Below are 56,886 nucleotides of genomic sequence, written 5' to 3' on the forward strand. Positions count from 1 at the left end.
CCCGCCACGCTGATCGCCGGTGACGGCATCGGCCCCGAGATCATGGACGCCACCCTGGCGGCGCTGGACGCGCTGGGCGCGCCCTTCGACTGGGACGCGCAGACCGCCGGCCTGGGGGGGGTGCAGGCCTGCAACGACCCGCTGCCGCCGGCCACGCTGGACAGCATCCGCCGCACCCGGCTGGCCCTGAAGGGCCCGCTGGAGACGCCGGTGGGTGGCGGCTACCGCTCGTCCAACGTGCGCCTGCGCGAGGAGTTCAAGCTCTTCGCCAACCTGCGCCCGGCGCTGACCGTCATCCCCGGTGGCCGGTTCGACAAGATCGACCTGGTCGTGGTGCGCGAGAACCTCGAGGGCCTGTACATCGGCCACGAGCACTACGTGCAGATCGACGGCGACCCGCACGCGGTGGCCATGGCCACCGGCATCAACACGCGCGCCGGTTGCCGCCGCATCCTGGAGTACGCGTTCGAACACGCGATCGCCACCGGGCGCAAGAAGATCACGCTGGTGCACAAGGCCAACATCATGAAGGCGCTGACCGGCATCTTCAAGGAGACCGGCGAGCAGCTGTACGAGGAGAAGTACAAGGGCCGCATCGCCTTCGACACGGTGATCGTCGACGCCTGCGCGATGAAGCTGGTGCTCAACCCCTGGCAGTTCGACGTGATCGTCACCACCAACCTGTTCGGCGACATCCTCTCCGACCTGGTGGCGGGCCTGGTGGGGGGCCTGGGCATGGCGCCGGGCGCCAACATCGGCGCCGATGCGGCCATCTTCGAGGCGGTGCACGGCAGTGCGCCGGACATTGCCGGCAAGGGCATCGCCAACCCGGTGGCGCTGATGCTGGCCGCGGCGATGATGCTGGAGCACGTGGGTCACCTGGACAAGGCGCGGCGCCTGCGCCAGGCCATCGACGCCACGCTGAACATCGACAAGGTTCGCACCGGCGACCTGGGCGGCAAGGCCAGCACCGCGGCCTTCACCCAGGCCCTGGTGGCGCGCATCCGCGGCGCCTGAGGCTGCGCTGGCGGCAGCGCCCTCAGGCGCTGCCGTGCTTGGTCTCGAAGCGGATGCCGATCTCCTGCAGCAGCGGGGTTGGCAGCACGCCCCCGGCGCAGATGATCACCGCCTGGTTGTCCAAGGTACGGGTCATGCCGTCGGCGCGGCGCAGCAGCACCTCGCCGGGCGTGATGCGCTCGACCTGCGAGCCCAACTGCACGTCCACACGGCCCGCCTGCTGCAACGCGGCCAGCGTGTCGCGGTTCTTGGCCTTGACGCGTGAGAAGGCCTCGCCGCGGTAGCTCAGCGTCACCTGCGTGCCCGCTTCGCCGGCCAAGGCGATCGCCGCCTCCAGCGCACTGTCGCCGCCGCCCACCACCAGCACCGCCTGGCCGGCGTACTGCACCGGATCAACCAGCCGGTAGGCCACCTTGGGCAGGTCCTCGCCCGGCACGTCGAGCGTGCGCGGCGTGCCGCGCCGGCCGATGGCCAGCAGCACGCTGCGGGCGCGCCAGATGCGCCGGCCGGTCTGCACCTCGAAGCCGCCATCATCGAGCGCACGCACACCGGTCATGCGTTCGCCGTATTGCAGCGGCAACTGATGCTGCAGCGTCACGCCGTGCCAGAAGGCCAGCAGGTCCTCCTTGCTGATCTCGTTCATCTTCACCAGCCCCACCAGCGACAGCTTCACCGGCGCGGTCATCGCCACCTTCTGGCGCGGGTAGTGGAAGATCGAGCCGCCCAGCGAGTTTTCCTGCTCCAGGATCGCGAAGCGGTGGCCGCGCTCGAGCGCGGCCAGGCCGGCGCTCAGGCCGGCCGGCCCTGCGCCCACGATCAGCACATCCAGTTCGTCAGCGTCCACGGCCCGCGGTCGTCCGCCGGCGATGGCCTCCATCGCCTGGCGGCCCTGCTCGGCGGCCTTGCGGATCAGGCCCATGCCGCCCAGCTCGCCGGCGATGTAGATGCCCGGCACATTGGTCTGGAAGTCGGGTTGCAGCAGCGGGATGTCGACGCCGCGCCGCGCGGTGCCGAAGACCAGGCTGATCGCGTCGAAGGGACAGGCCGCGTGGCAGGCGCCGTGGCCGATGCAGGCCGAGGCGTTGATCAGCACCGCCTTGCCGCCGACGATGCCCAGCGCCCCCTCGGGACAGTCGCGCACGCAGGTGCCCGAGCCGATGCAGCGCGCCGGGTCCACCACCGGGTGCAGCGTGGCCGGCTCGTTCAGGCCGGCCGCCACGCTCTGCGCATGCGCCTGCGCGTCCAGGCGTTGCCGGCGCCGACGCCAGCCCAGATGCAGACCCACGGCCAGCAGCAGCACCACCGCATACGGTGCGATCAGGCTCAGACCCATGGCGACTCCGCGGGGCTCAGCGCACCTCGCGCTCGATGACGATGCGCAGCCCGCTGGCGCCGGGCGCCACGCTGGCGCTCAGGCCTTCCAGATCACCCGGCTGCGGCATCGCCTGGCCCGACTTGGACACGCGCGCTCCCACCACCACCGCAGGCGCGCCCGACAGCCGCGCGGCGGGGCTCATGGCCATCGAGTCGTCCAGCGTGAAGTCGGCCGGCAGGTCGCGCGCGCGCTTCTTCAGGATGGCCAGCGGCATGCGCGAGCCTTCGGCCGGGCGGGCGAAGATGAACACGGTGTCGTCCGGCGCGGCCTTGGCGGCCAGGGCCGCCGACAGCTCGACCCGGCCGCTGACCGAGGCGCCGGCCGCGGCCACCGGCGTGGCCGGCGCCGGCGACGCCTCGGCCGCTGGCAGTCCGGCGGCCTGACGGGCCTCGGCCAGCGCGCTCTGCAGCTGCTTGACCAGGTCGGAGTCCGGCGGGCCCACCTTGACCGCGCGTTCCCAGTGGCGCACCGCGGTCTTGAGGTCGCCGTTGTCGAAGGCCAGCGAGCCGGCCAGGGCCAGCGCCTTCAGGTTGTCGGGCTCGGCCTTCAGGGCGGCGGCGATCAGCTGGGTCGGCTCGCCCTGGAAGCTGCGGCCATTGACCATGGCCAGCGCGTCAGCCAGGTCGGCCAGCGCCTGGCCATTGGCGGGCTGCAGGGCCAGCACCTTGCGGTAGGCCGGCACGGCTTCGCTGAAGCGGCCCAGCACCGAATACGAGCGACCCAGCATCAGCCAGCCTTCGGCATCGTCCGGCTTGGCCTTCAGGCGTTCGGTCAGCGACGCGAGCATGTCCTCGATCTGCTGCGTGCCCATGGCGTGCGGCGCCTGGCCCGGCGCGGCGCCGGTCTCGGCCGGGGCCGCCGCCGGGCTGCCCGGCTGAACCGACCAGCCCGGCAGGTTGCCGCGCCAGGCGTACATCGCGGCGCCGAACAGCAGCACGAAACCGGCCATCGCCAGCGCGGTGCGGCGGCTGACCCGCGGTGCAGCGGGGGTGGGGGCGGCTGGCGCTGCCGCAGTGGCCGCGGGGGCCGGGGTCGCCGCGGCCGGGCTGGCCATCACGGCGTCCACCAGGCGGCGTTCAAGCTCGGCCCGGGCGGTGGCGGCCGCCTCGGGGGACAGGGCGCCGCTGGTGGCCAGGGCGTCGATTTGCCGCAGCTGGTCTTTCAGCGCGGCGATGGCATCAGTGGTCATGATCGGGGCAATTCACTCTGGCCCTCGTCGGGCGTCTCGGGGTCGAAGGCCTCGTCGGGCAGGCGGGCGCGGCGGCGCAGCAGCCAGCCCAGGCCCAGCAGGGCGCCCAGGCTCAGCAGCGCCGGCCCGCCCCACAGCAGCGCGGTGCGGGCGTTCAGCGGCGGCTTGTAGAGCACGAAGTCGCCATAGCGGTCGGTCATGAAGCTGCGCACCTGCTCGTCGGTCTTGCCGGCGGCCAGCTGCTCGCGGATCTGCTGGCGCAGGTCCACGGCCAGGCCGGCATGCGAGTCGGCCACGGTCTGGTTCTGGCAGACCAGGCAGCGCAGCTCGGTGGCGATCGCCATCATCCGCGCCTCCAGCGCCGGGTCGTCAGCCACCGAGCGGGCTTCACCCGCCCAGGCGTTCAGGGTGGCGGCCAGCAGCGCGCTGGCGATGAGCAGTCGTCTAGCCATTGAGTTGCTTCAGCAGCGGTTCGATCTTGTCGCGCAGGACCTCGGGCGTGACCGGGCCGATGTGCTTCATGCGCACCACGCCCTGGGCGTCGATGACGAAGGTCTCGGGAACGCCGTAGACGCCATAGTCCAGGCCGATGCGGCCGTCGGGGTCGAAGATCGAGGTGGTGTAGGGGTTGCCCAGCTGGCGCAGCCACTGCAGGCCGTCGGCGCGCTGGTCCTTGTAGTTCAGGCCGATCAGCTTGACCGTCTGGCCCGGTCGGCGCGACCACTCGACCAGCACCGGGTGCTCGTCGCGGCAGGCGCCGCACCAGCTGGCCCAGACATTGAGCACCCAGGCACGACCCAGCAGGTCTTCGCGGCTGATGCGCTGCTGCGCGTCGGCCAGCGTGGGCGCCGCGAACGGCGGGGCCGACTTGCCGACCAGCGGCGACGGCACCTCGCGCGGGTCGCGCGACAGGCCGACGAACAGGAAACCGGCCAGCACCAGGAACAGCGCCAGCGGAATAAGCAGCTTCTTCATGCCGGGGCTCCCTGCGCTGCGCTGGCCGCGCTGGCCGTGCTGGTGGCGCGGCGCGCGCTGCGGTAGCGGCGGTCGCTGACGGCCAGCGCGCCGCCCAGCGACATCAGCACGCAGCCCAGCCAGATCCAGGTGATCATCGGCTTGTGCTGCACGCGCAGTGTCCAGGCGCCGTCGGGCAGGGCCTCGCCCATCGAGACATACAGGTCGCGCGCCAGGTTGGTGTCGATCGCGGCCTCGGTCATCGGATTGCTCTGCACGCGGTAGATGCGTTTTTGCGGCGTCAGCGTGGCCACCACGGCGCCGTTGCGGGTGACCTCGACCGTGCCCTGCATCGCGCGGTAGTTGGGGCCGGGCACCTCGTCCAGCGACTTCAGCGTGAACTGGTAGCCACCGACCTGGGTGCTGTCGCCGGGCATCATGCGCACGTCGCGCTCGGTCTCGTGGGTGCGCACCACCGTCACGCCCAGGATGAAGGCCGCCACGCCCAGGTGGGCCAGCAGCATGCCGCCCTGTGCGCGGCCGATCTGCCGCAGCGCCTGCATCGCCCGGCCGGCGCGGGCGGCCGGCAGCAGGCGCTCAGCCAGGTCGGTCAGCACGCCGGCAGCGACCCAGTAGGCCATCAGGTAGCCCAGCACCGAGCCGAAGGAGGCGCGCCCCGCCAGCACCGCCGTGGCGGCGGCGGCCAGCACCGTGACCACGGCCGCCCAGCGCACGCGGCGCGCCAGTGACGGGATCTCGTCGCCCTTCCAGCGCGCCAGCGGGCCCACGCCCAGCAGGAAGATCATCGGCGCCATCAGGCCGGTGAAGACCTGGTCGAAGTAGGGCGGGCCCACCGAGATCTTGCCCAGGCCCATCGCATCCAGGAACAGCGGGTAGAGCGTGCCCAGCAGCACCGCGCCGCAGGCGGCCGCGAACAGCATGTTGTTGGCCAGCAGCGCGGCCTCCTTGGACACCGCGGCAAAGCGCTGGCCCAGGCCCACGTGGCTGGCGCGCCAGGCGTAGAGCAGCAGCGACGCGCCCACCACGATCACCAGGAAGCCCAGGATGAACAGGCCGCGGCGCGGGTCGGTGGCGAAGGCATGCACGCTGGACAGCACGCCCGAGCGGACCAGGAAGGTGCCCAGCAGCGACAGCGAGAACGCGACGATGGCCAGCAGCACCGTCCAGGCCTTGAAGCTGCCGCGCTTCTCGGTCACCGCCAGCGAGTGGATCAGCGCCGTGCCCAGCAGCCAGGGCATGAAGGAGGCGTTCTCCACCGGGTCCCAGAACCACCAGCCGCCCCAGCCCAGCTCATAGTAGGCCCAGGCGCTGCCCAGCGCGATGCCCAGGGTCAGGAAGATCCAGGCCGCCACCGTCCAGGGGCGCGACCAGCGCGCCCAGGTGGCGTCCAGGTGGCCGCCGATCAGCGCCGCGATCGCGAAGGCATAGGCCACCGAGAAGCCCACGTAGCCCATGTAGAGCATCGGCGGGTGGAAGACCATGCCCGGGTCCTGCAGCAGCGGGTTCAGGTCGCGGCCGTCCGGGGCGGCGGGAATCAGGCGATCAAAGGGGTTGGAGGTGAACAGCGTGAAGGCCAGGAAGCCCACGCCGATCCAGCCCATCAGCGCCAGCACGCGCGCCATCACGGCCTCGGGCAGCGAGCGTGAGAACGCCGCCACCGCGAGCGACCACACCGACAGCATGCCCACCCACAGCAGCAGCGAGCCCTCGTGGCCGCCCCAGACGCCGGCCAGCCGGTAGGCCAGCGGCAGGGCCGAGTTCGAATTGGTGGCCACGTACAGCACCGAGAAGTCGTGCCGCACGAACGACGCCGCCAGACAGCCCAGCGCGATGAACACCAACAGGGCCTGCCAGGCCGCCAGCGGACGGCCCAGGGCCATCCAGTCAGCGCGGCCGCGCTGCGCGCCCATCAGCGGCATCACGCCTTGCAGCAGGGCCACGCCCAGCGCCAGGATCAGGGCCAGGTGGCCGAGTTCAGGGATCACTTCGGGCCTCCTTGGGGCACCACCAGCGTCTCGCTGGGGGCCGGCGCCTGGCCGGCCTTCTTCAGGGCTTCAGCCGCCTCGGGCGGCATGTAGTTCTCGTCGTGCTTGGCCAGCACTTCCTTGGCCATGAAGCCGCCGTCCGGGCCCAGCGTGCCCTGCGCGACCACGCCCTTGCCCTCCTTGAAGAGGTCGGGCAGCGTGCCGTCGAAGCGCACCGGCACCTCGCGCACCGTGTCGGTGACGACGAACTGGGCGGTGATGCCCTCGCGGCTGACGCTGCCGGCCTTGACCAGGCCGCCCAGGCGGAAGGTGCGCTCCTTCGGCGCCTCGCCCGCGGCGATCTGGCTGGGCGTGTAGAAGAACACCATGTTGCTGCGGAAGGCATTCAGCACCAGCGCCGCGATGCCCGCCAGCGCCAGCAGCACCACGCCGATGATGGTGAATCGCTTCTGGCGCGGCGTCATGCCTCAGCCCCTTCGCGTGCGGCAGCGCGGGCACGGGCCAGGCGCCGCCGCGAGGTGATCGCATCCACCGCCATCACCAGCACGGTGAAGGCATAGGCGCCCCAGACAAAGCGGCCATGACCGCCCATGGCCAGGAAGGCGTCCAGTGAGTCCCACTGCATTCTCAGGATTCCTCGGTGTGTCGGTAGCGCTGGGCCACCCAGTCGGATTCGGATTCAAGCTCCAGCACCAGCGCACGGGCGCGGCTGAAGATCACGGCGAAGGCGAAGGCCCAGAAGGCGATCGTCATCAGGCCCATGGCCTGCAACATCGTCTGCGCCATCTTCGGGGCCGCCGTCATGCTGACAGAGGCGCCCTGGTGCAGCGTGTTCCACCAGCGTACCGAAAAATAGATGATGGGCACATTAAGAGCCCCTACCAGCGACAGCAGCGCGCCGGCCTGGGCCGAGCGGCGCGGGTCGTCGATCGCCTCGACCAGCGCGATGTAGCCCAGGTAGAGCAGCAGCAGGATCAGCTCCGAGGTCAGCCGCGCATCCCACACCCACCAGGTGCCCCAGGTGGGCTGGCCCCACAGCGCACCGGTGACCAGGGCCACCGCGGTGAACATCGCCCCGGTGGGCGCGATGGCGCGCGCCAGCGTGCTGCCCATGCGGGCGTTCAGGCCCCAGCCCAGCGCGCTCCAGAAGGCGATCGCCAGGTACAGCAGCATGCTCATCCAGGCGGCGGGCACGTGGATGAAGATGATGCGGTAGGCCTCGCCCTGCTGGAAGTCGGTGGGGGCGACGAAGAAGCCCATCCACAGACCCGCCAGGCCGGTGAGGGCGGCCACCGCCCAGCACCAGGGCGTGGCGGCGGCGGCCAGCGCATCGAAGCGCGACGGGGCGGCGAAGGTGGTCCAGCGCAGGGGAGCGTTCATGGCGTCATTCAACAGCGATGCGCAGTGCAGCGGCGGTGGCCGGCGGCGCCACCAGGGTGGTCAGGATCAGCAGCGCGCCCAGCAGCGACAAAGGCGCCTGCGCCGACTCGCCATGCTGCGCCGCCACCACCGCGCCACTGCCGAAGATCAGCGCCGGCACCGCCAGCGGCAGCACCAGCAGGAAGACCAGCGTGGCGCCGTTGCGCAGGCCCAGCGTCAGCGCGCCGCCCAGGGCGCCCAGCAGGCTCAGCACCGGCGTGCCCAGCAGCAGCGCCAGCGCCAGCATGCCCGAGGTGGCGGCGTCCAGGTTGAACAGCAGCCCGGCCAGCGGCGCCAGCAGCACCAGTGGCGCGCCGCCCTGCAGCCAGTGCGCCAGCACGCGCACGGCGACCAGGCCGGGCAGCCAGTGGCGGCCGATCAGCATCTGCTCCAGCGTGCCGTCCTGCCAGTCGCCGGTGAACAGCGTGCCCACCGACAGCATCATCGCCAGCAGCGCGCACACCCACACCACGCCCGGCGCGATGCGCGAGAGCAGCGCTGCATCGGCCCCCACGCCCAGCGGGAACAGCGCCAGCGCGGCGATGAAGAAGGCCAGCGGCAGCAGCCACTGCCCGGGCGATCGGGCGGCCAGCAGCAGGTCACGGCGCAGCAGGTCGATCATGAGACAGCGGCGGACAGGTCCAGCGTCTCCAGACCCGGCAGATGCACCGCCTGGTGGCTGGTCAGCACCACGGCGCCGCCAGCCTGGCGGTGGTCCTGCAGCACCTGGTCGAGCAGGGCGCAGGCCTCGCGGTCGAGGGCGTCGTAGGGTTCGTCGAGCAGCCAGATCCGGGCCTCGCCCAGCCACAGACGCGCCAGCGCCAGCTTGCGCCGCTGGCCCTGCGAGAGCTTGCGCACCGGGAACGCCAGGCGCCGGCCCAGGCCCACCCGCTCGAGCACGGCGCGCAGCCGGGCGTCCTCGGGCACCGGGCCGTGCAGGCTGCACAGGAAGCGCAGGGCCTCGCCCACGTTCAGTTCGTCCTTCAGCGCATTGCTGTGGCCCAGGTAGGCCACGGGCGCCTGGCGGTCGATGCGACCCGAGGCCGCCGGCGCCAGACCGGCCAGCAGGCGCAGCAGGCTGGTCTTGCCGCTGCCGTTGGCACCCCGGAGCCACAGGGCCTGGCCCGCGCGCAGCCGCAGGCCCACGCCACTGAAGACACGCCGGCCGCCCCGGCGGCAGCCGAGGTCGGTGGCGGTCAGCAGGTCTGCATCGTCAGAGGTCAAGCCGGTAACCCAGGTAATAGAACACGCGTGTCGAGTTGTCGTTCAGTGTCGGGCTGGTGGTCTTGCTGGATTCGGCGCTGACCTCGCCCTCGATGACCCATTTCTCGCCGCCGCGCCAGGCCAGCCGCAGGCCCGGGCTCCAGCGCAGGGTCTTCACGCCGCCGGTGCCATTGTCACCGTAGATGCGCAGCGACGGCTCCAGCTGCAGCCGCGCCATGGGCACCGACATGTTGTTGTAGCTCAGCTGCCAGCCGTTGTGACCGGGCTGCTTGAACAGCGTCAGGCTGGCCACGTGGGTGTCGCGCTCGGAGTAGAGGTTGGTGCCGATCAGCTGCAGGCTGCCCGACAGGATGTTGCCCGAGGCCGGGCTGCCGGGGTAGTTGATCGAGGGCACCGGCGCGATCGCGCCAACGCTGGTCAGGCGGATGTCGGCGCCCACCTGCCACTGCGGCGTGACCGGGTGGGTCACGCCCACCAGGCCCTGCTTGGAGTAGGCGGTCGTGGCCGCCACCGAGTGGCGCAGCTCGCTCAGGCTGCGGTAGGCCAGCAGGTCGGACAGGCGCCGCGGCAGCGCGCGGCTGGGGTCGGCGAAGAACAGCGCGTTGCCCAGCATCAGCAGCGGCACGGCGCGGTAGTCGGCCAGGATGTTGAGGGTGGTGCCGCCCGACAGCGTGGCCGTGCCCTGCAGCGAGGCCACGTTGGTGCCACGCAGCGTCAGGTCGTATTCATACTGGCTGAAGACCGAGGTGGCCCCTTCGAACCAGCGCATGTCCAGGCCCATGGCGCGGCGATCGACCTCGCCGTCGATCTGCTGCTGCATCACGTAGAGGCTGGCGCCGAGGTTCTCGGTCAGCGCCTCGGCGTCCAGCGAGAGGCCGCCGAAGTAGCGCCGCGTGTCGAGCAGGTCGTCGGTGGGCTGGCCGGCGACGGCGCCGATCTTCCACTTCGGCTTGAAGGTCCAGCTGCCCTGGATGCCGTCGAAGCGGCCCAGCACGCCACCGCCCAGACCGCTTTGCCGACCCACCCGGGCCTGCAGGCCGGGGCCGGCCTCCTTCCAGTCGACATAGGCCGCGGTCAGGCGGTTGCGCGACGGCCGGCCGGGCATCATTTCGTAGGTGTGGTTGTCGCGGAAGGCGGCGCGCAGGTCGCGCTCGGCGTCGCGCTGGCGCCAGTTCAGGTCGATCGACGACGAGACCTGCTTCTGGTCGGTGCCCGACAGCGTGGTGTCGGAAATGATCTTGGGCAGCTGGCCCTCGAGCGGCGTGTCCTTGAGCTGGGTCTGGGTCTGCGAGGCACCACCGTAGAAGTACTGCGACCACGAGCCGCTGAGCTGGCTGGTGGCGGCGCGGCGCGCGGCGTCGGCCGGCTCGGCCTGCGCCAGGGTGGGTGCCGGAGCGCTGCCGCCGCCCAGTTCGGCCAGCAGGCCGCGCATCCGGGGCACGCCGTTGCCCGAGGGGTAGAGCTGCAGGTACAGCTCGGCCTCGCGCTGCGCGCCGGCACGGTCGCCCTTGGCCAGACGCGCCGCGGCGATCGCCTCCTGGGCCTCGGGGGTGCGGGCGTTGGGTGGCAGGTTCAGGGCTTCGTTGAGCTGCTCGATCGCCAGATCCGGCTCGCCCCGCGTCAGCGATTCGCGGGCCAGTCCGATCAGCTGGCCGGCCCGGGCGGTGACCTCGGCGTCGCTGGGCGTGCCGATGACCGGCGCCGGCTCGATCAGGGCCGAGGAGGCGCTGCTGAGCGCCTCGCCCTGGCCTTCGAGCACCACATCGATCGAGCGGTTGTCGCGGCCGGCGCGCGCGCGCAGGCGCACGCCCTTGTCGATGCGCACGACGAGCTTGCGGTTGGTCAGCTCGCGCGCCGTGCCGTCCTCGGTGACGACGACGCGCGGCAGCGCACCGGCCTGCAGCTGACGCCGCTCGCCGTCGATGAAGTTGGGCTGCTCGCGGGCGGTCACCACGTCGTAGTAGATCTGCACCAGGTCATCGCCGCCCGAGGCCACGCTGCGGCGGAACTGCACCTGCACCGTCATGCGGATCGTCATCACCGCGTCCTTGCCCTCGCGGCGCAAGGCCAGCTCGTCGATGACCTGGGCCTGCACGGCGGGTGCGCCCAGGGCGCCCAGCGCGGTCAGGGCGGCCAGGGCCAGCGGTCGGTGCAGTCGGCGGGTGGGGTGGTGGTGGGTCATGTGTCGGGCCTCCTCAGTCCCATTCGGTATACGTGCTGCCCTTGCCGCCCAGGGGCTTGTGGCAGCCGGATTCGGAGCAGTCGAGCGGGGTCTTGCCCTTGGCCTCGTGGGTCAGCGACTTGCGCTCCATGTTCCCCAGGTAGCTGGTCCCGCTGGCGTGGCAGGCCTTGCACCAGCCCGCGCCGCCACCCAGGCTGCCGTTGTGGTTCATGCGCATCGTTCCCCAGCTGGCGGTGCTGTTGTGGCAGGCCTTGCAGTCCATGGCCGCGCCGTTGAGCAGCTGGGTCTCGGGGATGTGGTTGGTCGGCTTGGCCTGCAGGCCCTGGCTCACGTAGCTGCTGATGTGGCAGCCCTTGCAGGTCTGGCTGGCCACGGCCGAGTGGTTCATCGTCACCGAGGTGCCGAAGCTCACCTGCGAGCGGTGGCAGGCGTCGCACTTGGCCGTGGGCACGGTCACCGGGATGTGGGTGGCCGGCTTGCCGCGCGCGACGGTGCCGTTGTGGCAGTTGTCGCAGGTGCCCGAGCCGATCTGGTCGGTGGCCGAGTGGCGGTACTGCACGTTGTTCCAGCTGGACGTGGAGCGGTGGCAGTCCTCGCAGACGCTCACGCCGTTGTGCACCGGGGTGGCGGGCTTGCCCACCGCGCCCAGGTAGCTGCCGGTGTGGCAGGTCCCGCACTGCGTGCTGAGGCTGTAGTAGGCGTGGATGCGGCCCGGATTCCAGCTGGCGTAGCCACCCTTGTGGCAGGCGTCGCAGTTGGCCGAGGCCATCACCGCGATCTGCTGGTAGGGCACGTGGTTGGTCGGCTTGCCGTCGGCCGGCGGGTAGCGGCCGGTGTGGCAGCTGGCGCACTGCGCGGTGACCACGGTCTGGGTGTGGTTCCACTTGCTGGGCTTGAAGGCCGTGACGGTGTGGCAGGCCCAGCAGTTGGTGTTGCCCACCGGGATGTGGTTGGCGCCCTTGCCGATGGCCTGGCTGCCGTTGTGGCAGCCGCCGCAGTTGGTGGTGGCGCCGAAGCCGCTGTGGTCGGGCTTGCCAGTGGTGGCCCAGCTGCCGGTGCTGTGGCAGTCCTCGCACTTGGTCACGCCGTTGTGCACCGGGGTGGCCGGCTTGCCCACCGCACCCAGGTAGCTGCCGGTGTGGCAGGTGCTGCACAGGCTGCTGACGTTGAAGTACAGGTGGAAGCGGCCGGGGTTCCAGCTGTTGTAGCCGGCCTTGTGGCAGGCATCGCAGTTGGCGCTGGCCGAGGGCGGGATCAGCTGATAGGGCACGTGCGTGCCCGGCTTGCCCTCGGCCGGCGGGTAGCCGCCGGTGTGGCAGGTGGCGCACTGGGCGGTGACCACCACCTGGGTGTGGTTCCACTTGCTGGGCTTGAAGGCGGTGACCGTGTGGCAGGCCCAGCAGTTGGTCAGGCCCACCGGGATGTGCTGGGCGCCCTTGCCGATCGCCTGGCTGCCGTTGTGGCAGTTGGCGCAGTTGGTGGTGCTGCCGTAGGTCGAGTGGTCCGGCTTGCCATTGCTGTCCCAACTGCCGGTCTTGTGGCAGTCCTCGCACTTGGTCACGCCGTTGTGGATCGGCGTGGCCGGCTTGCCCACGGCGCCCAGGTAGCCGCCGGTGTGGCAGGTGCTGCACTGGCTGGTGACGTTGTAGTAGGCGTGGAAGCGACCCGGGTCCCAGCTGCCGTAGCCGGCCTTGTGGCAGGCGTCGCAGTTGGCGCTGGCCGACACGCTGACCTGCTGGTAGGGCACGTGGTTGCCCGGCTTGCCGTCGGCCGGCGGGTAGCGGCCGGTGTGGCAGCTGGCGCATTGCGCGGTGACCACGGTCTGGGTGTGGTTCCACTTGCTGGGGCGCCAGCTGCTGACACTGTGGCAGCTGAAGCAGTTGGTGGCGCCCACCGGGATGTGGCTGGGGCCCTTGTCGCTGGCCTGGCTGCCGTTGTGGCAGTTGGCGCAGGTGGTGGAGGCGCCGAAGCCGCTGTGGTCGGGCTTGCCGTTGCTGGCCCAGCTGCTGGTGCTGTGGCAGCCTTCGCAGTTGCTCACGCCGTTGTGCACGGGGGTGGCGGGCTTGCCCACCGCGCCCAGGTAGCTGCCGGTGTGGCAGGCGCTGCACTGGCTGCTGACGTTGTAGTAGGCGTGGAAGCGGCCCGGGTCCCAGCTGCCGTAGCCGGCCTTGTGGCAGGCGTCGCAGTTGGCGCTGGCCGACACGCTGACCTGCTGGTAGGGCACGTGGTTGCCCGGCTTGCCGTCGGCCGGCGGGTAGCGGCCGGTGTGGCAGCTGGCGCACTGCGCGGTGACCACGGTCTGGGTGTGGTCGGCTTGCCGTCGGCCGGCGGGTAGCGGCCGGTGTGGCAGCTGGCGCACTGCGCGGTGACCACGGTCTGGGTGTGGTTCCACTTGCTGGGCTTCCAGGTGCCGGTGCTGTGGCAGCTGAAGCAGTTGGTGCTGCCCACCGGGATGTGACTGGCGCCCTTGTCACTGGCGGTGCTGCCGTTGTGGCAGCTGGCGCAGTTGGTGGTGGCGCCAAAGCCCGAGTGGTCGACCTTGGACACCGACCAGTTGCCGCTGCTGTGGCAGGCCTCGCAGGGCGCGGTGGTGGCGATGTGGTTGCCGGGCTTGCCGGGGGCCGACGCGTAGCTGCCGTTGTGGCAGGTGGCGCACTGGCCCGTGGGGCTGAAGCTGGCATGGAAGCGCGCGCCGCTCCAGCTGGCATAGCCGCTCTTGTGGCAGGCGTCGCAGTTGGCGCTGGCCGAGACGCTGACCTGCTGGTAGGGCAGGTGATTGGACGACCTGCCGTCCGCCGGCGGATAGCTGCCGTTGTGGCAGCTGGCGCACTGGGCCGCGACCGGCTGCTGGGTGTGGTTCCAGCGCGAGGGCTTCCAGCTGCCGGTGCCGTGGCAGCTCAGGCAGTTGGCGCTGCCGCTGGGGATGTGGTTGGTCGATTTGCCGCTCGCCTGGCGACCGTTGTGGCAGCTGGCGCAGTCGGTGGCCGAGGTGTAGCCGCTGTGGTCGGGCCGTGCGCCCGCCCAGGTGGCGGTGATGTGGCAGCTGTCGCAGCTGGCGTTGGTGGCCAGGTGGCCCGCGTTCTTGCCGGTGGCGGTGACGCCGTTGTGGCAGCTGGCGCAGGTGCCGGCCGCGGTGCCTGCATGGTCGAAGCGGGCGTTGTCGAAGCTGCGGGTACTGTGGCAGCTGTCGCAGCGCTGGGTGGTCTGCACGTGCTGCGTCGACTTGACCACGTTGTTGCGCGACCAGTTGCTGCCGCTGGTGTGGCAGGTCGCGCAGTCGCGCGGCGTGCCCTTGAGCTGCCCATTGAGGTGACAGGACTCGCAGCGCACGTTCGCATGGGCGCCCTGCAGCGCGAAGCCGGTGCTCAGGTGATCAAAGTCCTTGCGGCCGGTCTGGGCCGCCACCGGCGACGCGGCAAGCAGCCCGGCCCACAGCAGCAGCAGGCAGAGCAATCGGTGCAGCAGGCTCATCGTGGCACTCCCGAGGCAGGGCTGGGTGACGGGGATGTGGGGCGGCGCGCCAGCAGTTCGCGCCAGCCGCTGGTCTGGTGGCAGGTCTCGCAACGCAGGCCGAAGCCGCCGTCATGGACGTCGTCGCCGCGGTGGCAGGACTGGCAGCTGTCGCCCAGCGGCGCGGTCTTGCGCCCGGCCGGCGCCGGCGCGCGGTGGCAGGCCTCGCAGGTCAGCGGCTGGTGCTTGCCGGTCAGCGGGTAGCGGGTCTGACGGGTGTGGTCGAACTGCGCCAGCTTCCAGTGGCGCGCGTTGTGGCAGCTCTCGCAGGCCGGGCCCTGGGCACCCTTGTGGCGGTCGTCGGCGCGGTGGCAGCCCAGGCAGTCGCGCGGTGCATCGCGGTAGCGCAGCGTCTTGTGGCAGGCACCGCACTCGACCTTCACGTGGGCACCCAGCAGCGCGAAGCGGGCCAGCTTGTGGTCGTAGGGCGCGTCCTTCCAGCGGCGGTCGTTGTGACAGCTCTCGCAGACCGTTCCCAGCTGGCCCTCGTGCTTGTCGTCCTTGCGGTGGCAGCCGATGCAGTCGCGCGGCGTGTCCCGGTAGTGCTTCAGGTCCTGGTGGCAATCGGCGCAGCGGACCTTGGCGGCGGCGTGGGCGCCGCGCAGCGTGAAGCGGGCGACATCGTGGTCGAAGCGCGGGATCTTCCAGCTGCGCTCGCCGTGGCAGGCCGCACAGGCCTCGCCGACGTTGCCGGCATGCTTGTCGTCCTGACGGTGGCAGCCGATGCAGCTGCGCGGCGCGTCGCGGTAGACCGGTGTGCCCTTGGGTCCTGGCTTGTGGCAGGCCTCGCACTTCGCATCGGCGTGCTTGCCCAGCAGCGGGAAGCGGGCGCGGTCGTGGTCGAAGCGGCCGGTCTGCTTCCAGTCGTTCTCCTGGTGGCAGGCGGCGCACTCGGTGCCCAGGCTGCCCTGGTGCTTGTCGTCCTTGCGGTGGCAGGACAGGCAGTCGGTGGCGGTCTTCTCGCGGTACAGCGCGCCGGTGTGGCAGCTGTCGCAGCGCACCGCACGGTGCTTGCCGCGCAGCGGGTAGCGGGTCTCGCTGTCGTGGTTGAAGCTGATGGTTTTCCAGGACTTCTCGCCGTGGCAGCTCTCGCACTTCTCGCCGTAGCGGCCCTTGTGCTTGTCGTCGGCCTTGTGGCAGCCCACGCAGGTGGTGGGCACGCCGGCGTACTTCGCCTTGGGGTGGCAATCGGCGCAGGCCACGTCCGCGTGCTTGCCCTTGAGCGCGAAGCTGGTGGTCGCGTGGTCGAAGCGGGCCTCTTTCCAGTTATTCTCGGTGTGGCAGTCGGCGCACTTCGTGCCCAGCGAGCCCTTGTGAACATCGTCCTTGCGATGGCACGCCTGGCAGTCCTGCGGTGCCTCGGCCCAGCGCTTGCCGGGCAGATGGCACTTGGCGCACTCGACCTGGGCATGGGCCTGGCGCAGCACCCAGTCCGTCTCGCGGTGGTCGAAGGCCTTGGTGTCAAGCTGCACGATGCGCGCCTCGCGGCCCTTGTGGTCGGTGTGGCAGCTGCGGCAGGCCTGGGGCTTCTGGCGCCCGTGGAAGCCGGTCTTCTGGCGCAGGTCCTGGCCGATCGGCTTGTGGCAATCGGCGCACAAGCGGTCCTGCGCCGCGCGGTCGAAGCGCACGTGGCAGCTGGCGCAGTCGTCCTGCCACTTGGCGTGCGACTGGGTCAGCACCCCCGGCGACAGCGCCGACTCCAGCGACTGCGCCGCCGCCGGTGTCAGCAGCGCCAGCCACAGCGCGGCCACAGCGGCGAACAGGCGCCACAGCCACGGGTAGGGGCGGGACAGGCATCGCGGCATCCGGTGTCAGTAGGCGTGCACGGCGAACACGTGCACCAGCGCGCAGATCACCATCAGGTAGACAAAGGGCAGGTGCAGCACATGCCACAGCGAGAACAGCCGTTCCCAGGACGCGAAGTGCGCCACCCGCAGCACCGCGGCCAGGTGGCGTGCCGCCAGCGCGCGCCACTCCTGGCGCAGCTCGCGCAGTGCCCGCGTGCGGCCCTGCTCACGCTCGACCTGGCGGCAATGGCGGTCGATCTCGCGGCGGGCGGCGCGCAGCACGCCGCGCGAGCGCCACCACAGGCGCAGCATCGGCCAGGGCGAGGCGCCGCTGTGGCGGCGCGGGTCGTCCTCGACCGCGTGTTCAAAGGCCAGCAGGCGCGCGGCGGCTTCGGGCGGAAAGCTGGTGGCGTGCGTCAGCGCCTGGTGGCTGCTCTGCACCGATTGCCGCAACTCGGCCAGTTCCGTGCGGCGCTGGGTCAGGCCGTGGTGAACCTGCACGTACAGGTAGCGGCCGACAATGCCGCTGCCCGCCACCACCAGCATCGACAGCAAGGCCACCGCCGCGTTGATCGAGCCGATGCGGAAGTTGCAGTGCACCAGCACCAGCCACGGACCCGCCAGACCCAGCAGCATGTGGGCGATGAACCAGGCCCGGGTGTTGCCCCAGCCGCGCATCCAGCGCACCCGCTTGCGCATCGGGTACAGGAACAGCGCCAGCATCGCCAGGCCGCCCGCCACGCCGATCCAGTAGCCGGCGTCGGAGCCGGCGTCCAGATCCGCCCAGCGCCCGACCTGCCAGGCGCTGGCCACGCCCAGCAGCACACCGGCGGCCACGGTCAGACCGTGGCGCCAGGGCGCAGGTTCAGCGGAGCGGAGGGTGGTGGTGTTCACGGCAGCCGGATGTAATGTGCGAGTTGCACATTTATTCTAAGGGATCCCGGGTCCCGTGCGGGACCGGTGTGGTGTCCAACCGTGTGCAAGCGCACAAGCCAGCACATCCGAGCGGTCCCGGCCGGCATGCTCGCGGAAGTGGCTGACGGCCGTCTTAGCGGGTCTTGGCCGTGCCGCAGCCGGCCGGATTCACCCTTGGATACCATTCCGGCATGACCCCAGCCGTCCCAGACCCGCGTCCGCCCAAGATCCCCGAATCGGTGCTGGTGGTGATCCACACCCCCGATCTGCAGGTGCTGCTGCTGGAGCGCGCCGACGCGCCGGGCTACTGGCAAAGCGTGACCGGCTCGAAGGACTGCCTCGACGAGGCGCTGACCGAGACCTGCCGCCGCGAAGTGCACGAGGAAACCGGCCTGGTGGCCGAGCCGCCGTGGCTGAGCGACTGGCAGCTGTCCAACGTCTACGAGATCTATCCGCGCTGGCGGCACCGCTACGCGGCGGGGGTGACGCACAACACCGAGCACGTCTTCGGCCTGTGCCTGCCGGCGATCCAGCCGGTGCGCCTGGCGCCGCGCGAGCACACTGCCCATGTCTGGCTGCCCTGGCGCGAGGCGGCTGACCGCTGCTTCTCTCCCTCGAACGCCGAGGCCATCCTGCAACTGCCCAGCCGGATCGGGGGTGGCCGTTGATGCGTGCCTCCGCCTTCGGCCACACCAGCACGCACGGCAGCGGCGTGCTGCGGGTGGCCACCTACAACATCCACAAGGGCGTGCGCGGCCTGGGCCCGCGCAAGCGGCTGGAGATCCACAACCTGGGTCTGGGCATCGAGGCGCTGGACGCCGACATCGTCTGCCTGCAGGAGGTGCGGCTGTTCCACCGCCGCGATGCCCAGCGCTTCGACCACACCTGGTTCGGCTGGCCCGAGGAGGGCCAGGCCGAGTTCCTGGCGCCCGAGGGCTATGCCTCGGCCTACCGCACCAATGCGGTGACACGCGATGGCGAGCATGGCAACGCGCTGCTGTCACGCTGGCCGTTGGGCGAGGTGGGGCACCATGATGTCTCGGACCACCGCTTCGAGCAGCGCGGCCTGCTGCATGTGCCGGTGCTGTGGCAGCAGCTGCGCGTGCATGTGGTGGTGGCCCACTTCGGCCTGATCCATGCCAGCCGGGTGCGCCAGGTGCACCGCCTGGCCGACTACCTGGCCGCCGAGGTGCCTGCCAACGAGCCGCTGCTGGTGGCCGGTGATTTCAATGACTGGGGCGAGCGCCTGGACGTGCCGATGCGTGAGCGCTGCGGCCTGCAGCGTGCACGGGCGCCGGCGGGGGCGATCGACCAGCGGCTGACCTTCCCGTCGCGGGTGCCGGTGTTCGCGCTCGACCGGGTCTACCTGCGCGGGCTGCGCTGCCTGAACACGATGGTGCCGCGCGGCACCGCCTGGGCGCGGATGTCCGACCACCTGCCGCTGCTGGCGGACCTGGAGCCCGTCTGAGCCGGCCCGCCGCACCGACCGGATCGCCGCACGGGGGTGTCGCCGGCACCGCCTGGTACTGGCACGCCCAGCCGGTCTTCCTGGGCGGCAACGAGGTGCAACTGCTGCAAGGCGGCGATGCGCTGTTCCCGGCGATGGAAGCGGCGATCGCACGGGCCCGCCACGAGATCTGGCTGGCCACCTACATCTTCCACCACGACCCCAGCGCCGAGCGCATGGCCGCGGCGCTGGCCGCTGCCGCGGCACGCGGTGTGCGGGTGCGGGTGGTGGTCGACGGCTTTGGCTCGCACGCCAGCCTGGCCCGGCTGCAGCAATGGCTGCAGCCGCAGGGCGTGGCACTGGCGGTGTTCCGGCCGCTGGAGCGCTGGTGGAACTGGCTGCAGCCGGGGCAACTGCGCCGGCTGCACCAGAAGCTGTGCGTGGTCGACGGCGAGGTGGGCTTCGTGGGCGGCATCAACGTGATCGACGACCGGGTCGACCTGAACCACGGGCCGCTGGACGCGCCGCGGCTGGATTTCGCCGTCGAGGTGCGCGGCCCGGCGGTGCTGCCGATCGAGCAGGCCTCGCGCGCCGTCTGGACACGCGCCGCCTTTGGCCGCGACTGGCAGGGCGAGATGCTGGCGCTGGCGCGCAGCGCGAAGCCGATGAGCGGCCTGCGCCGGCTGCTGCGCTCGGTGCGTCTGATGCCGCCGCTGCCGGCGCTGCCGCAGCGGCCCGACCCGGTGCAGGTGGCGCTGGTGGTGCGCGACAACCTGCGCCAGCGCCGCGCGATCGAGCGGGCCTACATCGAGGCGATCGACGGCGCGCGCCAGCGTGTCGACCTGATTTCGCCGTACTTCTACCCCGGCCAGGGATTCCGACGCGCGTTGCGCCGCGCCGCCCGGCGCGGTGTGCAGGTGCGGCTGCTGCTCCAGGGCCGGCCCGACTACAGGCTGGCGGCCACCGCGGCGCGCGTGCTTTACGACGAACTGCTGGGCCAGGGCGTGCAGATCTTCGAGTACACGCCGGCCTTCCTGCACGCCAAGGTCTGTGTGGTCGACGACGACTGGGCCACCGTGGGCAGCTCCAACATCGACCCGCTGTCGCTGCTGCTGAACCTGGAGGCCAACCTGCTGGTGCGCGACCGTGCCTTTGCCGCCACCACCGCGGCGGCCTTCGAGCAGGCGGTGGCCTTGTCGCAGCGCGTGACCGACGCGCCGCTGGGCCGTGGCGCCTTCGCCGCGCTGCGCCGCGGCCTGATCGCCTCGCTGGCCCACTGGTACCTGCGCATGGCGGGCCTGAGCGGCCGCTACTGAGGCGGCCTGCGCTGGGGCGGCCTGCAGCGGGCCGCGGCCCCCGCGGGCCCGCTGAGGCCGAGGTGACCCTGCACCGTTGTGCGGCGACACAGAAGCACACCATTGCGCTCAACATATGTGTTGACAGCACATTCTGTTGAGCGGAGCATCCGTGTCCAATCCACCTAGATACCCACGCCCGTTGGGGTATATAGCCGTTCACACCGCACCGGCGATCTGCCCCCGGAGGACCCACACGATGCGACCCTTGACCCTGTGGTCCCGCCTGCTGGCGGGCCTGGCACTGAGCAGTGCCGCCCTGTTGCCGGCCCAGGCCGCTGTCCTCAAGGTGGTGGGCTGGAACGATCTGGGCATGCACTGCATGGACTCCGACTACTCGGTGTTCAGCATCCTGCCGCCGTTCAACACGCTGCATGCGCAGGTGATTGACACCACCAACAACAAGCTGGTGACCAGCGGTGTCACGGTCAGCTTCGAGGCGCTGGCCGACCTCGGCGGCTCGCGCAACACCTATTCGGTGGGCAAGACCAATTTCTGGGATTACGCCAAGCCGCTGTATGGCGCCGACCTGCCTCCGGGCATCGGCCTGACCGGCCTGGGCACCGCGGGCGTCACGCCGCAGGCCATGAGCTGGCAGGCCACGCCGGCGATGTGGGAGGCGGTGGGCATCCCCATCACCCCGGTCGATGACACGTTCAAGAAGAACACCTACCCGATGACCAAGGTGGTGGTGCGCGACAGCACCGGCACCGAGGTGGCGCACGCCCGTGTGGTCCTGCCGGTCTCGGACGAGATGACCTGCGTGGCCTGTCATGCCTCCGGCTCGCAGGACGCGGCCAAGCCGGCACGCGGCTGGGTCTACGACCCGCGCGGACCCGAGAAGGACTACCGCCGCAACATCCTGGCACGTCATGACGACCAGCATCTGGGGACGGCCAAGTACAAGAAGGCGCTGCTGGCCGCCGGATACTCGAAGAAGGGCCTGCTGGATTCGGCGGATGGCGGTCACCCGATCCTGTGCGCGGCCTGCCATGCCTCCAACGCACTGCCCGGGACGGGCCAGGTCGGCATTTCGGCCATGACCTCCGCCACGCACACGCTGCACGCGTCGGTGATCAATCCCAACACGGGCCTGAAGCTGGGCGACGACAAGGACCGCGGCGCCTGCTACATGTGCCACCCGGGTGCTGAAACCAAGTGCCTGCGCGGCGTGATGGGCAACGCCACCGGCCCGGATGGCCTGCCCTCGATCCAGTGCCAGAGCTGCCACTCGACGATGGCCAAGGTCGGCTCGCCCAAGCGCGTGGGCTGGCTGCAGCAACCCACCTGCCAGGCCTGCCACTACGACGGCAAGCGCGACCTGATGGCGGTGAACGCCAAGGGCCAGGTCAAGACCCCGGCCGACACCCGCTTCGCCACCAACGCCAACGTGCCGGCCCCGGGCTTCAACCTGTACCGCTTCAGCAAGGGCCACGGCGGCCTGCAGTGCGAGGCCTGCCACGGCTCCACGCACGCCGAGTACACCAGCTCGCACGACGGCGACAACCAGGTGTCCATCGACACCCAGGGCCATGTCGGCACGCTCAGCGAGTGCAGCGCCTGCCACAGCAACCTGCGCACCACGGCCAACGGCGGTCCGCATGGCCTGCACACCATCGGCCAGGCCTGGGTGGGTGGCCACGGCAATGCCGCCGAGCGTGATCGTCAGGCCTGTGCGTACTGCCACGGCGCCGACTTCCGCGGCTCGCCGCTGGCCAAGACCGCGGCCGTCCGCGACTTCAATGCCGATGGCAAGAAGAAGCACTACGAGGCCGGCACCCAGGTGACCTGCTACGACTGCCACAACGGCCCGGGCGGCAATCTGGCCCGCAAGGCCCAGCGCGCCGAGGCCACCCGGCTGGTCACCGCCGCGCACTGAGCGGCTGAGCGCACCCCCGCACGGCGGCCCGCGGGCCGCCGTGTGCCTTTCACCGTGGGTGTGTCAGACGGACTGCCACAGCCGCTGCATCACCGCCGCCAGGCGCTCGGCGGCGGCCTCGCGGCCGGGCTGGTGGTTCGACTGTCGCACCCAGGTGCCGGCCACCATCACGTCGCGCCAGGGCCGTGTGGGCGCCGAGAACACCAGCGCATCCAGCCGATGACTGGCCGGGATGCCGGTCAAGGCCGGGTCGTCCGCCGCCATCACCAGCAGATCGGCGCGCGCCCCCGGCGTCAGGCCCCAGGCCGGCAGGCCCGCAGCGGCGGCACCAGCCTGGCGCGCCGCTTCGAACAGGCGGGCCGCGGTGGCCGGCTGCGATCGCGCCGGATCAGCCGCCAGGTTGCGTTGCCGACGGGCCAGGCGCTGGCCCCACTCCAGCCAGCGCAGTTCCTCGCGCCAGTCGCGCGTGACCTGGCTGTCCGAGCCCACCGCCACCGGCACACCGGCAGCCAGCCAGGCCGACAGGTCGGTCAGGCCGTCACCCAGGTCGGCCTCGGTGCCGGGGCAGATCACCACGCCGGCGCCGCTGGCTGCCACGCCGGCGACCTCGGCGGGCGTCGCATGCGTGGCGTGGACCAGTTGCCAGCGGGCATCCAGCAGCTGTTCGTGCAGCAGCCACTCGATCGGCCGTCGACCGGTGGCGGCCAGGCAGTCGTCGACTTCGCCGGTCTGTTCGGCCACGTGGATGTGGATCGCACCGGACCAGCCCGCGGCCAGGTGGGCCAGGCGGTGAATGGACTCGGGCGCGGCGCCGCGCAGCGAATGGATCGCGAGGCCGGCGTCGAAGCGCGCATCAGCCTGGGTGCGCAGGCGCTGGCTGGCCGACCAGACCTCGTCGGCGCCCAGCCGGAAGCGCGCCTGGTCGGGCCGCAGTGCGCCGTGGCGGAAGCCGGCGCGCTCGTACAGCACCGGCAGCAGCGTCAGGCCGATGCCGCTGGCACGCGCGCTGTCGCGCAATGCCCAGGCCATGGCCAGCGGGTCGGCATGCGGCTGACCGTCGGCCTGGTGCTGCAGGTAGTGGAATTCGCAGACCTGGGTGTAGCCGCCCTCGATCAGCTCATGGAACAGGTGGGTGGCGATGTCGCGCACCTCGTCCACGCTGACCTGACCGGCCACGCGGTACATGCGGTCGCGCCAGCTCCAGAAGTCGTCGCTGTCCTGCTCGCGCCGCTCCGACAGCCCGGCAAAGGCGCGCTGGAACGCGTGGCTGTGCGCATCCACCAGGCCCGGCAGCCCCGGGCCGGCCAGGCGCTCGGCGTGCGGCGGGCAGGGCTGGTCGGCGACGATGCGCGCCCAGCAGCCGGCGCCGTCGACCTCCAGCAGCACCTGGTCCTGCCAGCGGCCATCGACCCAGGCCTGCGGGGCCCACAGCAGGCGGCTCATCGCGCCGCCCCGTGCGCCAGCATCGTGCGCAGCAGCCCGTCCAGCACCGGCTGCAGGCGCGCCACGCGGGCCGCATCCAGCCGCGGCTCGCCCTGCGCGGGCATGGCCTCGTCCATCGCGCATTGCCAGCCCATCTCCAGCTGCACGGCCTGCACGCCCTGGGCCGGCTGGCCGTAATGCCGGGTGATGTAGCCGCCCTTGAAGCGGCCGTCGACCACCCAGCTGAAGCGGTCCTGGGCTGCCAGGACCTCGCGCAGCGCGTCGCGCAGCGCGGGCGTGGCGGCCTGGCCGTCGGCGGTGCCCAGGTTCAGGTCGGGCAGGCGCCCGTCGAACAGCCAGGGCAGCTCGGGGCGGATGCTGTGGCCGTCGAACAGCAGCGCATGGCCGTGCTCGGTGCGCAGCCGGGCCAGCTCAGCGGTCAGGGCCTCGTGGTACGGGCGCCAGTACTGCTCGCGGCGGCGGGCGATCTCGGCGGCGTCGGGCGCCTGGCCGGGGCGGTAGATCGGCAGGCCCTCGAAGTTGCGCGTGGGGCACAGCTCGGTGTTGTTCGCACCCGGGTACATCGGGGCGTCGGTGGGCGGTCGGTTCAGGTCGATCAGGTAGCGTGAATGGCGCGGCACGATCAGGCTGGCGCCCAGGTCGCGGGCGAAGGCGTAGAGCTCGTCCAGGCACCAGTCGGTGTCCTCGACGCGCAGCGCGCGTTCGGTGTAGCGCGGCTGCTGGTCCAGCGGCAGCGCGGTGCCGGCATGCGGCACGCTGACCAGCAGCGGCCGGTGGCCGCGGTGCAGGGTGAAGACGGGATGGGTCACTGGTCAGTCCTCCGTGCGGCGCACGGCGCTGTGCGCGCGGGGTAGCGGCACCGGCCCGGCGCGCTCATGCGGTCTCCCGGCCGGCCACCCAGGTGCGGCAGGTGGGGCGTTGACCAAAGGCATAGGCCAGCGTGCGGGGGTGGTCGATGTCGAAATGGGCGAGGTCGGCGCGTTGGCCTGGCTGCAGCGTACCGCGGTCGGCCAGCCCCAGCGCGCGCGCGCCCTCGCGGGTCATGCCCGCCACGGCCTCCTCAGGGGTCAGGCGCAGCAGCGTGCAGGCCAGATGGATCATCAGCAGCGGCGACAGCGTCGGCGAGCTGCCGGGGTTGTGGTCGGTGGCCACGGCGATCGGCACGCCGGCGGCGCGCAGGCGCTCGATGGGTGGCAGCTTCGTCTCGCGCAGGAAATGGAAGGCGCCGGGCAGCAGCACCGCCACGGTGCCGGCGGCGGCCATCGCGGCGATGCCCTCGTCGCTGAGCCATTCCAGGTGGTCGGCGCTGAGTGCACCGAAGCGCGCCGCCAGCGCGGCGCCGCCGCTCTCGCTGAGCTGCTCGGCATGCAGCTTGACCGGCAGCCCCAGCGCGCGAGCCACCTCAAACACCCGCTCGACCTGGGCCGGGCTGAAGGCGATGCGCTCGCAGAAGGCATCGACCGCGTCGACCAGGCCCTCGGCCTGCCAGCGCGGTAGCCAGGTGCAGACGGCGTCGATGTAGTCATCGGCGCGACCGGCGTACTCGGGCGGCAGCGCATGCGCCGGCAAGGCGGTGGTGCGCACCGTCTGGCCCGTGGCTGCGCCCACTGCGCGCGCCACGCGCAGGCAGCGCGCCTCGTCGGCCTCGGTCAGGCCGTAGCCGGATTTGATCTCCAGTGTCGTCACGCCTTCAGCGCGCAGCGCGCGGGCGCGGCGCAGGGCCCCGTGCAGCAGGTCCTCGTCGGTGGCGCTGCGGGTGGCGCTGACGGTGGCGCGGATGCCGCCGCCCTCGCGGGCGATCTGCTCGTAGCTGATGCCTTGCAGACGGCGCTCGAACTCGGCCGCGCGGTCGCCGCCGTAGACCAGGTGGGTGTGGGCATCGACCAGGCCCGGCAGCAGCACGCCGCCGTGCAGGTCGATCACCTCGTCGTTGCGCGCGTCGGCCGGCACCGCATCGGCGGGGCCCACCCAGACGATGCGTCCGTCCTCGGCCAGCAGCGCGCCATCGGCCATCCAGCCCCAGGGGCTGGCGCCGTCCATCGTCGCGATCGCCGCACCACGCCAGAGCTGCCTCATCGGGTGCCTCCGCGCGGCAGGGCCAGCCAGTAGGCGGGCGCACTGGCACCGGCCAGTTGCCAGGCGTGCGGGTCGTCCTCGCTCCACAGCAGCGTGCCGGCGGGCACCGCCAGCGGCGCTTCGCCTGCACGGCGCAGCCAGGCGTGGCCATGGCTGTACAGACCGCGCCAGCGTGGGCCCGGCGGCAGGCCCAGCGCCAGTGCCCAGGCGATGCAGCCGGGGCCCTCGGCGTGGCGCACCATCAGGTTCAGGTCGCGCGTGGGACCGTCCAGCGGCTCGCAGTGCGGCGCTTCGGCGCCATCGAAGGCCAGCGGCGGGCTGTCGGTGCTGAGCGTCTGGCGGTGCGCGCCGAAGTGCAGGCGCACGCCGGCACCTTCGAGCACCGCAAAACCGCGCCAGTGGCCGGGCCAGGGCGAGAAGGGCCCGGGCGAGCGCACCTCGGCCACGCTGACGCGCAGCGTCCAGTCGTCAGGCCCGGGCCAGGTCAGCAGGGTGCGGGTGCTGCCGCCGCCGTTGCGCCAGGGCTCCGGCGCGGCCTGGTCCAGGTGGATGCGGTGGATCGTCATGGCTGGAAATCTCCCTGCAGCTGGTAGCGGGCGCCGGGATGCACCAGCCGGGCCAGCGTGATCGGTCCCTGGCGGCTGAAGGTGCGGCGCACGATCACCAGGCAGGGATCCCCCCGGCCGATGCCCAGCCACTGCGCTTCCGGCGCGGTCGGCAGCGCGGCCTCGACCTGGTACTGCGCGCGCCACAGCGCGGTGGCGCCGAACAGGTAGTGGGTGGGGGTGATGCGGGTGAAGTCCTGTGCCAGGTACTGCGGCGCCTCGGCCGGGTTGACGTAGCGGTCCTCGCACTGCAGCGCGATGCCGTTCTCGCGGTGGACGATCACGGTGTGGAACACCATGGTGCCCTCGGCCACGCCCAGCTGCGCGGCCAGCGCCGGCGCCGCCGCCTCCTCGCGCTGCAGCATCACCTGGGCCTCGTGCTGGTGGCCGCGCTCGGCGATCTCCTCGTGCAGGTCACGCAGCATCAGCGTGGACGAGACCTTGTGCAGCGCCGCCGCGAAGGTGCCCACACCCTGCACGCGGTCGACCAGGCCCTCGGCCTGCAGCTCCTTGAGTGCGCGGTTGACGGTCATGCGGCTGACGTGGAACTGCGCGACCAGCTCGGCCTCGGAGGGCATCTGCGCGCCCGGCGGCCAGTCACCGGCGGCCAGCCGATCCTTCAGGTGCTGCTTGACCTGTGCATAGGGCGCTTGCGGGGATCTGGGGGAAACCATGGTGGCGGATCGTACTTGCATAAACCTGTCTAGACAAGTAGAGTCCATCCCCATCGCACGGCGACCTGACCGCCGCGCACCCTGCCGGAGACCGCCATGACCAACCTGTCGCACCCCCATGCCACCCCGCGCGTCGTCAAGGCGCCCACCGGGTCCACGCTGCACTGCAAGAGCTGGCTCACCGAGGCCGCCTACCGCATGCTGCAGAACAACCTGGACCCGGCGGTGGCCGAAAACCCCGATGCGCTGGTGGTCTATGGCGGCATTGGCAAGGCCGCGCGCGACTGGGACTGCTTCGAGCAGATCCTGGCCTCGCTGCGCACGCTGAACGACGACGAGACGCTGCTGGTCCAGAGCGGCAAGCCGGTGGGCGTGTTCCGCACCCATGCGGATGCGCCGCGGGTGCTGATCGCCAACTCCAACCTGGTGCCCAAGTGGGCCACCTGGGAGCACTTCCACGAGCTCGACCGCAAGGGCCTGATGATGTACGGCCAGATGACCGCCGGCAGCTGGATCTACATCGGCAGCCAGGGCATCGTGCAGGGCACCTACGAAACCTTCGTCGAGGCGGCGCGCCAGCACTTCAATGGCGTGGCCGCTGGCAGATGGATCCTCACCGCCGGCCTGGGTGGCATGGGCGGCGCGCAGCCGCTGGCCGCCAGCTTTGCCGGCTTCTGCTCGCTGAACATCGAGTGCCAGCAAAGCCGCATCGACTTCCGCCTGCGCAGCCGCTACGTGGATGAGCAGGCCACCGACCTGGACGACGCACTGGCCCGCATCGCCCGCTACACCGCCGAGGGCCGGGCCATCAGCATCGCGCTGCTGGGAAATGCCGCCGAGATCCTGCCCGAGCTGGTCAAGCGCGCCCAGGCCGGTGGCCTGAAGCCCGACCTGGTGACCGACCAGACCAGCGCCCACGACCTGGTCAACGGCTACCTGCCGGCCGGCTGGACGGTGGCGCAGTGGCGCGCCGCCCAGGCCGATGACCGCCAGCACGCCACGCTGCGCGCTGCCGCTGCCCAGGGCTGCGCGGTGCATGTGCAGGCGATGCTCGACTTCCAGGCCATGGGCATTCCCACGGTGGACTACGGCAACAACATCCGTCAGGTCGCCTTCGACCAGGGCGTGAAGAACGCCTTCGACTTCCCCGGCTTCGTGCCCGCCTACATCCGCCCGCTGTTCTGCCGCGGCAAGGGCCCGTTCCGCTGGGTGGCGCTGTCGGGCGACCCCGAGGACATCCGCAAGACCGACGCCAAGATGAAGGAACTGTTCCCCGAGGACGCCCACCTGCACCGCTGGCTCGACATGGCCGAGGAGCGCATCGCCTTCCAGGGCCTGCCGGCGCGGATCTGCTGGATCGGCCTGGGCGAGCGCCACCGCGCCGGCCTGGCTTTCAATGAGATGGTCCGCAGCGGCGAACTCAAGGGCCCGATCGTCATCGGCCGCGACCACCTGGACAGCGGCAGCGTGGCCAGCCCCAACCGCGAGACCGAGGCGATGATGGATGGCTCCGACGCGGTGAGCGACTGGCCGCTGCTCAACGCGCTGCTCAACACCGCCGGCGGCGCCACCTGGGTCAGCCTGCACCATGGCGGCGGCGTGGGCATGGGCTATTCGCAGCACTCGGGCGTGGTGATCGTCTGCGACGGCACCGACGCGGCGGCCAGGCGCATCGAGCGCGTGCTGTGGAACGACCCCGCCACCGGCGTGATGCGCCACGCCGACGCTGGCTACGAGATCGCCCGCCAGTGCGCGCGCGAGCACGCGCTGAACCTGCCGATGCTGCCCCGGGCCTGAGCGAGCCGCCGACGTGTCAGTCCAGCTTGGTCCCCGAGGCCTTGACGGCCGCCGCCCAGCGCGGCATTTCCGTGGCCAGGAAGCCGCGGAAGGCCTCATGGTCCAGGAAGGCCGGATCGGCCCCCTGGCTGACCATGCGGGTGCGGATGTCGGGCGTCTCGAGCACCGCCTTGAAGGCGCCCGAGAGCTTCTCCAGCACCGGCCTGGGTGTGCCCGCCGGCGCCAGCACGCCATAGAAGCCCACCACGTCGAAGCCCATCAGGCCCGACTCGATCAGCGTGGGCGTGTCGGGCAGCGCGGCGCTGCGCTCGCGGCTGGTCACGGCCAGCGCGCGCAGCTTGCCGGCCTTCACGTACTGCGCGGCTTGCGGCACCGACTCGGCCATCAGCTGCACCTGGCCGGCGATCAGGTCGGTGAAGGCTGGCGCGCTGCCGCGGTAGGGAATGTGGACGATGAAGGTGCCGGTGGCCTGCTTGAACATCTCGGGCACCAGGTGGCTGATGCCGCCGTTGCCGGCCGAGCCGTAGTTCAGCCGGCCGGGCTGGCTCTTGGCCAGCTTCACCAGTTCGGCCACGCTGTTGGCGGGCACGGCCGGGTTGACCACCAGCGCCAGCGGTTGCTGGGCGGTGCGCGCCACCGGCGCGAAGTCCTTCAGCGTCTGGTAGCTGAGCTTGCTGTAGACGGCCGGGTTGATGACCATCGTGCCGGTGTTGGCCATCAGCAGCGTGTGGCCGTCGGGTTCGCTCTTGGCGACGAACTCGGCGCCCACGGTGCCGCCGGCGCCGGCCTTGTAGTCGATCACCACCGGCTGGCCCAGGCGCTTGCCCAGTTCATCGGCCAGCAGCCGTGCATGCGCGTCGAGCGGGCCGCCGGCCGGAAAGCCGATGATGATCTTCACCGGCTTGCTGGGAAAGGCCTGCGCCTGGGCTGCGAGCGGCCCGCCGGCCAGGGCGAGCGCCGCGAGGGCGCCGAGCATCAGTCGTCGTGGTTGCATCTGGACATCCTGGCCGCACGCGGCCGACAAAACCGCGATGTTGGCGCCGCCGCGCGCCACCATCCCTCCGTATTCCCCCTGTCGATGGAATCCCCATGAGCCTTGAGCTGACCCTGGTCCCCGGCGCGCTGACGCTGGAGCAACTCACCGCCATCCACGCCGCGCCGCTGCGCCTGGTGCTGGACGACGCCGCCCGCCCGGCGATCCGCGCCAGCGCCGCCGTGGTGCAGGCCGCGGCGGCCGGCGACGCGCCGGTCTACGGCGTCAACACCGGCTTCGGCAAGCTGGCCAGCACGCGCATCAGCGCCGCGGACCTGGCGCTGCTGCAGCTCAACCTGATCCGCAGCCACAGCGTGGGCGTGGGCGAGCCGCTGGCCGCGCCCGTGGTGCGGCTGATGCTGGCAATGAAGGCGGCCAGCCTGGCGCGCGCCCATTCCGGCGTGCGCGAGCTGGTGATCGACACCCTGCTGGCGGTGCACAACGCCGGCCTGGTGCCCTGGGTGCCGGCGCAGGGCTCGGTGGGCGCCTCGGGCGATCTGGCGCCGCTGTCGCACATGACGCTGGCGCTGCTGGGCGAAGGCCACTTCAATGTGGACGGCGCCAAGGTACCGGCGGCGGGCCTGCTGGCCCAGCACGGCATCGCGCCGCTGGCGCTGCAGGCCAAGGAGGGCCTGGCGCTGATCAACGGCACGCAAACCTCCGCCGCCCTGGCGCTGCACGGTGTGCTGGCCTTCGAGCCGGTGCTGGAGAGTGCGCTGGTGATTGGCGCGCTGACGGTGGACGCCGCGCGCGGCAGCGACGGCCCCTTCGATCCGCGCATCCACGCGCTGCGCGGCCAGCCCGGCCAGATCGACGTGGCCCAGTACTACCGTGCGCTGCTGGCCGGCAGCGCGATCCGCCAGTCGCACACCGACGGCGACGACCGTGTGCAGGACCCCTACTGCCTGCGCTGCCAGCCCCAGGTGGTGGGCGCCTGCCTCGATCAGCTGCGCCACGCCGCGCTGGTGCTGGTGCGGGAGGCCAATGCGGTGACCGACAACCCGCTGGTGTTCTTCGAGGACGGCAGCATGGTCAGTGGCGGCAACTTCCACGCCGAGCCGGTGGCGCTGGCGGCCGACGCCTGCGCGGTGGCCATCGCCGAGGTGGGCGCGATCGCCGAGCGGCGCATCGCGATGCTGATCGATGCCGGCGTCTCGCGCCTGCCGCCCTTCCTGACCAGCAACGCCGGCCTGAACAGCGGCTTCATGATCGCCCACGTCACCGCCGCGGCGCTGGCCAGCGAGAACAAGTCGCTGGCTCACCCGGCCAGCGTCGACAGCCTGCCCACCAGCGCCAACCAGGAGGACCATGTCAGCATGGCCACCTTCGCCGCGCGCCGCCTGCAGCCGATGATCGACAACGTGGCCCGCATCCTGGCGATCGAGTGGCTGGCTTCGGCCCAGGGCATCGAGTTCCTGCGACCGCTGGCCAGCTCGGCCGTGCTGGAGCGCGCCCACGCGCTGCTGCGCGCCGAGGTGCCGGCGATGCCGGTGGACCGCTACCTGGCGCCCGACATCGATGCCGCCACCGCGCTGGTGCGCCGGGGCGCGCTGAGCGAGCTGTTCAAGGCGATGCCGGGACTGCCGGCGCTGTGGGTGCCGGTCTGACCGGCTGACGCCGCCGCGGCCTCAGTGGTCGTGGCCGCAGCCCGGGCCATGGACGTGCCCGTGGTCATGGCTGTGTGAGTGACCGTGGTCATGGTCGTGGCCGTGGTCGTGGCCACATCCGGGCCCGTGCACGTGCGGCGCCACCGCCACCTTGACCGGAATCGCCACCGGGTCCGGCGTCTCGCCGGCGGCCGGCTGCACCGTGATCAGCGAGCCATCGCTGGCCAGCAGCACATCGCCGGTGCGCATGCCGGTGGGCAGGTTCACCGCCAGGGTGCGTCCCTGGCTGTCGGTGCCCTCGAACTGGCCGCTGCGGCGCTGCGCCTGCGGCACCGCCACCGTGGCAGCACGCTTGAGCAGCACGGCGGCCAGGCCCTGGCCCTGGGGGACGAGTTTCGCGATGGTCAGCATGGTGGCAGCAGATCCAGGCAGGACAAACCCACATCCTACCCTCGCTGGCATGCGAGTTGCGTGCACAAGGGCTTGACGACAGCCCGGTTTCATCGCGGTTACAGCCGAGTGGTGCGGGCACGGGCACGGTGCAGAATCGGTGACGGACGATGGCTGCCCCGCCAGGTCGTCCGAGAAGACCGAGGAGACACCCATGAGCAGCGCCCCGTCCACGCCCGATCCCCGCAGCCTGGCCCGCCGCACCCTGGCCCTGGTGCTGGCCGGTGGCCGCGGTTCGCGCCTGAAAGACCTGACCGACCGCCGCGCCAAGCCGGCGGTGCACTTCGGCGGCAAGTTCCGCATCATCGACTTCGCGCTGTCGAACTGCGTCAACTCGGGGCTGCGCCGCATTGGCGTGATCACCCAGTACAAGTCGCACTCGCTGCTGCGCCACCTGCAGCGCGGCTGGAGCTTCATGCGCAACGAGATGAACGAGTTCGTCGACCTGCTGCCGGCCCAGCAACGCCGCAACGAGGAGGACTGGTACCGCGGCACCGCCGATGCGATCTGGCAGAACCTGGACATCATCCGCAACTCCACCCCGCCCGACTACATCGTCATCCTGGCCGGCGACCACATCTACAAGATGGACTACTCGGTGATGCTGGCCGACCATGTGGCCGGCGGCCGAGGCGTCACCGTGGGCTGCATCGAGGTGCCGCGTGAAGACGCCAGTGGCTTCGGCGTGATGGCCATCGACGACAGCCGCCGCATCACCGCCTTCATCGAGAAGCCGGCCGATCCGCCCGCCATGCCGGGCAACCCGGCGATGTCGCTGGCCAGCATGGGCATCTACATCTTCAGCGCCGACTACCTCTACCGGCTGCTGGACGAGGACGCCGCCAACCCCGATTCCAGCCACGACTTCGGCAAGGACCTGATCCCCAAGGCGGTGGCCGAGGGCCAGGCGCTGGCCCACCCCTTCGGCCTGTCGGCGATCGCCAACCCGCCGTACTCGCGGCCCTACTGGCGCGACGTGGGCACGGTGGACGCGTACTGGGCGGCCAACCTGGACCTGGCCTCGGTGACGCCCGAGCTGAACATGTACGACCGCGACTGGCCGATCTGGACCTACCAGGAACAGCTGCCGCCGGCCAAGTTCGTCCACGACGAGGCCGACACCGGACGTGTCGGCCAGGCGATCAACTCGCTGGTCTCGGGTGGCTGCATCGTTTCGGGCGCCACGGTCAAGGACTCGGTGCTGTTCTCCAACGTGCTGGTGCGCAGCTTCTGCCGGCTGGAGAAGTGCGTGGTGCTGCCCGATGTGCACATCTCACGCGGCTGCCGGCTGCGCAATGTGGTGATCGACCGCCGCTGCCGCCTGCCCGAGGGCCTGGTGATCGGCGAAGACCCGGTGCTGGATGCCCAGCGCTTCCACCGCAGCGAGGGCGGCATCGTGCTGGTCACGCGCGACCGTTTGGCCCAGCTCTGATGGCTGCCGCTCCCCGCATCCTGCAGGTCTGCGCCGAGATCTTCCCGCTGCTGAAGACCGGCGGGCTGGCCGACGTGGCCGGCGCGTTGCCGGGAGCCCTGGTGGCCGAAGGGGCCGATCCCCGGGTGCTGCTGCCGGGCTTTGCGCCCATCCTGGCGGGCCTGCAGGATGCCCAGGAGGTGGGCTGGCTGCCCGCACGCGGCCAGGTGCCCGCCGCGCGTCTGCTGACCGGCCTGCTGCCGGCCTGCGGCGGCGTTCGGGCCTATGTGATCGACGCCCCGGACCTGTACCAGCGCGAGGGCGGCCCCTACGCCGACGCCCGCCAGCAGCCCTGGGGCGACAACCACCTGCGCTTTGCCCGCCTGGGCTGGGCCGCGGCCGAGCTGGCCGCCGGTGTCGACCCCTTTTGGACGCCCGATGTGGTGCATGCCCACGACTGGCACGCCGGACTGGCGCCCGCCTGCATGCGGGCGCTGGGCGTGCGCGCCGGGGCGCTCTACACCATCCACAACCTGGCCTACCAGGGTGACTTCGACGCCGCGCTGTTCCCGTCGCTGGGCCTGCCCGCGGTGCAGTTCCAGCCTGACGGCCTGGAGTTCTGGGGCCGGGTCAACTTCATGAAGGCCGGCCTGTACTACGCCGACCGGCTGAGCACCGTCAGCCCCAGCTACGCCCGCGAGATCCAGCACCCGGAGCAGGGCATGGGCCTGGACGGCCTGCTGCGAGCCCGCGCCGAGGTGCTGCACGGGGTGCTCAACGGCGTCGATCCGGCAGTCTGGCATCCGGCCACCGATGCGCTGATCCCCGCCCGCTACGACGCCGCCAGGCTGGCCGGCAAGGCGCGCTGCAAGGCGGCGCTGCAGCAGCAACTGGGCCTGACCGAGGACGCCGCCGCGCCGCTGTTCTGCGTGGTCAGCCGCCTGACCGAGCAGAAGGGCCTGCACCTGATGCTGCAGGCGTTGCCGGCACTGCTGGAGCGCGGCGCCCAGTTCGCGCTGCTGGGCAGCGGCGACGCCTGGATGGAGCAGGCCTTCCGCGACCTGGCGGCCGCACACCCGAGGGCTGCGGCGGTGCGCATCGGCTATGACGAGCCCTTCGCCCACGGCCTGATTGCCGGCGCCGACGCGATCGTCGTGCCCTCGCGCTTCGAGCCCTGCGGCCTGACCCAGCTCTATGGCCTGGCCTACGGCACGCTGCCGGTGGTGCGTCGGGTGGGCGGCCTGGCCGACACCGTCACCGACTGCGCGCTCGAGAACCTGGCCGACGGCACGGCCACCGGCATCGTCTTCGACGCCTTCGACCCGGCGGCCCTGGACGCCGCGCTGCGCCGCGCCCAGGCCCTGCACCAGCGCAAGGCCGACTGGAAGGCGGTGCAGCGCACCGCCATGGCCCGTCGCCACGACTGGCAACCGGCCGCCCGCGACTACCTCCACCTCTACCACCTGATCACCGACGCCCGCCGCTGACCATGGACCTCAACCAGTTCGAAACCCAGTACGACCACCTGGCCGCCGATGTGCCCGCGCTCAAGCGCGCGATCGCCAACAAGCTGATGTACCAGGTGGGCAAGGACCCGATCTCGGCCCGCCCCGAGGACTGGCTGCAGGCGGCCGCCTACGCGGTGCGCGACCACCTGGTCGAGCGCTGGATGACCACCACGCGTGCGCAGTACGCGCAGGACGTCAAGCGCGTCTACTACCTGTCGATGGAATTCCTGATGGGCCGCGCCTTCGGCAACGCCCTGCTGGCCACCGACCTGCTCAAGCCGCTGAAGCAGGCGCTGACCGAGCTGGAAGTGGACGTGGACGCCCTCTTCGAGCTGGAGCCCGACGCCGCGCTGGGCAACGGCGGCCTGGGCCGGCTGGCGGCCTGCTTCCTCGATTCCATGGCCACGCTGGGCGTGCCCGGCTTCGGCTACGGCATCCGCTATGACTACGGCATGTTCCGCCAGCTGATCCAGGACGGTCGCCAGGTGGAGTCGCCCGACTACTGGCTGAAGAACGGCAACCCCTGGGAGTTCCCGCGGCCCGAGGTGACCTTCCGCGTGCGCTTTGGCGGCCGGCTGGAAGAGCAGGGCAGCGGCGCCGCCACGGTGGTGCGCTGGGTCGACACCGAAGACGTGCTGGCCATGGCCTACGACACCATCGTCCCTGGCTACGGCACGCTGGCCACCAACACGCTGCGCCTGTGGAGCGCCAAGGCCACCGAGGAGATGAACCTGCGGGCCTTCAACCAGGGCAACTACTTCGGCGCGGTGGAAAGCAAGAACCACAGCGAGAACGTCTCGCGGGTGCTCTACCCGGACGACTCCACGCTGTCAGGGCGCGAACTGCGCCTGCGCCAGGAGTACTTCTTCGTCAGCGCCAGCGTGCAGGACCTGGTGCGCCGCTACCTGCGCACCCACGCCAGCTTCGAGCGCCTGGCCGACAAGGTCAGCATCCACCTGAACGACACCCACCCGGTGCTGGCCATCCCCGAGCTGATGCGTGTGCTGCTGGACGAGCACCGTCTGCCCTGGGCCCAGGCCTGGGCGCTGTGCCAGAAGGTCTTCAGCTACACCAACCACACGCTGATGCACGAGGCGCTGGAGACCTGGCCGATCGACATGTTCGGCCGCGTGCTGCCACGCCACCTGCGCATCATCTTCGACATCAACGCGCACTTCCTGGGCGAGCTCACCCGCACCCACGGGCACGACGTGGAGCTGATGCGCCGCCTGTCGCTGATCGATGAATCGGGCGAGCGCCGCGTGCGCATGGCCTACCTGGCGGTGGTGGCCAGCCACTCGGTCAACGGGGTCTCGGCGCTGCACTCGGACCTGATGCAGCAGAGCATCTTTGCCGACTTCGCGCGCCTGTGGCCGGAGCGTTTCAACAACAAGACCAATGGCGTCACGCCGCGGCGCTGGCTGGCCCACGCCAACCCCGGCCTGGCCACGCTGCTGGACAGCCGCATCGGCCATGGCTGGCGCCGCCACCTGGACGAGCTCTCGGGCCTGAAGGGCGCACTCGAATTGCCCGGCTTCCTGGGCGCCTTCCGGCGCGTCAAGCGGCAGAACAAGGAGCGCCTGGCGGCGCTGGTGGCGCGCCAGCTGGGCGTGGCGCTGAACCCTGACGCCCTGTTCGATGTGCAGGTCAAGCGCATCCACGAGTACAAGCGCCAGCTGCTCAACGTGCTGCATGTCATCACGCGCTACCAGCGCATCCTGGCCCACCCGGACGGCAACTGGGTGCCGCGCGTGGTGGTCTTCGCCGGCAAGGCGGCCTCGGCCTATGTGATGGCCAAGAACGTGATCCGCCTGATCAACGATGTCGCCCGCGTCGTCAACGCCGACCCGCGCGTGGGCGACAAGCTCAAGGTGGTCTTCATCCCCAACTACAGCGTCAGCCTGGCCGAGGTCATCATCCCGGCGGCCGACCTGTCCGAGCAGATCAGCACCGCCGGCACCGAGGCCAGCGGCACCGGCAACATGAAGTTCGCCCTGAACGGCGCGCTGACCATCGGCACGCTGGACGGTGCCAACGTGGAGATGCGCGAGCACGTCGGCCCCGACAACATCTTCATCTTCGGCCACACCACGCCCGAGGTGGCCGAGCTGAAGGCGCGCGGCTACCACCCGCGCGAGTGGGTGGAGAAGGATGGCGAGCTGGGCGCCGCACTCGAGGCCATCCGCAGCGGCGTCTTCAGCCCGACAGAACCCGAGCGCTACCAGGCCGTCTACGACACGCTGGTGAACTGGGGCGACCACTACCTGCTGCTGGCCGACTACCGCAGCTATGTGGACACCCAGGACCAGGTGGACGCGCTGTACCGCAGCGCCGACGAGTGGACCCGCAAGGCGGTGCTGAACGTCGCCGGCATGGGATTCTTCAGCGCCGACCGCACGATCGGCGAGTACGCCCAGGACATCTGGCGCAGCGCGCCGGTGCAGCTGCCGCCGCTGCGGCGCGGGGGGACCGCGTAAAATCGCGCGATCTTTTCCTCGCCCCCGAAGGCACCTCCCTTGGACCTGAAGCTTCCGATCCGCATCATCGACGAACTCGACGACGACATCGTCGAGTCCACCGGCATCCTCGACCTCGCCAGCGGCGAGATCTTCGACGTCAAGCTCTCCGACAGCAACGATCCGCCCTATGAGGGCTTCCCCGCCGAAGACGAGAGCTACGATTTCACCAGCGGCGTCCTGAGCAATGGCAAGAAGGACGTGGAGTTCCGCATCGAGGTGGACGTGGTGGGCCAGCGCTATTCGGTCACGCCCAGCGAACTGCTGGAACTGAAGGGCCGCGCCGCCAAGCTGTTCTCCGCGCCTCCGGGCACCTCCACACGCTGAGCCCCGCCCCGGGACGGCTTCTCCTGCTGCACCGCTGCGGCGGTGCCATGCCATGTTCAAGAACCTGATCGTCTACCGCCTGGCCCCCGAGTGGCAGCCCGATGCCACCGCCGCCGAGGCCGCGCTGCAGGCCGCGCGCTTCACGCCCTGCGGCCTGACGCAGCCGGTCTCGGCCGGCTTCGTCGAGCCGCGTGGCCAGGCCCACGGCCCGCTGCTGGAGCTGGTGGGCGGCCAGTGGCTGCTGAAGCTGCAGACCGAGTCGCGCCTGCTGCCCTCGGCCGTGGTCAAGCGCCGCGTCGATGAACTGGCCGAGCAGATCGAGCAGCAGACCGGCCGCCAGCCCGGCAAGCGCGAGAAGCGCGAGCTCAAGGACCAGGCCACGCTGGAGCTGCTGCCCCAGGCCTTCACCCGCCAGGGCGCGACCCGCATCTGGATCGACCCCCAGGCCCGCGCGCTGATGGTGGACGCCAGCAGCGCCAAGCGTGCCGAGGACGTGGTGACGCTGCTGACCAAGGCGCTGCCCGGTTTCGGCGTGCGCGCGCTGCAGACCACGCTGTCGCCCGCCGCCGCGATGGCCGCCTGGCTGCTGGAGGGCGAGGCCCCGGCCCCGTTCCACCTGGAGCGCGAGTGCGAGCTGAAGGCGCCTGATGAAGTGCGCGCCACCGTGCGCTACACCCGCCACCACCTCGACATCGACGAGGTGCGGGAGCACATCAAGGCCGGCAAGCAGGCCACCAAGCTGGCGCTTGGGTGGCGCGGCCGCGTGGCCTTCATCCTGACCGACACGCTGCAGGTCAAGCGCATCGCCTTCGACGATGTGGTCTTCGAATCCACCAAGGGTTCCCAGACCGCGCCCGAGGAAGCCTTCGACGCCGACGCCGCGATCGCCACCGGCGAGCTGGCGCCGCTGGTGGCCGAGCTGATCGAGGCGCTGGACGGCGAGCTGGATGAGAGCGCCGGGCCGGCGGTGCCGGCCAGCGAGCCCGCCGCGGTCGCGACCGCGGCCGAAGAATCCGCGCCCTGGGACTGAGGCCCGCTACTGGTAGGTGTAGCCCGACTCTCCGGTGATGTTGGCGCCGGTCTTGTTGGATGACATCTTCAGCCGGACCATCTTGTCGATCCCCGCGGACGGGGACCGGGTGCCCCAGAAGTCGCCGCGCACCCGGCTGCTCACCGACAGGTACAGCGGGAGCCGGGTGCCTGCCGTGGTCTTGACGCGCACCGACACTGTGCCCGAGACGTCGGGGACGGTTCCGGAGACATCGCTGCAGACGCTCTTGCCCGCCAGACCGATGCACACGCCCACGAAGTGGAAATCGTCCATCGGGCCTGGCGTGCTGGTACTCAGGCTGACCTTGGCCGTGTAGGTCATCGGCTCGCCCACCGCGACACCGGGTGCGGCCGCAATGATCCCGTCGAAGACCCATGCGTTGGCCTCGCAGCTGGCGCTGCCGATCATGGTCAAGGGGTAGTTGGCGCTGGCGACCGACGTCTGCACCCGGCCGAAGGACGCGCTGGTGCTGCATCGAGACCAGAAACCGTCAGCCAAGCCGCCCTCCGCGGCTGCGGTGTAGGTCGACAGCGCATTGCCGACGTTGTGCTCGGTCAGATCGTAGGGCGGCTGGCTCCCCAAGCTTCCTCCGACGGCGTGGGCCTTGACATCCACATAGACCTGGGCGTGGGCCGGTCCGCTGCTGGACAGCAACAGGACGAGAGGGAGCAGGATCTGAGCGTGACGCATCAAGATCTCCAGGGAATGGACACCGGCCCGAGCCTAGGCCCAGGTGGGTGTTGGAACCATCGGGCGTTGTGATGATGGCCACGGCGGCGCAAGGCCCTGGCGTGGGCCGCCCAGGCGCGGTCATCCCGCTCACCCGATCACGATCTCGACCGCCACGGGTGTTCCTGCCGGCGCGGCCTCGGACCAGACTGCCCGGTCGATGGACACGGCCCCGGCCCGGTAGCCATGGGGGCGGCGCCGGAATGCCAGGGCGTGCCCTTCAACGGTCACGCCCCGCACGCCGCAACCCTGAGCGCCCACCCGGTAGCGCACGGACCACCGCTGGCCGTTCAGGGTGAGCGTCACCTCCAGCGCATCCATCGCCGCCGGCATCACCGGGTCGATCACCACTGCGTCGTGCTCCAGGCGGATGCCCAGGAACTGGCGGATCACCAGTGACAGCGCGATGCCCGCACCGCTGGAGTAGACGCGCCAGCCGCCCTCCAGCGGCACCTCGCCACGGGCGATGCGCTCGTAGTGGTCTTGGGCCTCATACCTGTCGCTGAACAGCGCATCGCTGCTGCTGTAGTAGCAGTTGGCCTGGCGCGGGGCCCCTTGGGGCAGGCGCCGGTGCAGGTCCACCGGGGTGGCCAGACCCAGCGCCTCGGCGAAGCCGTCGGCATCCCCCAGGTGGGCCAGCGCCTCGGCCCAGCGCAGGTGGGCGTGGGTGTACATCAGGCCGATCTCGCGGCCGAAATAGCTGCTGCTCTCGGCGCGCTGGAACAGCGTCTGCGGGCCGCCGCGGTAGGGCAGCGGAGCGTCGAACAGGCGGGCGCCGTCGGGGCCCATCAGGTGCTGCCGGATCAGCGCGACATGGTGGCGCGCCTCCTCGGGCGTCAGCAGGTCGTTGAGGATGGCGTGCATCATCGGCAGCAGGCTGTGGCGCACGCCGGTGCGCGTGTCGCGCGGGTGCAGCAGCCACTCGGGCGGCTGACCGGGCGGGCGCAGCAGGTAGCCGGCGATCTGGCCGTCGGCGATCAGGTGCTGGCGGAACGCTTCGCGCACCGCCTGGGCGCGCTCGGCCAGCGCCGCGGCCTCGGGGCGACCGGCCTGCTGCAGCGCGCATGACAGCGTGCTCAGCACCTGGTGGTGCAGCGTGACGGTCCAACTGCTGCACAGGTGCTCGCGCAGCGCGGGATCGGCGGGCTGCAGCGCGTCGTTCCAGTCACCATGGCCGTAGGCCGCCAGCAGCGTGCCGGGCAGCACGCGGGCCTCGGTGATGGCCAGCGCGCGCTGGGCGTGCTGCCACAGCGTCTCGGGCGGGCCGTCCTGGTGGTAGGGCAGCGGCTCGTCCAGCAGCGCGAAGTCGCCGCTGGCAATCAGGTACTGGCCCAGCGCCAGCAGCGGCCAGTAGACGATGTCGCCGTGCGAGTCGCCGGCGCGGATCTCCCGTTCGCGCTCGAAGAACATGAACCATTGCGGCCAGTCGCCGCTGCGGTCCTGGGCGCTGAAGACCTGACGCAGCAGGGTGCGCACGGGGCCGGTGTGCTGCAGCGCCAGCAGCAATTCGACCGGCCCCTGGCAGACATCGCGCGTGCCCCAGCCGCCGCCGCTGAACTGCTCCAGCCCGCGCGGCGCCAGGAAGTGCACCAGCGCGTTGTGCTGGAACCAGGGCAGGATGGTGGCCAGCCGCTGCGGCAGGTCCTGGCCGGGCGGCGCGGTCACCTCGGCCAGCGGGCTGGGGGGCAATGCGGCGGCAGCGGGGGGCGCTGCCTCGACCAGTCCCCCGTGCAGCGTGCAGCCGCCGGCCCTGGCGGGCGCGCAGCGCAGCGCCAGCCAGGGCGTGCCCTGCGGGCGGCCGCTGTCGAACAGCAGGCGGTCGTCATCGATTGCTTCGAGCACCGTGCCGGGGGTGGCGCGCAGCGTGAAGCGGCCCAGCGGGAAGCGCTCGCCCAAGGGTGTGCCCGGGCGGGTGAACACGTGCAGGGCGTGGCCGTCGCGGGCCCAGCGCGGTGTGGTGGCGTCGACCCCGTCGTCGCCGTCGATCGCCACCTGCAGCGCCAGCAGCACGCGCAGCGGCGCGCCCTCGGCCACGCGCCAGTCCAGCGTCAGCGCATGCGGGCGGTGCTGCAGGCCGGCGCGCACCTCGATCAGTCCGCCGTCATGCCGGTACCACCATCGCGCGCTGTCGGGCGTCATCGCGAAGGCGCTGGGCTGGTCCAGCAGGCGCCAGCCGCCAGCGGTCTCGACGAACAGGCGCAGGCCCTGGCTGCGGAACTGACCCAGGTAGCCGCGCACCGTGCCCAGCCAGCGGTTGATGCCCACATGGCCCTGGGTGACCATCGAGTGGAACACGCCGCCCATCCAGCAGGTGCTGGTGAGTGCGGACTCGTCGGGTTCGAGCGCGTCGCCACTGCGCAGCAGGTGGCCGTGCGGGCGCAGCACCTGGCGCGCCTTGGCGGGGGTCACCAGGTGCTGCGCCCCGACGAAGGCGGACAGCAACCGGCCCTCGGCGTTGCGCTCCTCATGCCGGCGCTCGCCGGGCACCCAGGCCTGCAGCGTGGCATCGTCGGGCGCGTGGCAGGCCAGTGCGGGGGCGCTGCAGAAGAGGCTGCGCGGCGCGGCGGCGGTCGCCGGCCAGGCCGGTGGCGCCGGCGGGCAGTGGGCCTCGGCCATCGCCGTCACCGTGTCCACCCAGGCCAGGTCGGCCGGGCCGCTGGCCGCCGGGTGATCGGCCAGCAGCAGGGCGAAGAATCCCAGTTGCGCCCGCGCACCTGGCGGCAGGGTCAGCGCCTCGTCCTGCAGCGCCAGCAGCGCGTGTTCGTGCTGCAGGCGCTGCGCCGGCAGGCCCTGCCGCAGCGCCGCTGCGTCGCCGTCTGCGTTGTCGTCTGCGCCGCGGCCCCACCACTGCAGGCCGTCGGTGGCCCAGGCCACGCAGCGCCGCAGCGAGCCCAGCAGCAGCCAGGGGTGGCGGCCCTCGACGGCCAGGTTCTGCCGGGTGGCCAGCACCGTGCCGTGGCGCGGGTGCGTCAGCGGCTGGTGGTCCAGGTAGTGGCTGACGTAGTACTCGTTGGTGCGCACCGCGCCCCAGGGCGCCAGGCCGGGGTCCAGCGCGTGCAGCGCATCCAGCTGCAGTGTGTCGGGGCCCTCGTTGTGCAGCTCCACATGCCAGAACCACGCGGTGTCGGTGGCCGAGGGCACCAGGTGCACGCGCCAGGCCAGGGCCTCCCAGCGGCCCTGGGCATGCAGCCCCAGCGCGTCGGCGTGCACGGTGGACGGGCTGCGCGGACCCAGCAGCGGCACCGCCTGCGGCCCGGTGCTGCTCAGGCGACGCAGCCACAGCCCGTGCGGACCGGCCTCGTGCGCGCTGGCCGCGTGCTGGTTGATGCTCAGGCCCCGCGCCTGCAGCCGCCGCAAGCTGCCATGGGCGGTGAACAGGCCATCCAGCCCGGCGGGGCTGGTGACGCGCAGGTCGGTGCAGATGGGAGCGCTCATGCAGGAATCAGCGGCGGCGCTGGGCCAGCAGCCAGCGCAGCAGTTCGGGGGTGTCGTAGGCGCGGGTCCAGCTGTCGTGGCCCACGCCGGGGTATTCGGTGAAGCGCGGCTGCCCGCCGGCGGCGCGCAGCGCGGCGATCAGCGCGCGGTGCGGGCCGATCGGCACCGCGTCGTCGGCGTCGCCGTGGAAAGCCCAGACCGGCATGTCCTTCAGCGCCTCCACGCGGTCCTCGTCGCCGTAGCCGCAGATCGGGGCGATCGCGGCCAGGTCGCGTGGGTACTCGGCCGCCCAGGCCCAGGTGCCGAAGCCGCCCATCGACAGGCCGGTGCAGACCACGCGGTCCGGGTCGGCGGGCAGCGTGGGCAGCAGGTGCTGCAGCAGCGCGTGCAGCAGGTGGGCGTCCCAGGCGGTGCCGGGTTCCAGCTGCGGCCCGACGACGATGAAGGGGAAGTCGTCCTGACGGTCCAGCGTCTTCAGCGGCCCGTGCACGCGCACCGCCTGCAGGTCCTTGCCGCGCTCGCCGGAGCCGTGCAGGAAGAACATCAGCGGCCAGCGGCGCGTGGGCTCGGTGGTCACGGCGCGCGGCAGGTACAGCCAGTAGCGCAGGCGCGCGCGCACCAGCACCTGGACGTCGGCGGCCTGCGCGTGCAGGCCCGGGGTGGGGGGGGTCATGGTGGTGCAGGCCGCCAGCGGCGGCAGGGTGAGGCCGGCCAGGCCCAGTTGAAGCACGTGTCGGCGGGGGAGCGTCATCGCGTGGACTCCAGCGTGATCGTCAGCGGCGGCGCGGGCAGCGCCAGTTCGCGGCCCTGCCAGGGCAGCGTCTGGCCCTGGGCATCGCGGGCGGTGGGCAGCGGCGCGCCCTCGGGCCAGCGCAGGCGCAGGCCGCCGGCAGGGGGGGAATCCAGCGCCTGCACGGCCAGCGTCCAGCCACCGGTCATGGGTGTCAGCGACCAGCCCAGCGGACCGTGCGAGGTGCGCAGGCCGCGCACTGCCCAGGGTTCACCCAGCCAGGCGGCGCGCAGGCCCGCACCGATCACCAGGCTGCGGTCGTGCTCGCGCTCGTAGGCCAGTGCATCCAGTGCGCTGCGCAGGTAGTCGGAGCTGACCCAGGCGTGCGGCATGTCGCCCAGGAAGTGCACCTGGCGCGGGCGGCGCATCACCACCTCGGCCCACTGGTTCCAGCCGGCGGGGCGCTGGTCGGCGAAGAAGAAGTCCAGCATCTGCCAGGCGCGCTCGCCCTGGCCCAGGCGCAGCAGCGCGCCGACGCTGCGCAACTCGTAGGGCGTGTAGTCGGCCCAGTCGCGCTGACCCAGGCGGCGCGCCTCGGCCTCCTGCCAGTAGCGCTCGAAGGTGGCCTGCAGCCATTCGGCGGGCAGCAGGTCATCGGCCTGCGCGGGGCTGAGGGCCACGGTGGTGGAGGTGGCATCGAAGTCGCCCAGTTCGGCGGCGCCGGGAATGAAGGTGATGCCCTTGGCCTGCATCGCGCGGGCGATGGAGGTGCGCAGTTCGGTGGCGAACTCGTCGCGCCAGCCGGCCCAGCGGGTGGCGCTGGCAGGGTCGCCCATCGCCCGGGCCAGCGCCGGTGCGTCGCGGTAGCCGCGCAGCGCCCAGAAGTTGTCCCAGTACGAGTGCATGGGTTTCTCGGAGTAGCCCTCGTGACTGATCGAGGCGGGCATCAGGCCGAAGAAGGCGTCACGGCCGGGGGCGCGGTTGGCATCGGTGCGCTCGCTCTGGCGCAGCGATTCCATGTAGGCCACCACGCGCTGCACGCGTGGCCAGTGGCGCTGCAGGAAGGCGCGGTCGCCGGTGTGCTGCCACACCAGCATCACCGCATGCAGATACTGGCCGTGGCTGTCGTTCTCGGGCACCGGGTCGGCGCCGCGGCGGTCGATGCAGCAGGGCACCTTGCCGTTGGCGAACAGGCGCTCGCCGAACCAGTCGACGAAGTCGCGCGAGGCCTCCGCTTCGCCCGCGCGCAGCAGACCCTCCACCATCATCGCGCCGTCGCGGATCCAGCTGCGCGCGTAGCTGCGGGTGCCCGGCTGCAGCGCCGGGCCATCGCGGCTGATCAGGATCTGCGCCATTGCGCTGCGCAGGCTGTCGGCCACCCGCTGCGCGGCGGCGGGCAGCTGCAGCGTGACGGCGCCCAGGCGTTGGCGCCAGGCGGTGGCGATGCGCTCGAAGCGGGCGTCCAGACCGGCCACGGTCTCGGGCGGCACCGCGGCCTGGCCCAGCGGCACGGCCACCGCGATCGTGCGGGCCTCGCCCGGCGCCAGGTCGAGCGACCAGGCCAGCGCGCCGGAGGCCAGTGTCTGGGGATCGGTGATCTCGCGCGCGACACCGGGTGCATCGCCCTCGGCCAGGCCAGCGTCGAAGGCGCGCAGTTCCACCGCGTCCGGCGCCTGCAGTGCGCGCATGCGGGGCTGGCCATCGACCCACCATTGCTGGTCGCGCCAGGCCAGCCGGCGCAGGGGCACCGCACCGCCGGGCGTGTTGAGGAACTGCTGCGGCGGGTTGACTTGCCAGGGGCGAAGACCGAGCACCAGCGCCCCCTTGAGCGGCGCACCCGGCGGGGCCTGCATGCGGTAGCGCAGCCACATCACCGGGGAGGGGGCAGGGCCGTCGGCGGCGGCAGCGATCGACAGCTGCGCCTGGGGATGCTGCCAATGCACCGAGGGCATCGGCAGGAAGCCGTCCCGCAGCTGGTGCGAGGCCTGCACTGCGGCCCAGTCGATGCGCGTGCCGTCGGCCAGGCGCAGCGCGGGCACCAGGCTGAATCCGGACACGCCGGCCTCGGCGGCGCCGTCCTCGTCCAGCAGGCCCGAGCGGGCGCCGCCGCCGTCCACGCCCACCACGGTCCAGTAGCTCTGCTCGTTCAGGAAGGCGCGGGGCAGCGTGCCGCGCGGCAGCGCCAGCGCGCGGGTCTTGAGCATGGCGTTGGTGTCGGGCCAGGCGCCGGGCTCGATGCGCTGCAGCTCGGCCAGCGCGTCACCGCCCTTCAGCTGCACCAGGCGCAGGTGGCGCGCGCGCTCGTCGGGCAGGTGCAGGGTGTCGATCGGGCCCTGCGCGCCGTCGACCCGGCGCAGCAGTCGCCAGTGGCGACCGTCATCGGACGCCTCCAGGCGCAGCGTTCTGGCTTGCGTGCCGCCCTTCCACCAGTGCAGGGCCACGCCGTCCAGTTCGCGCACGGTGCCGTGGTCGATCTGCAGCGTGGCGCGGCCGGGGCCGGGGGACCAGGCGGTGCCGGCATCGCCATCCAGGGTCGCCGCGGCCTCGGCGGCGTCACGGTCGGCCCGCGCCGTGGGGACGGGCCAGGTGGCGGGCGGCGGGTCCTGCGCGGTCAGCGAGAGCTGCTGCAGGCAGACCTCACCGCGGCCACCGTCCCGGCCGGCGGCCACGGCCAGCTCCAGCCCGGCGGTGCGGCGCAGCGTCTTGTCGGCCGTGGGGCCCCAGGCGAATGTCAACGCACGGCCGGGGATGCGCCACTCGCTGGGCTGCGCCGGCGGCGGCGTGTTGGCGCGACGGTGCCACCAGACGTTCTCGCCGCTGGCATCGACGAACTTCAGCTGGATGTCGTTGGCGCCGCCCGTGCCGTGCAGGCGCAGCGCCAGCGCCGGATGGGCGGGCCAGTCGATCGCCAGCGCGCGCCGCGCCACCGCATAGCCGGAGACGCCGTTGAAGTCGTAGGCCAGGCACAGGCCGCCGCGGGCGTCATGACGCAGCGTGGCGCGTACCTGGTCCGAGGCCTCGGCGCGCCAGGCGCCGGGGTGGCGGAAATCGTCCAGCACGCGGGTGCTGGCGGCCTGCACGGCGCTGCCGGCCAGCAGCAGGATCAGGGCGGCCCGCTTCATTGCTTGACGCTGCCCATCAGCAGCCCCTGCATGTAGAAACGCTGCAGCGCCAGGAACAGGCCCAGCACCGGCAGCACGGTGAGCACCGCGCCGGCCATCATCAGCTCGGTGTCCTGCACATGCTCGCGCGACAGGCCGGCCAGGGCCACCGGCAGCGTCTGCAACTCGCGGTCGGTCAGCACGATCAGCGGCCACATGAAGTCGTTCCAGGCGCCCAGAAAGCTCAGCAGCGCCAGCGTCACCACCACCGGCGCCAGCAGCGGCAGCACCACCGAGCGGAAGATGCGCCACTCGCTGGCGCCGTCCAGGCGCGCCGCCTCGATCAGCTCGTCCGGGATGCCCAGCGCGTACTGGCGCACCAGGAAGATGCCGAACACGCTGGCCAGCCAGGGCACCAGTGCACCGGCGAAGGTGTTGACCAGGCCCAGGTTCTTGAGCATCAGAAAGAGCGGCAGCATGGCCACCTGCGCGGGAATCACCAGCGCGCCCAGCAGCGCGCGAAACAGCGTGTCGCGGCCCTTGAAGCGCAGTTTGGCAAAGGCGTAGCCGGCGCTCAGGTTGAACAGCAGCGACAGCGCGGTGGCGCCCAGCGCCAGCCCCAGGCTGTTGAGGAACGGTTGGCCCATGCCGTCGCCACTGAACAGCGCGCGGTAGTGTTGCAGCGTGGGCTGCGCGGGCCACAGCGGCGGCGGGAAGGTGCTGGCCTCGCCGGGCGCCATCAGCGAGGCGGCCACCATCCAGGCCAGCGGCGCCAGCGTCAGCGCGGCGATCAGCAGCAAGGCGGCATGCAGCAGGATGGACACGGTGCGACGGTTCATGCCGCACCTTCCTGGCGCCGCGCCGCCCACAGTTGCAGGCGCGTCAGCGCGAACATCACCAGGAACAGCACGAATGCCACGGCCGAGGCCGCGCCCAGGCTCCACCACTTGAAGCCTTCCTCGTACATGAAGTAGAGGACGGTGACGGTGCGCTGCGCCGGCCCGCCCTGCGTCATCACATAGGGCTCGGCAAAGAGCTGGAAGTGGCCGGCCATCGTGAGGATGCTGACCATCAGCAGCATCGGTGCCAGCTGCGGCAGCGTGATGTGGCGCAGCTGCTGCCAGCGGGTGGCGCCTTCAAGCTGCGCGGCCTCGTACAGCTCCTTCGGGATGGCCTGCAGCCCGGCCAGCAGGATCACCATGTTGTAGCCGTAGTTCTTCCACACCGACATCAGCACGATGGCCGGCATGGCGGTGGCGGGCTGGCCCAGCCAGTCGATCGCGTCAATGCCCAGCCACGCCAGGCCGTGGTTGAGCAGGCCGTAGCGCGTGTGCAGCAGGTACTTCCAGACCACCGCCACCGCCACCAGCGTGGTCACCACCGGGGCGAACAGTGCGGTGCGGAAGAAGGCCCGCGCACGCACCAGCGGCGAGTTCAGCAGCAGCGCCGCGCCCAATGAGGCGCCGATCGACAGCGGCACCCCCACCGCCACGAAGAAGGCGGTGTTGCCCAACGCCTGCCAGAACAGCGGCGTGGCCAGCAGTTGGGTGTAGTTGCGCAAGCCGGCGAAGCGCAGGTTGTCCAGCGAGGCCAGCGCGTAGATGTCGAAATCGGTGAAGCTCAGGGCCAGCGCCGCCAGCACCGGCAGCGCGAAGAACACCGCGATGGCCATCACCGCCGGGGCCACGAACAGCCAGCCGGCCCAGTCGAGCGGCTTGAACCTCATGCGGCGCCTCCGTGGCGCGCCAGCATCCAGCGGCGCTTCTCCAGCAGGCGGTCGGTGCGCTCATCCAGCACCGCCAGTGCGGTCTCGGGGGCCATCGTGCCGCGCACCACCTGCTCCAGCACCAGCTTCAGCTCGGTCGCGATGCGCTCCCATTCGGGCACCTGCGGCACCGGGCGCACGTGCTCCAGCTGGGTGCGGAAGGCCTGCGTGGGCTCGTCGCTGGCCAAGGTGCCGCCGGTCCAGGCGCTGCGCCGGGGCGGCAGGTTGCCGGTCATCGCGTGGAAGCGCTGCTGCACCTCGGGCCGCGCCAGGTAGCGCATCACCGCGAAGGCCTCGGGCTTGTGGGTCGAGCGGCGGAACATCGCCAGGCTGGCGCCGCCGGCGATCGACGCACCGGGGCCGCGCGTGCCCTCGGGGCCGGGCAGCGGCGCCGTGGCCCAGCTGGCCTGCAGCGCGGGCGGCAGGCGGCGGCGGAACTCACCGATCTGCCAGGGCCCGCTGATGTAGAAGCTGAAGTAGCCGCGGCCGAACTCGTTCCAGACGTTGGCGATCTCCTGGTTGCTGGCCGGCGGCGCCAGCTGCTCGCGGTACAGCGACAGGAAGTAGTCCCAGGCGCGGCGAAAGCCCAGGCTGCGGAAGTGGCCGCGGGTGGCGTTGTCGCGCAGCAGCGGCTCGTCCTGCTGCAGGCCCAGGGCGACGATCGGGTCGTATTCGTTCAGCGGCAGCAGTACCGCGTAGTTCGCCGGGCCGACGCGCCGGCGGATGGCGCGCAGCATGCGCTGCCATTCGGCCCAGTCGGCAGGGGGGTGATCAAAGCCGGCCTGGGCCAGCAGGTCGCGGCGGTAGAACAGCAGCCGGGTGTCGACGTACCAGGGCAGACCGACCAGCGTGCCGTCGATCAGGTTGGTGCGCCAGATGCCTTCGAAATGGTCCGCCGGGTCGATCTCGGGGGCCTTCGCCAGCCACGGCGCCAGCGGCTCCAGCGCGCCCAGCGCGGCGAACTCGGGCAGCCAGGTGTTGCCCAGCTGGGCCAGGTCGGGCGTGGCGTCGCCGGCGAAGGCGGTCAGCAGCTTCTCGTGGGCGGCGCTCCAGGGCAACTGCTCGATGCGCAGGCGGATCCCGGGGTGCTCGGCGCGGAAGTCCTGCAGCAGTTCGGCCACCACCTCGCCCTCGCGGCCCATGGCCCAGAAGCGCAGCTCGCCTGCGCCCGGCCGGCTGCAGCCGGCCAGCGGTGCAGCCGCCAGCAGCAGGTGACGCCGCCGCAGGCTCATCCCAGCCAGCCGCCGGTGAAGCCGGCGCGCAGCAGGCCGCGGCGCAGCGTGGGCTCGCCGCGCATCACGCGCCACAGACCGCCGTGACGGTGGTTGGCGGCGGCCAGCGCAATCGAGCCCTGGTCGATGCCGATGTGGTCGGTCCCGGTCCAGCCGAAGCCGGGCACGGTGCGGCCGTCGGACAGCGTGGCGCCCTCGACGCGGAAGCTGGTGTTGAAGCTGTCGACGAAGCCGTGGCGGTTGTAGATCACGTGGCCGAAGCGCTGGCGCAGCGCGCGCAGCAGCGGCAGCACCACCTCGGGGGCGAAGGGCAGGCTGGACAGGCCGGCCGCGGGCGCCAGCGTGCCGTCATCGAAGGTGCCCACCAGGGCCGCGCCGCGGGCGCGGTAGTCGTGGAACTGCCGCCGGCGGCCGCGGTGGTCGTGGCCCTGGATCATGCCGGGGCCGTCGCAGGCGGTCAGGCCCCAGATATCGGCGCCGTAGTCGCTCCAGTCCTGCGGGTTGGCGATGGCGTAGGCCCGCTGCGCCAGCGTGGCGCGGCGGCTGTTCTCGAAGTAGTCCAGGCCCTTGTCGCGCATGAAGGCATCCTGGATGCCACGGAAGTCGATGAAGCAGTGGCTGAACTGGTGCCAGAACAGGGGCGCGCCGCCCAGGTGGGTCTGGCCCATGAAGGTGCCCCAGCCGCGGCTGTAGGTGCGGGTGTAGTCGTCCCAGGACGAGGCCGCGGCCGGGTGGGTGGGCGAGCCCAGGGCCAGCAGATACATCATCGTGGACTCGTCGTAGCCGAGGTAATCGATGAAGTCGGCGAAGCCGCGCTCGGGGTTCCAGCCCATGCAGATCAGCCCGCCGCGCTGCTGCATCCAGGGCCAGTCGATGCGCTCATGGATGGCCTGCACGCGCTGTCGCAGTTCGCGCTCGTCGGGGTGGTCGCCGTCAAAGAAGGCCTGCGCCGTCAGCAGGCCCGACAGCAGCCACGCCGTGTCGATGCTGGAGAGCTCGACACCGGGTGCGAAGCGGGTGCCGCGCTCGATGTCGATGAAGTGGTAGAAGAAGCCGCGGTGGCCGGCCATGCCGCTGGCCTGCGGGCCCTGCGGCGCCTGGTCCAGGAAGCGCGCGGCCGCCAGGCAGCGGGCCCGGGCGGCCTCGCGGCTGCGCAGCCCTGACTGCACCGCGGCCACGAAGGCGGCCAGCGCGAAGCCCGTGGCCGCGGTGCTGGCCATGCGCGGACGACGGGGGGAGCGGTCGGGCGCCAGGCCGCTGACCGGGTGGGTGGTGTCCCAGAAGTAGTCGATGGTGCGGGCCAGCAGGTCATCGACCAGGGCCTCGTCACTGGTCGGCAGGCCCGGTTCAGCGGCGGGCGCCTTGGCCAGGGCCGGCAGCGGCAGCAGGCCGGACAGGGCCCAGGCCAGCCAGTGCCGGCGGGAGAGCGGGAGGACGGGGGGCATCGTCAACGGGGCGGTCGTCAGGATGAGCGGGACCACTGCGGTGCTCGGTCCGACCGCCGCAGTGTCTCGCATGGACAGGGGGCCGGCACGGCGCCGGCCCCGCGATCGCTCAGAACTTGTAGCCGATCGCCAGTCGCACGGTGCGCGGATCGCCACGCACCGAGTTCGGCTTGCCCAGGTTCAGGTTGTCGCCGCCCACCGCGTTCTTCTGACCCCCCGGCGCCACGGGGCCACCGCCCCAGTCGTCGAAGCCGCCGTAGTTGACGACGTTGAACAGGTTCAGCACATCCAGCCGCAGCGTGGCCTGGCCCATGCCCAGCGAGAAGTCCTTGGCCAGTCCCACGTCGATCTGGCGGAAGCTGGGCGATTCGCCCTCGACCGAGACGCAGTTGTTCCAGCCATTGGCGCAACTGGTGATGCGCCGAGGCTTGCCGCTGCCCCAGGTCATCTTGCCTGACAGGGTGATGCCCCAGGGCAGCAGCGTGTCGGTCAGGCCGGCCACGACCACACGGTGTTTGTCGACCAGCGTGGACGGGTTCCAGCCGCGCGCGCCGGTGCGGCCATAGGTCCAGTCGAAGATGTCGTTGTTCCACTCGCGGCTGGTGGTCTGGGCATCGCTGTAGGTGTAGGCCACGTTGACCGCCCAGCCGGAGCTGCGGGTGTAGGGCTTCTCGGCCTTGACCAGCAGCGCGGTGGTGCGGGTCTCGCCGACAAAGTCGCCCAGGATCAGCGTGCCAAAGCCGTTCGGGCCGCCCCACAGCGGGTCGATCGGGCTTTGCGTGCCGTAGCCGCCGTTGGGGTCGCGGTTGCCACCGAACCAGATGAACTGGTTCTTGGCGTCGATGCGGCTCAGCGCCACCTCGGTGTTCCAGTCGGCCACGGCCTGACGCAGGCCCAGGCTGAACTGGTCGGCATAGGGCATCTTGAAGTCGTTCTTGATCAGCCAGATCTCGCCGCCGGGCTGCTTGTTCTTCTGCAGCTCGTCCAGCGCGTGGTTGGCCATCGTGCGGTCATAGCTGCGACCCCAGCCGCCGAAGACCACCGTGGCCTTGTCACCGAAGACATCGTAGGAGGCACCCAGGCGCGGCGCGATCGCGCCCTTGAAGGCCTGGCGCGAGCTGCCGGTGGAGATGTAGTCGGCGATGTTGATGCCGCCCTTGGCCAGGGATTGCGCATAGGTCTGGCCCGGCGGCGCGGTGATGCCGCCGATGGTGCGGCCATCCAGCGCGTACAGCGCGGTCACGCGGTCAGCCGGCGTCACGTAGCTGTTGTTGAGCATGTTGCTCTCGTAGTCCCAGCGCACGCCCAGGTTCAGCTCAAGCTGCCGGGTGACCGTGATGTCGTCCTGCAGGTACAGGCCCAGCTGGCGGTTGCTGAAGGACACATCGGCACCAGGGATGGCGGCGCGGATGTGGCACTGGTCGCTGTCGAGGCCGCCGTTGGTGATGTTGGTGCCGGTGCACAGGCCGCCGCTGTAGAAGGGCAGGCCGGTGGTCGTGTCGACCACCGTCTCGACCGTGTCGACACTGAAGGCGGTGCCCGCCAGGTCGTACTTCATGTTCTTGAGCTTGACACCGCCCTTGATGACATGGCCGGTGAGACCTGTCCAGGTGAGGTCCTCGCTGACGAACATGCCCTTCTGGCCCCGGTCCTGCGCATCCGGTGAGCCGCCGACGAAGGCGATGTCGCTGGTGTTGTTAATCAGGTTGGTCGGCGAGTACTTGTACTTGACGAAGGGCGCCGTGGCGTTGGAATGCGGGTTCCAGTTGTAGTCCTCGTAGCCGACCCGCGCCTCGCTCAGCCAGTCACCGCGGGCCCACTCGTGCTTGAGGTCGACCGTGCTGGAGTCGTTGCTGCGGTTCTTGACGTTGTCGGGCGCGCTCAGGCGCTTGTCCTCGGCCAGCAGGTCGGATTCGCGGCGCAGCTTGGCGCTGAAGGTGAGCTTGTTCTCGTCATCGAGCTGGGCGTCGATCTTTCCGAACAGCAGGTGTTCGCGGAAGCGGTTGACCTGGTTGCCTTCGGCGGCCTTGAGCTGCGCGATCACGCCCTTGGTCGGGTCGTATTTGTCCAGGTTCTGCGGCACGAACTGGCGCGAGTCATCGATCGTCTTGCCGTCGTAGGCCACGAAGAAGTGCACCTGGTCGCGCTTGATCGGTCCGCCCAGGCTGAAGCCATACTCGGACTTGGAGGAACTGGGCAGGGGCACGCCGGCGGCCTCGTTGGCCTTTTCGAACGGGGTCATCGCCCGCATCGAGGTGCCGGTGCGGTCGATGTAGACCTCGCCGTGCAAGTCGTTCGTGCCGGACTTGGTGATGGCCGTGACTGCCGCGCTGCTGACCTGGTCGAACTCGGCCTTGTAGTTCTGCGTCAGCACCTTGTATTCGGCGATCGCCGACTGCGGGAAGGGGTTGCCGCGCGAGCTGTCCTGGCCGGTCAGGCCGCCGCGCAGGATGTTGTTCTTCATGCCCACGCCATCAATGAAGACGTTGACGTGGTCGAAGTTCTGCGAACCCGCCTGGATGCTGGAGTTGCCGTTGCCGTCCGCGTTGAAGGCCACGCCCGGGGCCAGGTCGGCCGAGCTGAGGAAGTTGCGGCTGGTCTGCGGCATCGCCTCGATCATGCGGCGTGACACCAGCGTGCCGACCTGCGAGTCCTTCACCGCCTGGCGGTTGGCGCTGCCGATGATGGTGACCTGCTGGCCCGCTCCGGGTGCGCTCAGGTCCAGCGAGGCGGTCTCGCCGACCTGCAGCGTGACCTCGTTGCCGCCCTGGCCACCCACCTGGATCTCGTAGCGACCTGGTGCCAGGCCACTGAGCACATAGCTGCCGTCGGCGCGGGTGGTGGTGCGGTAGGTGTTGCCGTTGTCCTTGCTCACGGCCACCACGGTGACGCCCGCCTGCGCAAGGGCCGCGCCAGCATTGACCTGGCCCTTGAGGGTCGAGGTGCTCAGCTGTGCCTGGGCGGCGCCAGCCAGTGCCAGCACGACCGCAGCAGCCAGCGCGTGTCTGTGGAAACCTTTTCTCGGTTGCTTCATCGGGATGTCTCCGGGGTGTTGTGGTGGTGGGAGGGACGAGAGGGAAGGCGTCAGTGCGGCCCGGACGGGCCGACCGACGGGGCGCCCGCATGGCGCCCGGCGACGGGAGAGGGGGCGTGGCAGCTCTGGCGAACCACCAGCTCGGCGCGCAGCGTCTGGCGCGGCGGCACCGGCTTGTCGGGCGACTCGATGGCCGCCGCCAGGGCCTCCAGCGCCAGCGTGCCCAGCTCGACGATGGGCACGCGCACGGTGGTCAGCGCGGGTTGCACATAGCGCACGATGGGCACGTCGTCGAAGCCGGCCAGCGCGATGTCCTGCGGCACCTTCAGTCCGGCGTCGCGCAGCGCGCCCAGGCAGCCCAGGGCCATCATGTCGTTGGCGGCGAACACCGCAGAGGGGCGCGCCGACAGCGCGGCCAGCAACTGGCCGGCGCGGCGACCGGCCTCTTCGGTGAAGTCGCCGGGCAGCACCTGCTCGGCCGCGCCGGGCAGTTCCTTGGCCAGGGCCTCGCGGTAGCCGGCCAGGCGCTCGGCGGCCTCGTGGTTGTGCTCGGGGCCGGCGATGAAGGCGATGTGGCGGTGGCCGGCCGCGGCCAGGTGGCGCACCATCGCGCGGGCGCCGCCGCGGTTGTCCACCTCGTAGGCGGCCAGCTTCTGCTCGCCGGGGCGGGTGTTGATCAGCACCGCGGGCAGGCCCGGCGCCAGGCTGGCCTCCAGCAACCGGCCGTCGCCCTGCGGCGACATCAGCAGCAGGCCGTCCACCCGGCCGTGCATGGCCCGCAGGGCGGCAGCGGCCTCCTGCATGTCGCCGTGCGAGCTGGACAGCAGCAGGTGCAGGCCGCGCGCACGGGCCGCCAGGTCGATGCCGCGGATCAGCTCCGAGAAGTACTCGCCGTGCAGGTCGGGCAGCAGCGCGCCGACGGTGTGGGTGCGGCGGGTGATCAGGCTGCGTGCGGCGCTGGAAGGCGTGAAGCGCAACTCGGCGGCCACCTTGTGGATGCGTGCCCGCGTTTCGGGCGTGACGCTGGGGTGGCCGTTGAGCGCGCGCGAGACCGTGGCCACCGAGACCTGCGCTTCACGGGCGACATCCTTGATGGTCACAGCCATGGCCTTGCCCCTGTCAGAGTGCGTTGGCCGCGATCACCGCGGCATAGGCCAGCGCACTGGCCTTTCGGGTGCGGCGCTGGGTGGCGTAGTCCACGTGCAGCAGGCCGAAGCGTTTGCTGTAGCCGTGCGCCCACTCCAGGTTGTCGAGCAGCGACCAGGCGTAGTAGCCGCGCACGTCGACGCCGGCACCGATCGCGGCGTGCACCGCGGCCAGGTGCTTGTGCAGCGTCTGGGTGCGCAGCGGGTCGGGCAGCGGATCGACTTCAGCGCTGGGCGGATCGAAGAAGGCCGAGCCGTTCTCGGTGATGTAGATCGGCAGGTTGCCGTAGCGGTTCTTCACCCAGGTCAGGGTGTCGGTCAGGCCACGCGGGTAGACCTCCCAGGCGGTCTCGGTGTGCAGCGCGCCGCGCTGCGGCACCGCGCTGGCGCGCTGCGGCCAGGCCGACTCGTCGGCGCGCACCACGCTGCGGGTGTAGTAGTTGACGCCCAGCCAGTCGATCGGCTCGCGGATCACCGCCATCTGCTCGGCGGGTCGCGGCGCGGGCCAGGCCTCGCCGAAGACCTCGGCCAGTTCCTCGGCATGGGTGCCGCGCAGCACCGGGTCCAGGTACTGGCGGTTCATGTAGGCCTCGGCGCGCAGCGTGGCGGCCAGGTCGGCCGGGCTGTGGCTGGCCGGGTACTTGGGCTCCAGGTTGACCACCAGGCCGATCTGGCCGCGCGCGCCGCTGGCGCGGAAGGCCTGCACGCCGCGGCCATGGGCCAGCAGCAGGTGGTGGGCGGCGATCGCGGCCTCGAAGGCGCTGCGGTGGCCCGGCGCCAGCACGCCGTGCATATAGCCGCCATCGGCCACCACCCAGGGCTCGTTCAGGGTGCTCCACAGCGGCACCCGGTCGCCCAGGGTGCGGAACATCAGGGTCGCGTAGTCGGCAAACCAATCGGCGATGTCGGGGTTGAGCCAGCCGCCACGGTCGTCCAGCGCGGCGGGCAGATCCCAGTGGTAGAGCGTGATGTTGGGCGCGATGCCGGCTTCCAGCAGCGCGTCCACCACCCGCGCGTAGTGGTCCAGACCCGCCTGGTTGATGCGCCCGCGTCCCTCGGGCAGCACGCGCGACCAGGCGATGCTGAAGCGGTAGGACTGCAGGCCCAGCGAGCGCATCAGCGCGATGTCCTCGGGGTAGCGGCGGTAGTGGTCGCAGGCCACATCACCGGTGTCGCCATCGCGCACGCGGCCGGGCGTGTGGCTGAAGCGGTGCCAGATGCTGGGGCCGGCGCCATCGGCCAGCGGCGAGCCTTCGACCTGGTAGGCGGCCGTGGCGGCGCCCCAGACGAATCCAGGCGGGAAGCGAAGTGGATCAGCGTGCGCGTTCACGGTGCACAAACAGCGATGGCGTGTTGGTGTAAACGTTTCCACGCGATGGTAGCGACCGGGCTTGGTGCGTCTGCCGGGGTTTTCCCGGGCTGTGGCGCTCAGGCAGCGCGCCGGGGCTGCGATGCGCACCGCGACGGGGCGAAAGGCCGGTGCGCGGCTGGCGCAGTTCTTGATAACTCCAGC

45 protein-coding genes (1 of these 45 cut by a window edge) are annotated in these 56,886 nt (G+C 71.4%); 12 read left to right on the plus strand and 33 right to left on the minus strand.

Going from position 1 to position 56,886, the window contains the following annotated elements; genetic code table 11:
- Positions 1 to 1,017: the 3' portion of an isocitrate/isopropylmalate dehydrogenase family protein gene (locus KAK07_RS01875; RefSeq protein ID WP_210858677.1), read on the plus strand. 24 nt of this gene lie to the left of the window's left edge; 1,017 of the gene's 1,041 nt are visible here — the last part of the coding sequence; its start codon lies beyond the left edge, outside the window; the stop codon is at positions 1,015 to 1,017.
- Between the two features lie 22 nt (positions 1,018 to 1,039).
- Here the strand turns inward: KAK07_RS01875 and KAK07_RS01880 are convergent, their stop codons facing one another.
- Genes KAK07_RS01880 through KAK07_RS01950 form a run of 15 tightly spaced genes read right to left on the minus strand, consistent with a single transcriptional unit; the run spans position 1,040 to position 17,557 of the window.
- Complete coding sequence (locus tag KAK07_RS01880) at positions 1,040 to 2,350, minus strand: NAD(P)-binding domain-containing protein (protein WP_247660930.1); 1,311 nt, start codon at positions 2,348 to 2,350, stop codon at positions 1,040 to 1,042.
- 16 nt (positions 2,351 to 2,366) lie between these two features.
- On the minus strand, positions 2,367 to 3,581 hold the full coding sequence (locus KAK07_RS01885) for a c-type cytochrome biogenesis protein CcmI/CycH (protein ID WP_210858685.1): 1,215 nt from the start codon (positions 3,579 to 3,581) through the stop codon (positions 2,367 to 2,369).
- Positions 3,578 to 4,033, minus strand: coding sequence for a cytochrome c-type biogenesis protein (locus tag KAK07_RS01890; RefSeq protein WP_210852090.1), 456 nt, complete (start codon positions 4,031 to 4,033; stop codon positions 3,578 to 3,580). Before KAK07_RS01890 ends, KAK07_RS01885 begins: the two co-directional genes overlap by 4 nt.
- On the minus strand, positions 4,026 to 4,556 hold the full coding sequence (locus tag KAK07_RS01895; protein WP_210852091.1) for a DsbE family thiol:disulfide interchange protein: 531 nt from the start codon (positions 4,554 to 4,556) through the stop codon (positions 4,026 to 4,028). The genes KAK07_RS01890 and KAK07_RS01895 overlap by 8 nt, the downstream gene beginning before the upstream one ends.
- Complete coding sequence (locus KAK07_RS01900; protein WP_210858687.1) at positions 4,553 to 6,541, minus strand: heme lyase CcmF/NrfE family subunit; 1,989 nt, start codon at positions 6,539 to 6,541, stop codon at positions 4,553 to 4,555. The genes KAK07_RS01895 and KAK07_RS01900 overlap by 4 nt, the downstream gene beginning before the upstream one ends.
- Positions 6,538 to 7,005: a cytochrome c maturation protein CcmE gene (ccmE, locus tag KAK07_RS01905; RefSeq protein ID WP_210852093.1), complete on the minus strand. Its 468-nt coding sequence runs from the start codon at positions 7,003 to 7,005 to the stop codon at positions 6,538 to 6,540. Before ccmE ends, KAK07_RS01900 begins: the two co-directional genes overlap by 4 nt.
- Entirely contained in the window at positions 7,002 to 7,166 is a 165-nt protein-coding gene (gene ccmD / locus KAK07_RS01910; protein ID WP_210852094.1) for a heme exporter protein CcmD, read from the minus strand. Before ccmD ends, ccmE begins: the two co-directional genes overlap by 4 nt.
- A gap of 2 nt (positions 7,167 to 7,168) precedes the next feature.
- Positions 7,169 to 7,921, minus strand: a complete 753-nt coding sequence (ccmC, locus tag KAK07_RS01915) for a heme ABC transporter permease CcmC (RefSeq protein ID WP_210858696.1) — start codon at positions 7,919 to 7,921, stop codon at positions 7,169 to 7,171.
- 4 nt (positions 7,922 to 7,925) lie between these two features.
- Complete coding sequence (gene ccmB / locus KAK07_RS01920) at positions 7,926 to 8,582, minus strand: heme exporter protein CcmB (protein WP_210852096.1); 657 nt, start codon at positions 8,580 to 8,582, stop codon at positions 7,926 to 7,928.
- Positions 8,579 to 9,184 (minus strand): heme ABC exporter ATP-binding protein CcmA, encoded by a 606-nt coding sequence (ccmA, locus tag KAK07_RS01925; RefSeq protein WP_210858698.1) that lies wholly within the window; start codon positions 9,182 to 9,184, stop codon positions 8,579 to 8,581. The genes ccmB and ccmA overlap by 4 nt, the downstream gene beginning before the upstream one ends.
- Positions 9,174 to 11,366, minus strand: a complete 2,193-nt coding sequence (locus KAK07_RS01930) for a tetratricopeptide repeat protein (protein WP_210858700.1) — start codon at positions 11,364 to 11,366, stop codon at positions 9,174 to 9,176. Before KAK07_RS01930 ends, ccmA begins: the two co-directional genes overlap by 11 nt.
- 13 nt (positions 11,367 to 11,379) lie before the next feature.
- The gene (locus tag KAK07_RS01935) at positions 11,380 to 13,437 is read right to left on the minus strand and encodes a cytochrome c3 family protein (RefSeq protein ID WP_310740688.1); all 2,058 of its coding nucleotides are present in this window, start codon (positions 13,435 to 13,437) and stop codon (positions 11,380 to 11,382) included.
- Positions 13,401 to 14,837, minus strand: a complete 1,437-nt coding sequence (locus tag KAK07_RS01940) for a cytochrome c3 family protein (protein ID WP_210858702.1) — start codon at positions 14,835 to 14,837, stop codon at positions 13,401 to 13,403. The genes KAK07_RS01935 and KAK07_RS01940 overlap by 37 nt, the downstream gene beginning before the upstream one ends.
- The gene (locus KAK07_RS01945; RefSeq protein WP_210858704.1) at positions 14,834 to 16,681 is read right to left on the minus strand and encodes a cytochrome c3 family protein; all 1,848 of its coding nucleotides are present in this window, start codon (positions 16,679 to 16,681) and stop codon (positions 14,834 to 14,836) included. The genes KAK07_RS01940 and KAK07_RS01945 overlap by 4 nt, the downstream gene beginning before the upstream one ends.
- Positions 16,682 to 16,687: 6 nt before the next feature.
- Positions 16,688 to 17,557, minus strand: coding sequence for a hypothetical protein (locus tag KAK07_RS01950; RefSeq protein WP_210858706.1), 870 nt, complete (start codon positions 17,555 to 17,557; stop codon positions 16,688 to 16,690).
- A 212-nt stretch (positions 17,558 to 17,769) separates the two neighbouring features.
- Here KAK07_RS01950 and nudB point away from each other — a divergent pair, with 212 nt between their 5' ends.
- The 4 genes from nudB to KAK07_RS01970 all read left to right on the plus strand — a co-directional run bounded on the left by nudB (position 17,770) and on the right by KAK07_RS01970 (position 22,259).
- Positions 17,770 to 18,246 carry a dihydroneopterin triphosphate diphosphatase gene (gene nudB, locus KAK07_RS01955; protein ID WP_210858708.1) on the plus strand — a complete coding sequence of 159 codons (477 nt, stop codon included), beginning with the start codon at positions 17,770 to 17,772 and terminating at the stop codon, positions 18,244 to 18,246.
- Positions 18,246 to 19,046 carry an endonuclease/exonuclease/phosphatase family protein gene (locus KAK07_RS01960; RefSeq protein ID WP_210852102.1) on the plus strand — a complete coding sequence of 267 codons (801 nt, stop codon included), beginning with the start codon at positions 18,246 to 18,248 and terminating at the stop codon, positions 19,044 to 19,046. Before nudB ends, KAK07_RS01960 begins: the two co-directional genes overlap by 1 nt.
- An 80-nt stretch (positions 19,047 to 19,126) precedes the next feature.
- Complete coding sequence (clsB, locus tag KAK07_RS01965) at positions 19,127 to 20,341, plus strand: cardiolipin synthase ClsB (RefSeq protein ID WP_247664214.1); 1,215 nt, start codon at positions 19,127 to 19,129, stop codon at positions 20,339 to 20,341.
- A 238-nt stretch (positions 20,342 to 20,579) separates the two neighbouring features.
- Positions 20,580 to 22,259: a multiheme c-type cytochrome gene (locus KAK07_RS01970; protein ID WP_210858710.1), complete on the plus strand. Its 1,680-nt coding sequence runs from the start codon at positions 20,580 to 20,582 to the stop codon at positions 22,257 to 22,259.
- A gap of 63 nt (positions 22,260 to 22,322) precedes the next feature.
- Here KAK07_RS01970 and hutF read toward each other — a convergent pair whose 3' ends face one another.
- The 5 genes from hutF to hutC all read right to left on the minus strand — a co-directional run bounded on the left by hutF (position 22,323) and on the right by hutC (position 27,057).
- On the minus strand, positions 22,323 to 23,702 hold the full coding sequence (gene hutF / locus KAK07_RS01975; protein ID WP_210852104.1) for a formimidoylglutamate deiminase: 1,380 nt from the start codon (positions 23,700 to 23,702) through the stop codon (positions 22,323 to 22,325).
- Positions 23,699 to 24,511: an N-formylglutamate deformylase gene (hutG, locus tag KAK07_RS01980; protein ID WP_210858712.1), complete on the minus strand. Its 813-nt coding sequence runs from the start codon at positions 24,509 to 24,511 to the stop codon at positions 23,699 to 23,701. Before hutG ends, hutF begins: the two co-directional genes overlap by 4 nt.
- A 64-nt stretch (positions 24,512 to 24,575) precedes the next feature.
- Entirely contained in the window at positions 24,576 to 25,778 is a 1,203-nt protein-coding gene (gene hutI / locus KAK07_RS01985) for an imidazolonepropionase (RefSeq protein WP_210858714.1), read from the minus strand.
- On the minus strand, positions 25,775 to 26,344 hold the full coding sequence (locus tag KAK07_RS01990) for a HutD/Ves family protein (protein ID WP_210852107.1): 570 nt from the start codon (positions 26,342 to 26,344) through the stop codon (positions 25,775 to 25,777). Before KAK07_RS01990 ends, hutI begins: the two co-directional genes overlap by 4 nt.
- Entirely contained in the window at positions 26,341 to 27,057 is a 717-nt protein-coding gene (gene hutC / locus KAK07_RS01995; RefSeq protein ID WP_210858715.1) for a histidine utilization transcriptional repressor HutC, read from the minus strand. The genes KAK07_RS01990 and hutC overlap by 4 nt, the downstream gene beginning before the upstream one ends.
- Positions 27,058 to 27,153: 96 nt before the next feature.
- Here hutC and hutU point away from each other — a divergent pair, with 96 nt between their 5' ends.
- Positions 27,154 to 28,854 carry a urocanate hydratase gene (hutU, locus tag KAK07_RS02000; protein ID WP_210858716.1) on the plus strand — a complete coding sequence of 567 codons (1,701 nt, stop codon included), beginning with the start codon at positions 27,154 to 27,156 and terminating at the stop codon, positions 28,852 to 28,854.
- A gap of 16 nt (positions 28,855 to 28,870) precedes the next feature.
- Here the strand turns inward: hutU and KAK07_RS02005 are convergent, their stop codons facing one another.
- On the minus strand, positions 28,871 to 29,848 hold the full coding sequence (locus tag KAK07_RS02005; protein WP_375141210.1) for a Bug family tripartite tricarboxylate transporter substrate binding protein: 978 nt from the start codon (positions 29,846 to 29,848) through the stop codon (positions 28,871 to 28,873).
- A 95-nt stretch (positions 29,849 to 29,943) separates the two neighbouring features.
- On the opposite strand from KAK07_RS02005, the gene hutH reads away from it, so the two are divergent.
- Positions 29,944 to 31,494, plus strand: a complete 1,551-nt coding sequence (gene hutH, locus KAK07_RS02010; RefSeq protein ID WP_210858717.1) for a histidine ammonia-lyase — start codon at positions 29,944 to 29,946, stop codon at positions 31,492 to 31,494.
- 21 nt (positions 31,495 to 31,515) lie between these two features.
- Here the strand turns inward: hutH and KAK07_RS02015 are convergent, their stop codons facing one another.
- On the minus strand, positions 31,516 to 31,905 hold the full coding sequence (locus tag KAK07_RS02015; protein WP_210858718.1) for an urease accessory protein UreE: 390 nt from the start codon (positions 31,903 to 31,905) through the stop codon (positions 31,516 to 31,518).
- Between the two features lie 193 nt (positions 31,906 to 32,098).
- Here KAK07_RS02015 and glgC point away from each other — a divergent pair, with 193 nt between their 5' ends.
- The 5 genes from glgC to KAK07_RS02040 are packed head-to-tail and all read left to right on the plus strand — an operon-like array spanning position 32,099 to position 38,736.
- The gene (glgC, locus tag KAK07_RS02020) at positions 32,099 to 33,376 is read left to right on the plus strand and encodes a glucose-1-phosphate adenylyltransferase (RefSeq protein WP_210858729.1); all 1,278 of its coding nucleotides are present in this window, start codon (positions 32,099 to 32,101) and stop codon (positions 33,374 to 33,376) included.
- The gene (glgA, locus tag KAK07_RS02025; protein ID WP_210858731.1) at positions 33,376 to 34,842 is read left to right on the plus strand and encodes a glycogen synthase GlgA; all 1,467 of its coding nucleotides are present in this window, start codon (positions 33,376 to 33,378) and stop codon (positions 34,840 to 34,842) included. Before glgC ends, glgA begins: the two co-directional genes overlap by 1 nt.
- A gap of 2 nt (positions 34,843 to 34,844) precedes the next feature.
- Complete coding sequence (locus KAK07_RS02030) at positions 34,845 to 37,340, plus strand: glycogen/starch/alpha-glucan phosphorylase (protein WP_210858733.1); 2,496 nt, start codon at positions 34,845 to 34,847, stop codon at positions 37,338 to 37,340.
- Between the two features lie 39 nt (positions 37,341 to 37,379).
- On the plus strand, positions 37,380 to 37,706 hold the full coding sequence (locus tag KAK07_RS02035; RefSeq protein WP_210852116.1) for a hypothetical protein: 327 nt from the start codon (positions 37,380 to 37,382) through the stop codon (positions 37,704 to 37,706).
- Between the two features lie 52 nt (positions 37,707 to 37,758).
- Positions 37,759 to 38,736 carry a recombination-associated protein RdgC gene (locus KAK07_RS02040; RefSeq protein ID WP_210858735.1) on the plus strand — a complete coding sequence of 326 codons (978 nt, stop codon included), beginning with the start codon at positions 37,759 to 37,761 and terminating at the stop codon, positions 38,734 to 38,736.
- Between the two features lie 6 nt (positions 38,737 to 38,742).
- Here the strand turns inward: KAK07_RS02040 and KAK07_RS02045 are convergent, their stop codons facing one another.
- From KAK07_RS02045 to KAK07_RS02095, 11 genes are all read right to left on the minus strand, one after another.
- A complete protein-coding gene (locus KAK07_RS02045) occupies positions 38,743 to 39,447 on the minus strand; it encodes a hypothetical protein (RefSeq protein WP_210852118.1) in 705 nt (234 codons plus the stop codon).
- Between the two features lie 129 nt (positions 39,448 to 39,576).
- Positions 39,577 to 42,921, minus strand: coding sequence for a GH36-type glycosyl hydrolase domain-containing protein (locus KAK07_RS02050; protein ID WP_210858737.1), 3,345 nt, complete (start codon positions 42,919 to 42,921; stop codon positions 39,577 to 39,579).
- Positions 42,922 to 42,928: 7 nt separating this feature from the next.
- On the minus strand, positions 42,929 to 43,672 hold the full coding sequence (locus KAK07_RS02055; protein WP_210858739.1) for a carboxylesterase family protein: 744 nt from the start codon (positions 43,670 to 43,672) through the stop codon (positions 42,929 to 42,931).
- A complete protein-coding gene (locus tag KAK07_RS02060; protein ID WP_210858741.1) occupies positions 43,669 to 46,773 on the minus strand; it encodes a discoidin domain-containing protein in 3,105 nt (1,034 codons plus the stop codon). Before KAK07_RS02060 ends, KAK07_RS02055 begins: the two co-directional genes overlap by 4 nt.
- Positions 46,770 to 47,591: a carbohydrate ABC transporter permease gene (locus tag KAK07_RS02065; RefSeq protein WP_210858743.1), complete on the minus strand. Its 822-nt coding sequence runs from the start codon at positions 47,589 to 47,591 to the stop codon at positions 46,770 to 46,772. The genes KAK07_RS02060 and KAK07_RS02065 overlap by 4 nt, the downstream gene beginning before the upstream one ends.
- Positions 47,588 to 48,478 carry a carbohydrate ABC transporter permease gene (locus KAK07_RS02070; protein ID WP_210852123.1) on the minus strand — a complete coding sequence of 297 codons (891 nt, stop codon included), beginning with the start codon at positions 48,476 to 48,478 and terminating at the stop codon, positions 47,588 to 47,590. The genes KAK07_RS02065 and KAK07_RS02070 overlap by 4 nt, the downstream gene beginning before the upstream one ends.
- Positions 48,475 to 49,749, minus strand: a complete 1,275-nt coding sequence (locus KAK07_RS02075) for a sugar ABC transporter substrate-binding protein (protein WP_210858744.1) — start codon at positions 49,747 to 49,749, stop codon at positions 48,475 to 48,477. The genes KAK07_RS02070 and KAK07_RS02075 overlap by 4 nt, the downstream gene beginning before the upstream one ends.
- The gene (locus KAK07_RS02080) at positions 49,746 to 51,194 is read right to left on the minus strand and encodes a glucoamylase family protein (protein WP_210858746.1); all 1,449 of its coding nucleotides are present in this window, start codon (positions 51,192 to 51,194) and stop codon (positions 49,746 to 49,748) included. The genes KAK07_RS02075 and KAK07_RS02080 overlap by 4 nt, the downstream gene beginning before the upstream one ends.
- A 109-nt stretch (positions 51,195 to 51,303) precedes the next feature.
- Complete coding sequence (locus tag KAK07_RS02085) at positions 51,304 to 54,228, minus strand: TonB-dependent receptor (RefSeq protein ID WP_210852126.1); 2,925 nt, start codon at positions 54,226 to 54,228, stop codon at positions 51,304 to 51,306.
- 50 nt (positions 54,229 to 54,278) lie between these two features.
- On the minus strand, positions 54,279 to 55,334 hold the full coding sequence (locus KAK07_RS02090; protein WP_210852127.1) for a LacI family DNA-binding transcriptional regulator: 1,056 nt from the start codon (positions 55,332 to 55,334) through the stop codon (positions 54,279 to 54,281).
- 13 nt (positions 55,335 to 55,347) lie between these two features.
- Positions 55,348 to 56,703, minus strand: coding sequence for a GH1 family beta-glucosidase (locus KAK07_RS02095; protein WP_210852128.1), 1,356 nt, complete (start codon positions 56,701 to 56,703; stop codon positions 55,348 to 55,350).
- Positions 56,704 to 56,886 lie beyond the last annotated feature (183 nt).

The organism is Ideonella alba, from assembly GCF_018069875.1.
In the GTDB taxonomy this organism is placed as follows: Bacteria; Pseudomonadota; Gammaproteobacteria; order Burkholderiales; family Burkholderiaceae_C; genus Ideonella; species Ideonella alba.

What these genes read in the sequence shown, in the direction of transcription:
- KAK07_RS01970 (WP_210858710.1), top strand. Translation starts at nt 20,580, where the DNA reads ATGCGACCCTTGACCCTGTGGTCCCGCCTGCTGGCGGGCCTGGCACTG.
- KAK07_RS02055 (WP_210858739.1), bottom strand. Translation starts at nt 43,672, where the DNA reads ATGACGCTCCCCCGCCGACACGTGCTTCAACTGGGCCTGGCCGGCCTC.
- KAK07_RS02015 (WP_210858718.1), bottom strand. Translation starts at nt 31,905, where the DNA reads ATGCTGACCATCGCGAAACTCGTCCCCCAGGGCCAGGGCCTGGCCGCC.
- hutH (WP_210858717.1), top strand. Translation starts at nt 29,944, where the DNA reads ATGAGCCTTGAGCTGACCCTGGTCCCCGGCGCGCTGACGCTGGAGCAA.
- KAK07_RS02040 (WP_210858735.1), top strand. Translation starts at nt 37,759, where the DNA reads ATGTTCAAGAACCTGATCGTCTACCGCCTGGCCCCCGAGTGGCAGCCC.
- KAK07_RS01960 (WP_210852102.1), top strand. Translation starts at nt 18,246, where the DNA reads ATGCGTGCCTCCGCCTTCGGCCACACCAGCACGCACGGCAGCGGCGTG.
- KAK07_RS01895 (WP_210852091.1), bottom strand. Translation starts at nt 4,556, where the DNA reads ATGAAGAAGCTGCTTATTCCGCTGGCGCTGTTCCTGGTGCTGGCCGGT.
- ccmB (WP_210852096.1), bottom strand. Translation starts at nt 8,582, where the DNA reads ATGATCGACCTGCTGCGCCGTGACCTGCTGCTGGCCGCCCGATCGCCC.
- KAK07_RS02075 (WP_210858744.1), bottom strand. Translation starts at nt 49,749, where the DNA reads ATGAGCCTGCGGCGGCGTCACCTGCTGCTGGCGGCTGCACCGCTGGCC.
- KAK07_RS01930 (WP_210858700.1), bottom strand. Translation starts at nt 11,366, where the DNA reads ATGACCCACCACCACCCCACCCGCCGACTGCACCGACCGCTGGCCCTG.
- hutI (WP_210858714.1), bottom strand. Translation starts at nt 25,778, where the DNA reads ATGAGGCAGCTCTGGCGTGGTGCGGCGATCGCGACGATGGACGGCGCC.
- hutC (WP_210858715.1), bottom strand. Translation starts at nt 27,057, where the DNA reads ATGGTTTCCCCCAGATCCCCGCAAGCGCCCTATGCACAGGTCAAGCAG.
- hutF (WP_210852104.1), bottom strand. Translation starts at nt 23,702, where the DNA reads ATGAGCCGCCTGCTGTGGGCCCCGCAGGCCTGGGTCGATGGCCGCTGG.
- KAK07_RS01880 (WP_247660930.1), bottom strand. Translation starts at nt 2,350, where the DNA reads ATGGGTCTGAGCCTGATCGCACCGTATGCGGTGGTGCTGCTGCTGGCC.
- KAK07_RS02085 (WP_210852126.1), bottom strand. Translation starts at nt 54,228, where the DNA reads ATGAAGCAACCGAGAAAAGGTTTCCACAGACACGCGCTGGCTGCTGCG.
- glgC (WP_210858729.1), top strand. Translation starts at nt 32,099, where the DNA reads ATGAGCAGCGCCCCGTCCACGCCCGATCCCCGCAGCCTGGCCCGCCGC.
- ccmE (WP_210852093.1), bottom strand. Translation starts at nt 7,005, where the DNA reads ATGACGCCGCGCCAGAAGCGATTCACCATCATCGGCGTGGTGCTGCTG.
- KAK07_RS01990 (WP_210852107.1), bottom strand. Translation starts at nt 26,344, where the DNA reads ATGACGATCCACCGCATCCACCTGGACCAGGCCGCGCCGGAGCCCTGG.
- KAK07_RS02045 (WP_210852118.1), bottom strand. Translation starts at nt 39,447, where the DNA reads ATGCGTCACGCTCAGATCCTGCTCCCTCTCGTCCTGTTGCTGTCCAGC.
- KAK07_RS02065 (WP_210858743.1), bottom strand. Translation starts at nt 47,591, where the DNA reads ATGAACCGTCGCACCGTGTCCATCCTGCTGCATGCCGCCTTGCTGCTG.
- ccmD (WP_210852094.1), bottom strand. Translation starts at nt 7,166, where the DNA reads ATGCAGTGGGACTCACTGGACGCCTTCCTGGCCATGGGCGGTCATGGC.
- hutU (WP_210858716.1), top strand. Translation starts at nt 27,154, where the DNA reads ATGACCAACCTGTCGCACCCCCATGCCACCCCGCGCGTCGTCAAGGCG.
- glgA (WP_210858731.1), top strand. Translation starts at nt 33,376, where the DNA reads ATGGCTGCCGCTCCCCGCATCCTGCAGGTCTGCGCCGAGATCTTCCCG.
- nudB (WP_210858708.1), top strand. Translation starts at nt 17,770, where the DNA reads ATGACCCCAGCCGTCCCAGACCCGCGTCCGCCCAAGATCCCCGAATCG.
- KAK07_RS02005 (WP_375141210.1), bottom strand. Translation starts at nt 29,848, where the DNA reads ATGCAACCACGACGACTGATGCTCGGCGCCCTCGCGGCGCTCGCCCTG.
- KAK07_RS02090 (WP_210852127.1), bottom strand. Translation starts at nt 55,334, where the DNA reads ATGGCTGTGACCATCAAGGATGTCGCCCGTGAAGCGCAGGTCTCGGTG.
- ccmC (WP_210858696.1), bottom strand. Translation starts at nt 7,921, where the DNA reads ATGAACGCTCCCCTGCGCTGGACCACCTTCGCCGCCCCGTCGCGCTTC.
- KAK07_RS02050 (WP_210858737.1), bottom strand. Translation starts at nt 42,921, where the DNA reads ATGAGCGCTCCCATCTGCACCGACCTGCGCGTCACCAGCCCCGCCGGG.
- KAK07_RS01940 (WP_210858702.1), bottom strand. Translation starts at nt 14,837, where the DNA reads ATGAGCCTGCTGCACCGATTGCTCTGCCTGCTGCTGCTGTGGGCCGGG.
- KAK07_RS02030 (WP_210858733.1), top strand. Translation starts at nt 34,845, where the DNA reads ATGGACCTCAACCAGTTCGAAACCCAGTACGACCACCTGGCCGCCGAT.
- KAK07_RS02080 (WP_210858746.1), bottom strand. Translation starts at nt 51,194, where the DNA reads ATGCCCCCCGTCCTCCCGCTCTCCCGCCGGCACTGGCTGGCCTGGGCC.
- KAK07_RS01885 (WP_210858685.1), bottom strand. Translation starts at nt 3,581, where the DNA reads ATGACCACTGATGCCATCGCCGCGCTGAAAGACCAGCTGCGGCAAATC.
- KAK07_RS02070 (WP_210852123.1), bottom strand. Translation starts at nt 48,478, where the DNA reads ATGAGGTTCAAGCCGCTCGACTGGGCCGGCTGGCTGTTCGTGGCCCCG.
- KAK07_RS01945 (WP_210858704.1), bottom strand. Translation starts at nt 16,681, where the DNA reads ATGCCGCGATGCCTGTCCCGCCCCTACCCGTGGCTGTGGCGCCTGTTC.
- KAK07_RS02060 (WP_210858741.1), bottom strand. Translation starts at nt 46,773, where the DNA reads ATGAAGCGGGCCGCCCTGATCCTGCTGCTGGCCGGCAGCGCCGTGCAG.
- KAK07_RS01890 (WP_210852090.1), bottom strand. Translation starts at nt 4,033, where the DNA reads ATGGCTAGACGACTGCTCATCGCCAGCGCGCTGCTGGCCGCCACCCTG.